The organism is Bradyrhizobium sp. HKCCYLS20291, from assembly GCF_051167715.1.
GTDB lineage: Bacteria > Pseudomonadota > Alphaproteobacteria > Rhizobiales > Xanthobacteraceae > Bradyrhizobium.
In genome coordinates this window covers 1-56,058 of record NZ_JBNPTO010000024.1, presented here as the reverse complement: position 1 = coordinate 56,058, position 56,058 = coordinate 1, and the positions used below count along the sequence as shown (strand labels likewise).

Genomic DNA, 56,058 nt, shown 5'->3' with positions numbered 1-56,058 from the left:
AGCTACGACGTGCAGCTGACCGAGGTCGACGCCGCTACCGACAAGGTGCTGAAGGAGTACGTGCTCAATCCCCGGATACAACCGGCGGCCGCCTAGCGCGGCCGCCAGGCATTAGATCTCCGCGTATACTTCCAGCAGGTTTCCATCGGGATCCCGGAAGAACAGCGTTCGGTGGCCGAAGGGCTGGTCCGTCGGCGGCTCCATGAGTGCGATGCCCTTGCCGGTCAGTTCGGCCGCACATCGGTCGACGTCCTCTCGCGATACTTTGAACGCCAGCTGAAGCGAGGCGCTGCCCTCAGGCGTCGCCTGGTCCGATGCCAGCCGCTTCGGTCGGGCGAGCGCCAGCGTGTTGGGGCCGACCTGATACTCGATCCAGCCCTGCGACAGCTCGCGCGCGACTGGGAAGCCCAGCACGTCTTCGTAGAAGCTGCGCATTCCAGGCCAATCGCGCACGAGGATGATCGTATAGTCGATGGCACGAATGGCGTTAAAGGCGGACTTGATCTCCGGAGTGCCAGTCATGAACGTTCTCCCTGTCTGTGAGGTCACCCTAGCCGATAGAGATGAGGCTCGTAGCAAAACCTCTTTTCGTCATGGCCGGGCTTGACCCGGCCATCCATCTTTTCGCCAAGTGGATGGATGGCCGGGTCAAGCCCGGGCATGACGAGTGAGAACAGCGGTCCCCGTCGACCTGGCGTTAGGCGCAGACCGGGCATCGCCTTGCGCCTCCGTAACGGGCCCAGCATTCGGCGAGTGGCGCTAGCCGGCTGAGCCCGCTATGTTGCGGGGAGCCACCCGGCCGCAGTAGCTGGATTGGCTGTTGAGAACGTTACAAGTCGGGCGTGGCGCGCGTGGTTGGACCAGGGGAGACGACGAGCCGGCGGGACCGGTTCATTCCGATACGCAAGTCCGACGTCCTCGACGCCGTGATCGCGCATGGCGGCCTGGATGAGGCCCAGTCGGCCGATCTGCGCGAGCTTACGCGCATGCTCGGCGCCCTCCTGCATCACGAATATTTCGACGAGCTCGACCGGCTGCGCGATGCCTATTTCGACTTCGATCCCGAGGTGCCCGCCGGGCGCCATCATTCTCCCGAGGAGCTCGACACCGCCTATCACAACCTCACCGACGAATTCGTCCGGGTGCTGGGCGAGGCCAATTTCATCGAGATCCCCCATGACGAGATCGAGCGCGCCTTCAACGAGCACGCGCTGGTCAGGGTCAAGCTGAAGGCGCCGATCTCGGACTACCGGTCCGTCCGGATGTTCCGGCGCGGCCAGCACCAGGAGACGATCGAGGTGCCAGCGCTGTATGGCCTGCGGCGGCGGAGGCAGGAGATCGAGGTCTATGACGACATCCTGCTGATGGTCGCGACCAGGCCCGACGAGCCGGCCCAGAAGAAGCGCAAGACCGCCGCCTGGCGCGGCCGCAACAAGCTCCGCGGCGGCGCGGTGCTGTTCAAATATTTTCGCCACATCGCGCGCTTCGATCTTGAGGCGCTGCTGCCGAACGTCCGCGTCGTCATGGGGCTGCGCGAGCAGCTCACGCTCGGCGTGCCGGCGCTGGTCGGCGGCGTGCCGATCCTGCTCAAGCTCGCCTCGACGCTCACGGTGCTGTTCATCGTCGCCGGCTTCTATCTCGGCCTCAGCGGCACCGCTCACGACAACGACACCGAGCAGGCGCTGGCGGCGCTGTCCGGCCTGTTCGCGCTCGGCGCCTTCATCCTGAGGCAATGGGGCAACTTCCACCGGCAGTCGCTGATCCATCAGAAGCAGGTCACCGACAACATCTACTTCCGCAACGTCAACAACAATTCCGGCATCTTCAACTACCTGATCGGTGAGGCCGAGGATCAGGACTGGAAGGAGGCGGTTCTGGCCTATGGCGGCCTGCTGCTGGCATCGGTGCCGCTGAGTCGCGCCGCGCTGGGCGGCCATGTCGAGGAGCTGTTGCAGCAGATGTTCGGATTGGCCCGTGCGTTCAATGTCGATGAGGCATTGATCAGGCTGCGGGAGTTCGGCCTTGTCACCGGGGACGACGAAGCGCTGTCGGCGCTGCCGCTGCGAGAGGCGATCGTGCAGCTCGAACACGTTTGGGCGAATGCGCTGCGGAAGTGAGGGCGGGGCCTCATGGTTCTCAAGGCGATGCGATAGCATCGCCTGAACGCGCCGCCATGCAGGCTGCGGACAATGGCGCGACCGGTGACGCGGCGCTCCTCACCATGAGGCGTGACAGCGAGGCTCCCGCCAAGCAGGCGCCACACACTCCGCCCTCGTCCTGAGGAGCCCGCCGGAGGCGGGCGTCTCGAAGGACGGCTACGGGGAAGCCGTCATCACAGCTGTACGCCCTAGCGCAGGCTGGCGTTGAGCTTGTCGAGCACCGACTGGCCCGGGCAGAGATCCGCGGCCTCCAGCCGGTTCAACGGCCGCTCCACCGTGTTGAGGTGGCTGTGCAGGTCATCGGCCTCGGGATCGACGTAGAGCAGGCCGGTCACGATCTGGCCCTGCGCGGAGTGCCTCTGCAGGAAGGTCATCGCGCCGAGCCGGTCGTGCGGATCGTAGTCGGCGTCGAGCTTGCGCAGCGCCAGCCGCGAGCCGTCGTGCTGCTCGACGATCTGCACCGTGCCCGGATCCTGGTCGATCTCGATCGGATCACGGCCGGTCAGCACGTCGAGCCGGTTCACGGCATCGTTGTGCTCGCGGACGTAATCGAAGCTCTTGGTCGAGCCGGCGTGATTGTTGAAGGCGATGCACGGGCTGATGACGTCGATGAACGCCGCGCCCCTGTGCCGGATCGCGCCTTCGATGATCGGCACCAGCTGTTTCTTGTCGCCGGAGAACGAGCGCGCGACATAGGTCGCGCCCAGTTGCAGAGCGATGCCGACGAGGTCGATCGGATTGTCGGAGTTGGTGACGCCCTTCTTGGACTTGGAGCCGCGGTCGGCGGTCGCCGAGAACTGCCCCTTGGTCAGGCCGTAGACGCCGTTGTTCTCGACGATATAGGTCATGTTGACGCCGCGGCGGATCGCGTGCGCGAACTGGCCGAAGCCGATCGAGGCGGAGTCGCCGTCGCCGGAGACGCCGAGATAGATCAGCTCGCGATTGGCGAGATTGGCGCCGGTCAGCACCGACGGCATGCGGCCGTGCACGGTGTTGAAGCCGTGCGAATTGCCGAGGAAGTAGTCCGGCGTCTTCGACGAGCAGCCGATGCCGGAGATCTTCGCCACCCGATGCGGCTCGATCGACAGCTCGAAGCAGGCCTCGATGATCGAGGCCGTGATCGAATCGTGGCCGCAGCCGGCGCACAGGGTCGAGATCTTGCCCTCGTAGTCGCGATGGCTGTAGCCGAGCGCGTTCTTCTTGATCCCGGGATGCTGGAATTTCGGCTTTGCGATGTAGGTCATGAGACGGCCTTGCGGAGCGGGGTGACCTTGATCTGGTCTTGATGGGTCCCGATCGCATCCGCGATGAAGCGCGCGGTGATCGGGGTGCCGTCATAGTGCAGGATCGGCACCAGGCGCACGGGGTCGATGCCGTTCTCGGTGACGATCAGCTGGCGTAGCTGGGCGTCGCGGTTCTGCTCGACGACGTAGACGAAGTCGTGCTCGGCGATGAAGCTCGCCACGCTTGAATGGAACGGGAAGGCGCGGATGCGGAGACGGTCGAGCTGGTGGCCGCGGGCCTCCAGCAGTTCGATCGCCTCGTCCATGGCCGGCGCGGTCGAGCCGAAATAGATCACGCCGTATTTGGACGGCTTGGCCGCGTTGGCCTGCAGCGGACGCGGCACCATGTCCTGGGCCGTCTGGAACTTGCGCAGCAGGCGCTGCACGTTGTCGGCGTAGACGGCGCCTTCTTCCGAATAGCGGGCGTAGCGGTCGCGCGACGTGCCGCGGGTGAAGTAGGAGCCCTCGGTCGGATGCGTGCCGGGATAGGTGCGGAACGGGATGCCGTCGCCATCGACGTCGAGATAGCGGCCGAACTCGCGGCCTTCGTCGAGCATCTCGGCGGTCATCACCTTGCCGCGGTCGTACTGCCGGGAGTCGTCCCATTTCAGCGGCCGGCACAGCCGCTGGTTCATGCCGATGTCCAAATCGAGCATCAGGAAGACGGTGGTCTGCAGCCGCTCGGCGAGATCGAACGAAGCGGCGGCGAATTCGAACGCCTCAGCCGGATCCTCCGGGAACAGCATCACGTGCTTGGTATCACCGTGCGATGCATAGCCGCAGGCGATCAGGTCGCATTGCTGTGTCCGCGTCGGCATGCCCGTGGAGGGGCCGGCGCGCTGCACGTTGATGATCACGGCAGGGATCTCGGCGAAGTAGGACAGGCCGATGAACTCGGTCATCAGCGATACGCCGGGGCCTGAGGTCGTGGTGAAGGCGCGGGCGCCGTTCCAGGACGCGCCGACCACCATGCCGATCGAGGCGAGCTCGTCCTCGGCCTGCACGATGGCGTATTTGGCCTGGCCCGTTTCCGGATCGTGGCGCAGCTTCTTGCAGTGATTGGTGAAGGCCTCTGCCACTGAGGACGACGGCGTGATCGGGTACCAGGCGCACACGGTGGCGCCGCCATAGACGGCGCCGAGCGCGGCGGCATTGTTGCCTTCGAGGAAGATGCGGTCGCCGACCTTGTCGGCCTTCCTGATGCGCAGGCCGATCGGGCATTTCAAATTCTGCAGCGCCCAGTCGCGGCCGAGATGCAGCGCATGGACGTTGGAGGAGAGGAGCTTCTCCTTGCCCTTGTACTGCTCGCCGATCAACTGCTCGATCAGCTTCGGGTCCATCTCGAGCAGCGCGGAGAGGACGCCGAGATAGATGATGTTCTTGAACAGCTGGCGCTGGCGTGGATCCGAATAGGTCGAGTTGGTGATCGCCGTCAGCGGCACGCCGATCACGGTGACGTCGTCGCGGAACTTGGTCGACGGCATCGGCTTGGTCGAATCGTAGAACAGATAGCCGCCCGGCACGATGCCGGCGACGTCCTTGTCCCAGGTCTGCGGATTCATCGCCACCATCAGGTCGGTGCCGCCGCCGCGCGCGCCGAGATGGCCGGCTTCGGTCACGCGCACCTCGTACCAGGTCGGCAGGCCCTGGATGTTGGACGGAAAGATGTTGCGGGGGCTCACCGGCACGCCGTGGCGAAGCACGGCGCGTGCGAACAGCTCGTTGGCGCTGGCCGAGCCGGAGCCGTTGACGTTGGCGAAGCGGACGACGAAGTCGTTTACGCTGCTGAGCGGCGCTTGCTGGGACATGCGTTACCTGCGTGAGTCGTCTCGATGAAATATTTCTGCATGTCCCAGGCACCGGTGGGGCAGCGTTCGGCGCACAGGCCGCAATGGAGGCAGACGTCCTCGTCCTTCACCATCACGCGTCCGGTTTTCAGGTCCGATGACACGTAGAGGTCCTGGTCGGGATGCAGCGACGGCGCCCGCAGGCGCGAGCGCAGATCAGCCTCCTCGCCATTCTCGGTGAAGGTGATGCAGTCCATCGGGCAGATGTCGGCGCAGGCGTCGCATTCGATGCACAGCGTGTTGGAGAACACGGTCTGCACGTCGCAGTTCAGGCAGCGATGCGCCTCACCGAGCGCGAGCTTGACGTCGTAGCCGAGCTCGACCTCGGCGCGGATGTCCTTCAGCGCCACCACCTTGTCACGATGCGGCACCTTGAAACGCTTCTCCTGCGAGACGTCGTTGTCATAGCTCCATTCGTGGATGCCCATCTTCTGCGACGAGATCTCCACCTCGGGCAACGGGCGTTCCGTGATGTCCTCGCCAGAGAGCAGGCGATGGATCGACAGCGCCGCCTCGTGGCCCTGCGCCACCGCCCAGATGATGTTCTTGGGGCCGAACGCGGCATCGCCGCCGAAGAACACCTTCGGGTTGGTGGAGACGAAGGTGGCCGGGTCGACCTTGGGCATGTGCCATTTGTCGAACTCGACGCCGCAATCGGCTTCGATCCAGGGGAACGCATTCTCCTGGCCGACGGCGACCAGCACGTCGTCGCATTCGAACGTCTGGTCAGGCTCGCCCGAGGGCACCAGCGAGCGCCGGCCCTTGTCGTCATATTCGGCCTTCACCTTCTGGAAGGTGACGCCGGTGAGCTTGCCGTTGTCGTGCGTGAAGGCGACCGGAACCAGATAGTTGAGGATCGGAATGTCCTCGTGCAGCGCGTCTTCCTTCTCCCACGGAGACGCCTTCATCTCCTCGAAGCCGGAGCGCACGATGACCTTGACGTCCTCGCCGCCGAGCCGGCGCGCGGTGCGGCAGCAATCCATCGCGGTGTTGCCGCCGCCGAGCACGATGACGCGCTTGCCGATCTTGTCGGTGTGGCCGAACGACACGCTGGACAGCCAGTCGATGCCGAGATGGATGTTGGAAGCGGCTTCCTTGCGGCCGGGAATGTTCAGCTCGCGGCCGCGCGGTGCGCCGGAGCCGATGAAGACGGCATCATAATTGTCGGCCAGCAGCGCCTTGAGGCTGTTGACGCGATGGCCGGCCTTGTAGTCGACGCCCAGGCTGAGCACGTAGCCCGTCTCTTCGTCGATCACGCTGTCGGGCAAGCGGAACTTGGGAATCTGCGAGCGCATCATGCCGCCCGGCTTGGGATCGGCGTCGAACACGGTGCAGTGATAGCCGAGCGGCGCGAGATCACGCGCGACGGTCAAGGAGGCGGGACCGCCGCCCACCAGCGCGATGCGCCGTCCATTCTTGGGGGCAGGGCGCGGCATGCGCTGCTGCACGTCGTCCTTGAAGTCGGCGGCGACGCGCTTCAACCGGCAAATGGCAACCGGGCTCTCCTCGACGCGCCCGCGCCGGCACGCCGGCTCGCAGGGGCGGTCGCAGGTGCGTCCGAGGATGCCGGGGAATACGTTCGATTTCCAATTGATCATGTAGGCGTCGCTGTAGCGACCCTCGGCGATCAAGCGGATGTATTCGGGGACCGGCGTGTGTGCGGGACAAGCCCATTGGCAGTCGACCACTTTGTGAAAGTAGTCGGGCGCCGAGATATCAGTCGCTCTCATTCCTACCCTGTCCGCGCGGCGAACCACGAGCGCGCGGCCTTCCTGACGTGAGGACGACTGATTGTTCAGGATCAGCAGAGGATCGGTAGAGGTCCGGAGCAGGCCCTGGTCGTCGCCCTTCTGTTTTTTGAATGGCTCAATTGAATAGTCATATCAGACTAGAGCCATTCCAAGGCGCACACAAAGGCAAATTTGCAACGCTGCCCCTCATGCACAGTGTGCGGTGCCGCATTGCGGGCGTTCCGCCGCCATGTGTGCGATGCGGTATGGTGGGGATGGCAATGAATTCGAGAACGAAAGAACGAGCCGGGCACACGGGCTGCCACACACTCCGTCGTCATGCCCGGGCTTGACCCGCCTGCGCGGCCGTAGCCGCTTCGGCGCGGCGAAGGCCCGGGCATCCACGTGTCTCCGCGAATGCCGAATGACGTGGATGGCCGGGACAAGCCCGGCCATGACATGTGGAGAGACGCGGGGCTGCAGCTTAGCGCGATGAGATGTCAGCGCGGCTCAGGTCCCACATCAGGCGATAGATCCCGGCGGAGATCTGTGTCGCGAGCGGACCATCGATCGCGGCAAAGCGCGTCGTCATCAGGGTGGCGATGGCGTGGCTGTCGGTGCCGTCGATCAGGATGAACCAGTCGGCATCGCGCGAGCTGGCCGGCAATCCGGCCGCGGGGCCGGAGAGATCGGCGTCGCCTTCGAGCAGATGCATCGAGATGACGCCGCGGAGCTCGCGCGGGTCGAGCTCGATCTGCAACGCCTCGCGCAAGGCCTGGTCCTGGTCCGGCTTCGGCCGCAGCCGGATGATGCCGAGCACGGCACCCCGGCCACAGCCTTTGGAGATCGTGATGCGCGCAACGCTGCGGATCATGTTCTTGAACCGCGCCATCACCGTCGTCGACCATTCCGTCGGTGCCTCCAGCCGCGCGCGATACGGCGCGCTGTCGAGCACGTCAATGCTCTCCGTCGAATACAGAGAGAGATATTTCGGGCTGCCCTGCTCGGCGACATAACGCCGCGCTTCGATGAAGCCGGGAATCGCGACGCGCTCCTCGAGATGTTCGCTGTCGTACCAGCGGTTGAAGTCTGCCTCGTGAGCGGCGTCGACGTTCATCGACGTCAACAGCATGCCTTTGCCGGCGATGGGCATCTCGAAGCCTCCTGGTACGTGGGCTGATCCTCATCCTGAGGAGGACGCCGCAGGCGGCCGTCTCGAAGGATGAGGCCCGAGAGGTCACGGGCCTCATGCTTCGAGACGGCGCTGGCGCGCCTCCTCAGCATGAGGGGAATGAGTGAAGTGTTTAAGGCGCGCTCGTGCGCGTCGCCATATCGCAAATGGCTTTCATGACCGCATCGCGGATGCCGGGGTCATAAAGATTGTGACCTGCGGCTTCAACGACACGGATTTCGGCATCGCGCCACACCTCGGCGAGGCGCGCGGAGGTCGAGGGCGGGCAGAGCAGGTCGTAGCGGCCCTGCACGATGATGCCGGGAATGCCGGCGAGCTTGGTCGCATCGCGCAACAGCTGGTCGGGTGCCATGAAGCTGTCGTTCGAGAAATAGTGCGCTTCCATGAACGGCGTCGCCGGCAGCGCGCTGCCGGAGCGGATGGCGAGCCGGTCGAGCCGGTCGCGCGCGGGCCTGATCTCCGACAGCGCCCGCTCGGTATCGTGCCAGGCGCGGGCGGCCGGGCCATGAATGGCGGGATCGGGATCGAGGATACGGCGGAAATAGGAATCGCAGGGGTCGCTGCGCTCGGCCTCGGGCAGAAACTCGAGAAAGTCGCGATGCAGCGCGGGGTGGAAGCGCGCCAGTGTCTCGCCAAAGGCTGTTGCGACTTCTGCGCGCGTACCGAGAAAGGTCGCGCGCAATACCAGGCCCAGCACGCGCGAGGGATGGGCCTGTGCATAGGCCAGCGCCAATGTCGCGCCCCAGGAGCCGCCGGCGACGATCCAGCGTTCGAAGCCGAATTTTTCGCGGATCGCCTCCATGTCGGCGATCAGATCGGGCAGGGTGTTGTTGTCGCGGCTGCGCGCAGGCCGCGAGCGGCCCGCGCCGCGCTGGTCGAACAGCACGGCATGGAAGCGCTCGGGATCGAACAGCCGGCGATGATCCGGCTGGCAGCCCGAGCCCGGCCCGCCATGCAGATAGATCGCGGGAATGCCGCCGGCGCGACCGCTGCTCTCGACGTAGATCTGGTGACCGCCGGAGACGTCGAGCCATTCCGACGTCAGCGGCGCGAACGGATCGTTACCACGCGCGGCTGCGCGGCCGGCTTCGGCATCAGGCATCGCTGCCGCTCTCCGGCGTGCCGCCCGCGAAGTTGCGATACAGGAAGCGGTCCTGCCCCGAGGCGGCATCGCGCTCGGCCTGCTTGAAGATGCTCTCGTGCAGCGGCGACAGCGTGCAGGCGGGATCGGTGTTCCCTGCATCGCCGGTCAGTGCAAAGGCCTGGCAGCGGCAGCCGCCGAAATCGATTTCACGGAACTCGCAGGATTTGCACGGCTCCTTCATCCAGCCGGTGCCGCGATAACGGTTGAAGGCCTCGGAGTTCTGCCAGATCCAGGCGATCGAGTTGTTCGAGCGCACCGACATGAAGTCGAGCCCGGTGATGCTCTCGGCGGCATGACACGGCAGCACCTTGCCCGACGGTGAGATGTTGAAGAACTGCCGGCCCCAGCCGCCCATGCACTTCTTCGGCCGCAGCGCATAATAGTCCGGCACGACGTAGTCGATGGTCAGCGTGCCCTTCAGCCGCTCGCGGGCGTCCTCGACGAGGCGATCGGTGTCTTCGAGCTGCTGATAGGTCGGCATCAGGCTGGCGCGATTTTTCAGCGCCCAGCCGTAATATTGCACGTTGGCGACTTCGAGCCGGTCGGCGTCGAGATCGACCGCCATCTGGATGATGTCCGGCAGCTGGTGCAGGTTCTGCCGGTGCATCACGGCGTTGACCGTCAGCGGCAGATCGAGCTCCCTGGTCCAGCGCGCGACCTCCAGCTTCTTGGCGTGACCGCCCTTGTAGCCGCCGACGCGGTCGGCGACGACGGGCTCATTGCCCTGGAAGCTGATCTGCACGTGGCACAGCCCGGCATCGGCCAGCTCCTTCAGCCGCTCGCGCGTCAGCAGCACGGCCGAGGTGATCAGGTTGGTGTAGAGCCCGACGTCGTTGGCGTGCTGCACCAGCTCGACGATGTCCTTGCGCGCGGTCGGCTCACCGCCGGAGAAATGTACCTGCAGCACGCCGATCTCGGCGAGCTCGGACAGCACCTTCTTCCACTCGGTGGTCGTCAGCTCCTGCCCGGATTTGTCGAGCTCCAGCGGGTTGGAGCAATACGGGCATTGCAGCGGGCAGCGATGGGTCAGCTCGAGCAGCACGGCCAGCGGAATGCCGTAGGTCTCGGCGATGGAGCCGCGGCGCTCCAGCACGGCGAGCCCGTCATTGCTGTCGATCTGCGGTGTCGTGTCGGAGAGCTCGGTCATGACGTCGTCTCCCGAACCTCGGTGAGAAAACCCTTGTCGGCGAGATCCTGCAGCATCGCGACCACGTCGGTCGCGATGACGTCGCGCGGCGCGGCATATTTGGCCGCCAGCTCGTCGATGATCACGGCGACGCTGCGCGTGCTGTCACACAGCTTGAGCACCTCGACGGCGATCTCGTCCGGCGCCAGTACGCGCTCCGGGGCGAGGATCACCCAGACCTGGCGCGTCTCATCATACTTCAACTTCGTATGCCGCGGCAGCACCACGCGGCTGGCTTCGGTGACCTGGATGTGACGCGGGGCCATGGTGGGTCTCTACACGATAACGGGTGCGTTTGTTGCGATGCCACGGCATCGGCGGTACCCACCCTCCCCTGGAGGGGGAGGGTCGTTGCGCATCGCGCGCGATGCGCAACGGGGTGGGGTGATCTCTCCATTTGCACCGCGGCTGGTGGCTTCACCCCACCCCGCCTCGCGCTTCGCGCGATGCGACCCTCCCCCTCCAGGGGAGGGTGGCACCGGTGCCGCTGAGAGAGCCGCGAAGACCACGCTCACCCCTCCTTCGGCACGAACGCGCCGGGCGGGATGTGGCCTTCGACATACGCGTGATACAACGCGTCGAGCTGCACCCACAGCACGTTGGTCTTGAAGATCAGCGCGTTGCACACCGCGGCGCGCTGCTCCGGCGTCGTGGCGTGCTCCTTGACATAATGCAGCGCGAAGTTGGCATCGCGCGGCGCCTGGGTCAGGCGGCGCTTGAAGTAGCTCATCGTGTCGTTGTTGACGAAATTGTAGTGCTCCAGCATGCCCGAGATGCGCTCCTCGTGGATGCTCGGGGCGAACAGCTCGGTCAGTGACGAGGCGATCGCCTCCAGCGGCGAACGGTCGCGGCAGAAGTGCACATAGGCCTCCACCGCGAAGCGCGTCGCCGGCAGGATGCCTTCGGTGGATTCGACATAGGCCGTGTCGAGACCGAGGCCTTCGGTCAGCTTGATCCAGCGCTCGATGCCGCCCTCGCTGCCGACATCGCCGTCGTGATCCTCGATGCGGTGCCGCCATTCCAGCCGCGTGGCGCGGTCGCGGAAGCGCGTCATCACCATCGCGTCCTTCAGCGGGATCGTCGACTGGTAATAGTAGCGGTTCAGCGCCCAGGCCTGCACCTGGCCCTTGTTGAGCTTGCCGCCATGCAGGAGCTTATGGAACGGATGATGGTTGTGATAGCGCGTCGCCCCGATGTGGCGCAGCGCGGCTTCCAGCTCGCTCGCATTGTTCAGAGTCACGCCGCGTCCGATCGACAGCGCCGTCATCCCGCTCAGATTGACCTCACTCACAGTACGATCTCCATCCCTTCAGCGGGGATTTCCCATCCCTCGCGTTCCAACGTTTGCCGCTCGGGTGAGGCGTGCAGCCACGCCGGATTGGAGTTGTTGATGTGCAGGAAGATCTTCCTGCCGATCGCGAGGTCCGCCAGCCGCTTGATCGCGCCGCTTTCTCCGGACATCGCGATATGTCCCATGCTCTGCCCGGTCTTATTGCCGAGTCCGGCCTGGATCATCTCGTCGTCGCGCCATACCGTGCCGTCGAACAGCACCAGCGGCGCGCCTTGCAATCTCGTTCTCAGATCATCGTCGACGTTGGCGCAGGCGGCGATGACGTAGCAATATCGTCCGCTCGCCACATCCGCGATCTTCAGGCCGAGCGTGTCTCCGGTCGAGGAACTGCCGCCGGGATGCTGCTTGTCGCGCAGATACCAGGCGCTGGTGCCGGACACTGCGAAGGCGGTGACCTCCAGGCCTGACGGGGAGCCGTCCTGCAGCGCGGGGCGGAACGGAACATCGATCTCGATCGGCAGGCGCTTGACGGTCGCGTCCTTCAGTACATCGAAGATGTTGTTGGATCGGAGGATCGCAAGCACCTTGGGGTGCGCATGGATCGAAAACGGCGAGCTCTCGCGCATCGACAGCAGTCCGGTGACCGCATCGATCTCGCCATTGGTCAGGATCACGCCGGCGATCGGGCTGTGCCGTAGCGCGCCCGGCTTCGGATGCAATTGCGGCGTCGAGGTGACCTGCTGGCGCAGGTCCGGCGAGGCGTTGATCAGGAACCAGTTCGCACCATCGGCGCTGACCGCGACGGAGGCCTGGCTGTTGCGGATCTCGGGATGTGAGGTACGCGCGGCACGGCAGACTGCACAGCCGCAGTTCCACTGCGGGACTCCGCCGCCCGCGGCGGCGCCCAGGACGACGAGGCGAAGCATGAGCCGTCTCCTGGAATTCAGCTGTGGTGGCGCACGCGATTACCAGCGGCAGGAAGAGCGGTGGCAGGACGGCTGGATGTCAGCACGATCGGCGGCCGCGAGGTGACGAGGGTGGGACATCGCATCAGCGCATGGGCTGGCACATGCGCGACCGCTGATCCCCACCCTCAAGCGTCGACGTCCGCCCCGAGCGGGATTTGCAGGCGGGACTTGGACGTCACACCCGCGAATTATTTGCGGGCGGCGCAGGCGTACATGTTGATTTCCATGCCGACCGGCACTTCAACAATCTTCGGTGCTTTCCAGGCCATTGTCCTCTCCTTCAAGACGGGACGGTTATCGTCCTCGGATTTAAACTACCGTTCTACGAAAAGTTCGCCAGTGGAATCTTTTTGTTTGAGCTTCTCAGGCCCGCTTATTGCAGTGCGAAGCCGCAGCCGCGAATTGCCCGGGTTTTCGTCGGATCGAGCCGCGAAAACAACGAATTCGTGATCGATGGCTTCGCAACGCCGTCCTGTTCCGCCAATAGCCTTAGGTGGAATGGGCTGGATAAAGCAGTTGTGAGACGTTCGAGCCTTCAAAATCCCAGCGTGTGACCCCATTGGAAGCTGACGATGCCTAGATATTTCTTCAACACACGGATCGGCGAAGAACTGGTCTCCGACACCGACGGCGAGGTGCTGCGCAATCCCGACCGAGCCTGGGAAGTCGCACGCGACATGATCAAGGAACTGCTGCGCACCGAAGGTGGCAATGCGGCGCTGATGACGGCTGTCATCGAGGTCACCGACGAGGAGGGCGAGATCGTGCTCGAGTTTCCGTTCTCCGAGGCGATCTTCAACATGATGCCGGCGCAATCGATGACCCGGCACTGAGCGCTCCGCGCGGCTGGATGGCCGCGCAGCGAACGGTGTGAACGATGTTCCCGGGCTGCCCGGGCTAGACGGAATGACGGGGCCGCACGAGTTCGCCCCGTGTACTGGCGATTCCCATCTCGAAGCTGTCGGCGATGCGCCGTGCCCGGCTGATGAACAGCCCGGCCAGCTCCGGCGCGAAGAGGTCGCGCGCGGTGGCCTCGAACAGCTGCAGCCAGCGATCGAAATGCGGGCTCTGCAGCGACAGCATGAGATGCGGCCGCATCGGCGCGCCGCTGTAGCGGCCGGTCTTCAGCAGCATCGACGACCAGAAATCGCTGATCCGCCCGATATGCTCGTCCCAATCCTCTACGGTGCGGTTGAAGATCGGTCCGATCAGCTCGTCCTCCCGCGCCCTGCCGTAGAACGTCTGCACCATCAGGCGGATGGAGGCGTCATCGAGTTCCGGATGTTGAACCGCGAGCGGATGGCGGTCGGGTTGGGCGGCGGGGCTGCTCATGGCATTGCATATAGGGACTGATCACGCCGATGAGAATGCCGCGCCGCCGCAACCCGCCCGCTCACGGCAGGGTGACGAACTCCACCCAGTTGGGCTTCTTGCCGACCGCATACGACTTCACCTTCTCCAGCGCGCCGCTGGCGGCGTCGATCTTGTACACGGTCATGCCGTTCGACACCTCGCCGACGGCGGCGAGATAGCGGCCTGAGGGATCGATGGCGAAGCCGCGCGGCTGGGTCTCGGTCGGCACGCTGCCGACCAGCGTGAGGCGGCCGCTGGCCGCATCGACCTTGAACGCGGCCAATGTGTTGGAGCCGCGCTCCGAGGCGTAGAGGAACTTGCCATCGGGCGTCGCGTGAAGATCGGCCGCCCAGGGCTTGCCGGTGAAGCCCGAGGGCAGGGTGGTGAGGCGCTGCTGCTCCGTCCAGCTGCCTTTCTCGGCGTCATAGGCATAGACCGCGAGATCGGCGTTGAGCTCGTGCAGGAGGTAGATGAACTTGCCGTTCGGGTGGAAGATGAAGTGCCGCGGGCCGGACTTCTCCGGCGTCTTCACCGTCAGCGCCTCCTTCGCCGTCAGCGCACCGGTGGCAACATCGAAGGCGAAGCCGAGCACCTGGTCGGAGCCGAGATTGGTCGCGAACACGAAGCGGTTGTCGGGCGAGGGCAGGAACGCATGCGCGTTCAGCCCGGTCGGGATCACCTGGCTCGGGGCTGCGACGACGCCATTCGCCTGCAGCGGATTCGCCGCCACCTTGTTGCCGCCATAGGAGGCGCTGAACAGCACCTTGCCGGTGCGGTCGAAGGCGATGTTGGCCATGCTGTCGGCGAGCGGCCCGTTGCCGATGTGCTTGAGCTCGCCGGTCTTGGCGTCGATGGCAAAGCTCTGCGCCTGGAACGGCTGCGAGCGGATGCCTGATATCAGCAGCTTCTTGTCCGGGCTGACCGCGAGCGGGGTCGACGAGCCCGGCTTCTCGACGCCGACGAAGGCGGCGGTCTGTACCGGCGCCATCTCGCCGGAGCTGCCATCGAACTTGAAGACGCTGATGTCGTTGCTGTCGGCATTGCCGACATAGGCGAAAGTCTCGGCGTGGCCCGCGCGCGGCGAGAGCGTGGCCGCGGCGGCGAGGACGAATGTTGCGGCCATGATGGTGCCCGATCTGATCATGCTGGTTTCCCCCTTTTGTGATGTCGTTGATTGAGGTCTTAAAGTCGATTGTGAGGGTTGGCCAAGCCTGATTCCGGATCGATCGATGCAGGTTGGGTATTGATCGGTCGGGCCTGATCGTTGGCCCCTGGACACGTCGCCGTTTTGTTTCTCCGTCATGCCCGGGCTTGTCCCGGGCATCCACGTCGATCAACGGGTGCCGCTCGACGTGGATGGCCGGGACAAGCCCGGCCATGACGCGGAGGAGAGAGCGAGGGGACAACAAACCCATGCGTGTCGCTGCATAAGCCTTTCAGGAGGGCTGCGCGCGGACGGCTTTCTCCCCTCCGGCCCGCACGCTACAACAAGCCCGTCACCACGGAGCCCCTCATGACCGATCTCTGGCGCCTGCCGGCTGCCGATCTCGCCGCCCTCATCAAGTCGAAACAGGTCTCCGCCCGCGACGCCGCGATCGCGGCGCTGGCGCGGCTCGATGCGGTCAATCCGGCGATCAACGCCGTGATCGACCACCGCCCCGGGGACGTGCTGCAGCAGGCCGACGCGATCGACGCGAGGCTCGCGCGCGGCGAGGATCCGGGGCCGCTCGCCGGCGTGCCCGTGACCATCAAGGTCAATGTCGACCAGGCCGGCTACGCCACCACCAACGGCCTCAAGCTGCAGAAGGACGCCATCGCGTCCGCGCACAATCCGGTGGTCAACAATCTCGTCAAGGCCGGCGCCGTGCTGCTCGGCCGCACCAACACGCCGGCGGTGTCGTATCGCTGGTTCACCAGCAACCTCATCCACGGCCATACCAAAAACCCGCGAGACCCCGGCATCACGCCCGGCGGCTCCTCCGGCGGCGCCGGCGCGGCCACCGCCGCCGGCATCGGCCATATCGGCCACGGCACGGATATCGCCGGCTCGGTGCGCTATCCGGCCTATGCCTGCGGCATCCACGGTCTGCGCCCGACGGTCGGCCGCATCCCCGCCTTCAACACACAGTTCCCCGAGCGGCCGATCGGCCCGCAGATCAGCGCCGTCTCCGGCCCGCTCGCCCGCACGATCAACGACGTCAGGATCGCGCTGGCCGCGATGTCGGCGCGCGATGTCCGCGATGTCTGGTGGATGCCGGTGCCGCTCGAAGGACCTGATCTGCCGAAGCGCGTCACGCTGTGCGTCAATCCGGACGGCCTGAACCCCGTGCCCGAGGTCGTCGCCGCGCTGCGCGACGCCGCCAGGCGCCTCGAGGCCGCCGGCTGGACCGTCGAGGAGATCCAGGACACCCCGCCACTACAGGAAGCCGCGCTGCTGCAGACCCGCCTGTGGCTCGGCGACGGCTACGAGGCCCAGCTCGCCGCCGCTGAAAAGGAAGGCGACCCCGGCGCGCTCGCCTGCCTGCGCGGCAACCGTGACAAGGTGCATCCGTTCGATCTCTCGGCGACCTTGGCGCGCCGCGCTGCGCTGACCCGGCAGTGGCTGCTGTTCATGGAGCAGCATCCGCTGCTGCTGCTGCCGGTCTCCGGCCTGCTGCCGTTCGCCGACCAGCTCGACCGCAAGGACGAGGAGTCCTTCCAGCAGGTCTGGCACGCCCAGCTGACGCAGATCGCGATTCCCTTCTTTGGCCTGCCGGGCCTGGTGGTCTCGACCGGCCTGGTCGGCCGCGTCCCCGTCGGCGTCCAGCTCGTCGGCCAGCGCTTTCGCGAGGACATGTGTCTCGCCGCGGGCGAAGCCATCGAGGCCGGCGGCAGGCCGCCGTCGCCGATCGACCCGGTGCTGCGCTGATGGCAAGCATCACCGATTTCACCGCGACCTCGCTCACGGGCGAGGAGGTGCCGCTAAAGCGCTTCGAAGGTCAGGTGCTGCTGATCGTCAACACCGCCAGCGCCTGCGGTTTCACCCCGCAATATCGCGGCCTGGAAGCCCTGCAGCGCGCCTATTCGGGCAGGGGCTTTGCCGTGCTCGGTTTTCCCTGTAACCAGTTCGGCGCCCAGGAGCCCGGCACGGCCGCGGACATCGGCGCGTTCTGTTCGACGAAGTACGATGTCACCTTCCCGCTGTTCGCAAAGATCGACGTTAACGGCGCCGAGGCGCACCCGCTGTACAAGTTCCTGAAGGGCGAGAAGACCGGCCTGCTGGGCTCGGCGATCAAATGGAATTTCACCAAATTCCTGGTCGATCGCCGGGGCAAGGTGGTGGCGCGCCACGCGCCGACCACCACGCCCGAGGCGCTGAAGAAAGAGATCGAGGCACTGCTGTGAGCGACAACAACACCTTCACCTTCCCCGACCGCCTCTCGGTCGATCCGAAGAGCCCCTATTACAACGAGGCGATCCTGTCCCGCGACGTCGGCATCCGCTTCAAGGGCGCCGAGAAGACCAATGTCGAGGAATACTGCATCAGCGAAGGCTGGATCCGCGTCGCCGCCGGCACCGCCAAGGACCGCCACGGCAACCCGCTGACCATCAAGGTGCACGGCCCGGTGGAGCCGTATTTCAAGGATTGAGGGAGAGGGGCGAGCCTCTGTCGAATTGGATCTGAGGTCAGCTTCTCCAGCCTCGCCGTCATCGCGAGCGAAGCGAAGCGATCCAGGGCCGAGCAAGGACTCTGGATTGCTTCGCTTCGCTCGCAATGACGCGGAGAGAGCGCGTTCGACCCCGAGCTGTCATCGCCCGCGGCAGGGATAGTTCCCGCAGCATTTGCGATGGCTGTTGCGAACTCTGCCATATCGTCTCCACCGGTGTCGTCCCGGGCTTGACCCGGGACCCATACTCCGCGCCGGTCGTGGCGTGGCGCACTCTCACGACGAGCCTGCCTCACACGTCTCCCTGTGGTTATGGATCCCGGCGTTCGCCGGGATGACGGCGGGAGAGGGGATGGAGAGAAGAATATTGAGCGTTGCTCAAATTATTTCTTGAACGCCGCTCACGCTCAGCTACACTCACCCTTATCCGCCCCGCCGGCATCGGCCCGCTACGCGCAACGCGATCAGCGTTTGCGCGACCGGACCCGCACGCCGGCGGACCACCCGAGGTAACTCCATGTCCTACTCCGAAACCGACCTCCGCGCCGCCGCCGGCACCGGCGCCATAAGCCCCGACGAGCTGCAACGCCTGCTCGCCTTCCTGCACCAGCGCGCCCCATCCGCCGCTGCGCCCCGCGCCAAATTCGATGCCGCGCATCTGCTCTGGTACGCCGGCGCGCTGATCGTGATCGGCGCCATGGGCCTGTTCTCTACGGTGGCATTCTCGCAGATGGGTGGCCGGGCGCTGACGGCCTGCGCGCTCGCTTATGCCGTCGCATTCGGTTTCGCCGGCAACCACCTCTGGCGCCGGGACCTGCGCGTTCCCGGCGGCCTGCTGATCGCCATTGCCGTGTCGATGGCGCCGCTCGCCGTCTATGGTGTGCAAGAGGAGCTCGGCTGGTGGGGCAGGTTCGGCAAGCCCGGCACGGTTCAGGACTTCTACGTCTGGATCAAGGGCAGCTGGCTGTTCATGGAACTCGCCACGATCGCGGCAGGCAGCATCGCGCTGCGCTTCTACCGCGTGCCCTTCATCTACGCGGTCATCTCGGTGGCGCTGTGGTTCATGTCGATGGACCTGACACCCTGGATCTTCAACGTCAGCCACATCGACTGGGAGATGCGCCGCATCGTCTCGATCTGGTTCGGCCTCGGCATCCTCAGCCTGGCCTGGATCGTCGACTACACCAGCGACAACCGCGACTTCGGGTTCTGGCTGCATCTGTTCGGCCTGATGGCCTTCTGGGGCGGCATCAGCGCCACCGAGGGCGCGACCGAACTCGGCAAGGCGGTCTACTGCCTGCTCAACGTCGGCCTGCTGCTGACAGCCGTCATCATCGTCCGCCGCGCCTACGCCGTGTTCGGCGCCATCGGCATCACGATGTATCTCGGCCATCTCGCCGACGTCGTGTTCAAGAACTCGCTGCTGTTCCCGTTCGCTCTGTCGCTGATCGGCGTCGCTGTCGTCGCGGCGGGGCTGGCGTATCACCGGAAGCAGGGGGCGGTTGCGGCGTGGCTGGCGGCGCACCTGCCGCCGGCGGTGCTGCGGTTGCGGCCGCACGAGGCGGTCGGCTGAAACCTCGGTGACGACCGATGTTGCGGCCGTCCTTCGAGACGCCCGCCGCCGGCGGGCTTCTCAGGACGAGGTCAGTCTCCGCGGCATCAGTCGTCAGTCGATCTCCTCGCTGGCCGATCACAGCGGCTGGATACCATGAAGCTCCAACAGCGCATCCACATATTGTGCGTAGTTGACCGAAGGATCCGCACTTATCGGGTGCTCCCGATGGGCTGCGACGTATTCACGCAGTGAATCCAATCGGCCGAGTCTGATCAGGAAAATCGGCAGGTACATGATGAACGCAGGGGATGCCCTTCTTTCCTCGACGGCTGCGCGCCACATGGCCTCGATGTCGGTGTGCGCCTGAATGTAAGGATATCCGCACGTCCGGATGCAGTGAACGATGTCATCCGCTACGCTTGGCTGCAATGGCTTGCCACTATATGTCCAGGACATCCGCGCCCGGCTGTCCGCGTCTTGTTCGGCAAGCTGCTGCAAGTTGATCATGATCAGGGGCGGTCCATTCTTGCCAGTTTGCCATGGCGCCCCCAGTCGCTTCAGCGCGTCGCTGCTGGCCTTCAGGAGTTCGTCGTTGAAGAGTCCAACCACCGGACCCAGGCTATAGCGTCCAGTATCGATGGTGATCCATCCCCGCCAGGCCCCGCTCCAAGGCTTGACATAGATCCTGCGGGACGGCTGCTTGAACCCATCCTCAGCGAGCGCTTCGGAAATGCGCTTGAATATCTCAATCGATGCCGTCATGGGACAAGCCTTGCCAAGTCGCAGTTCGACCTTCGATCAAGCGCCGCCCCGCGTCGTCCGATCCGCCAACAGCGTTTCGAGCATGTAACGGCACGCTTCATCCTCACTGGCAAACTGGCGAATGCCCACCTGCTTGCCGCGCTCATGATAATAGAAGAGCCAGAGTGGCCCGTCCCGCTCCAGCCTGTACTGCTCTTCGGTGGCCCGGCCCCGTCGATGCTGAATGCGTATCTTGAGATACCGAGACCAGCCACTATGCGTATCAGCTCTGAAGTGTTCAAGGTCATGCACCCTTTGATGACATTCGCGCGCCGGCAAGAGACGTTCGCCCCAACCTTGTCATTCCCTCCGAGCCATTGCATGGTCGGTCGAGAGATGCGTTCTCTCGGCGCGCGCAAGCTGACGGCGACGCTTGATCGAAAAAGACGGGGGGCGATGCCGGTCCATGCTCTATCAGACGCTGACATTGATTCACATCATCAGCTCGACGGTTCTGTTTGGCGGTGGCGTCTTTGCTGGTGTGCTCGGCACGATTGTCTACGGCTCCAAGAAGGCGAGATGGATCGCAGAATTCGGGCCCGCCATCGTCAAGGTGGAGCTCTATCTGACGGTCGTGGCCGCGCTGATCCAGGTGGTCACTGGGTCTTGGATGGCATCGATCGCGGATTATCCGATGTCGACGGGATGGATCGGATGGGCCTTGACGCTGCTTGGCGTGGCGGGGGTCTGCTGGATCGTCGGCGTCCGGCTGCAGCATCGCATGGTCGACCTCTCGAACAAGGCGGTTGCGACCGGCTCGGAACTGCCCGCCGAGTATCACAGGGGATTCAAGATCTGGACCTTCCTCGGCCTCCCGTCGACAGCAGCCATGCTCGGCATTTTCTATTTGATGGTGTTCAAGCCGTCCTGAAAACCTCGGAGCCCGCTGCAGGGGGCGGCCGATGTCTGCGGCGTGTCGAAGCACGTGCATGGGTGAGCGGTGCAGGCCGCGCCGCCATGCTGGACACGCAGCAGCTTCTGGCCAATGCTGTTGTCCGAATGCGACCGGCATCGGTGCCATGAAACTCGATCACGAAAACGGTGGAGTGCGTCGAATGGATCGACCGACGCCGGCCGCATCTGATCGAGGCGCTGGCGGCGCGGGGGCTTCACATCGAAAAGCCGGAGATTGATCAGCGATGTCGCACGGCGAGGCGCCTGATCCAGCCACGGTGCAGATGCATTCAACGCTCCGCTTCAGTCGGGAGCGCCGGGCGCTGCGGCCGTCGATACGGTTGCAGGCAATGCTGACGGCTCTGATGCTGTGCCTGGGCTGCCTCGTCCCGGGCGGGACCGCGGTGTCGCGCGCCGACGATCTTCAGAGCGGCCGGTTGGCGCAGGCCGACAGTTACCAAGCCTATGTCGACCAGGTCGCCGCCGTCGAGACGGATTTCGGACCGGCGATCTCTCCGATCGCCGGCCTCATTCTGACCGGGCAACCCAAGCCCTGGTTGCGGTTCAAGAGCTTTCAGAAGCTGCGGCAGCTGAGCGCGCAGCATCCAGAGTTTTTTCTCCGATTGGTGTCGGATCCTGCGGAGACACACGTTCATCGCTTTCTCGCCGCGTGGTCCCTGAGCGACCTCGGCAAATCCGACCTCGCCGCCATCCTCAACAGGATGGTCGAACTGCGCCAGCAAGGCCTGATCTCGTCGCGCGATCTCGAACTGGTGTTTTCACCATTTCCACCGTCTGCGGTCGCCTGCAACGATGGTGACCCGGAGGTTCGGTCCGTACTCCAGCGCATCCTGGGGCTCAACGATCTCACACAAGAATTCAGATCGGATCTCGAAGATGCTCTCTCTGGAAAGTTGTCCAGGATCTGGCGACGAGACAACGGCGGCGAATGTTCGGCCCGCAGGTGAGAGCAGTGCCGGATGCAGTGTTATTAGAGCGTCGATGGGTCTCATCCCGGCGCGGCGGTGCCAATGACTGCGCCCTCTCCCCTTGTGGGAGAGGGCTACACAGATATCGACGACAGGCTCGCTCGGGTGAGGGGTTCTCTCCGCACGCGAGATTGTCTCTGCGGAGAGAAACCTCTCACCCAACATGATCGTCACGTCGAGCGGCCAGCTCATGCTTCGTCCTGAGCACGACCTTGGCAAATTCGACGCCCGCCCACATTCCCAAAAGACCGCCCATGCCGAGGCCGACCAGGACGCCCAGCAGCGCGAGGATGCCCCAGTCGCTGTGAATGCCTCCTGGCGCGAAGCTGAGCGCTAAGAAACCGATCGCCCACGCCGCGTAGCCGAGGATGGCCGCACCGAGCGCGCCGCCCATCAGGGCTGCGACGGCAATGAATGATGCTCGCATCGCTGTTCCCACCGATCATGCTTGCAGCTGTCCCGGGGCATAATTTATCTCACCAACTGTCGGGACTGGCCAGCCTGCTTCGTCCTTCGAGCACATCTGCTGCACGCTTGCAGCGGGCCGTCAAACCGAGCCAGGAGCAACATCCATGCGGATCACCGTCGAAACCACCGTCGCAGCCCCGATCGACCAGGTCTGGCGCGCCTATACGACGCCGGCCGACATCGTGAAATGGAACGCTGCGTCCGACGACTGGCATACGACCAAAGCTACGGTCGACCTGCGCGACGGCGGCGCGTTCTCGTCGCGGATGGAGGCCAAGGATGGCAGCATGGGCTTCGACTTCGCCGGCACGTATACGAAGGTGGTTCAGAACGAGTTGATCGCCTATGCGTTTGGTGACCGCAAGGCCGAGGTGCATTTCGAGCCCGGCCCGAAGGGCGTCCTCGTCCGCGTTGTGTTCGATGCCGAAACGACCCACTCGGTCGAGCAGCAGCAGGGCGGCTGGCAGGCGATTCTGGACAGCTTTGCGCGCCACGTGGAGAAGGCGTCGTGAGGGCCGCGGCTGGGGAGGAGCCCAATGCGCGCCGTGAGCGGAATCCGAATCTTTCCCGCTTGACATTTTCCGAAATTCAGCAATGATGCACCCCATCCTGTCCCTTTCGCAGAGGGGCGTACGCGTCGTCACGAACGTCGGGGCAGGGATGCGGTGGCTGTGAGGATGCCGGCAGACGACCGGCGTGCTTGCGGACGGAGAAGTCGTGTGGTCCTGGCCTCTCGACGCTGAGGTCAAGTCTGCGGTCGTTGCTTGACGGCACGCGCGGATGACGGGGGCAAGAACGCCGATCCCCGGGGAGAGCACGAAGGACACCGTGAAAACCATCGCGCAGGGAAGGCCGGAATGCACCGGTCGTACCTGTGGTTCCTGCCCCGTGCACTTTTCTCGCACGGGGGCCATGGGTTGCGGCCAGCACCCGGCCTTCCCTGCGCCCTCTGTTTTCCTTGGAGGGACATGCATCATAGCAACTCGGGCGCGCTGCGCCGCGAGGATGTTGTCGTGCGTCCCAGGCTGTTTGAAATGTGAAAGCGGTTTTTCCTCACCGTCGTCCCGGGCAAGCCGTGACGCGCATAGCGCGGCACGGCGCCGACCCGGGACCCATACGCCGCGGCGGATGTGGCTTGGCGACATCTAACGACGTGCCTGCCTCAAACCACTTGCTGTGGTTATGGATCCCGGCGTTCGCCGGGATGACGGCGGTGTTTGAGGCGTGAGCACGCCATCTTACCAGCATCAATGCGAGCCACCAGCGTATCCGTTTTGCCCCGCTGTCGTCCCGGGCAAGCTGTGACGCGCGGAGCGCGGCACGGCGCTGACCCGGGACCCATACTCCGCGGCGGACGTGGCTTGGCGAGATCTCAACGACGTGAGTGTCCCAAACCACTCCCTGTGGTTATGGATCCCGGCGTTCGCCGGGATGACACTGACTTTGTAGCGCGAGCATTCCGTCTCATGAGCCTCGTGAGGGCCCAACTACGACGACAACCTCATGTCCAGCAGCCGCCGGCCTTCGCCGCGCAGCAGCTTCTTCACGGCGCTGGAGGCGACGACCTCGCCGTCATTGGCATAGGCTTCATGGTTCTTCTCGATGTCCTCGAGCCGGTACAGGTAGTTCACCATCACGGTTGCCGACTCGCGCTGGCCCTTCGCGGAGAGGTCGCCGAGCCAGTTGATGCGCTCGAGCCTGGCGCCGTTGCCGAGGTGGAAGCGGGCGACGGGGTCGATCAGCTTGCCCTTCGGCGTGCGGGCTTTCAGGAAGTAGTGCGCGGCGAGCGGCTCGATCACGGCGCGCAGTTCGGTCGTGATCTCGGCGTCCTCGACCCAGCGCGGCTCGTTCAGGAGCTGGAGCGTGTTGCGATCGTCCTCGGTCGCGTCATCGGTCGATTTCAGCCAGCCCATGAAGCCCGGCACCGGCGACAGCGTGACGAAGGTGTCGAGCTTCGGCAGCTCGCGCCGGAGCTCCTCGACCACCTGCTTGATCAGGAAGTTGCCGAACGAGATGCCGCCAAGGCCGCGCTGGGTGTTGGAGATCGAATAGAACACCGCGGTGCGGGCACGATCGGCCGGCACCGGCGCACGGTCGACGGCGAGCAGCGGCGCGATCGCGCCGGGGATGGTCTCGGTCAGCGCGATCTCGACGAAGATCAAGGGCGCGTCGGGCATCGCCGGATGGAAGAAGGCGTAGCAGCGGCGGTCGATCGGATCGATGCGGCGGCGCAGATCGTCCCAGTCGTGGATCTCGTGCACCGCCTCGTAGCGGATGATCTGCTCCAGGATGTTCGCCGGCGTCGACCAGTCGATCTTGCGCAGCACCAGAAACCCCCTGTTGAACCACGAACTCAAGAGATGCACGACGTCGCGATCGAGCGCGGCGAGTTCCGGATTCGCCTTCAGGAGATCCAGGAGATCGGTGCGCATGGCGACCAGCTCGGGCGTGCCGCCGGGCGCGCGGTTGAGCCGGCGGATCAGCTCCTGCCGCCGCGGCTCGGAGGCGAAATGCAGCGCGCTCGCGCCGTCATCGGACGGCGCCGCGCGCCACGCCTCGATCGCCTTCTCGAGCCGGGTATTGTCGGGACCGAAATCGTGCACCAGCGCGGTGAAGAACGCCTTGCGTCCGTCGGCGTCGAGATCATGATAGCCGTCGAGCACGTCGCGCGCCATGGCGGTGCCCGAGGCCTCTCCGGCGCCGGACACCAGCGCCTCGCACAGCTCCACGAGGCTCTTCGCATCGTGCTTGGCGACATCGGCACCGCTACCGCGCAGCAGCGTCCGGCCGCGCTCGGAAATGGTGGTGATCAGATCGGTGAAAAAGGCATTGGCCATCTGGTGTCGGTCTAGTCCCCGCGGAAAGCATTCGCCCGTGATGTTACATGGATTTATGGCAAAGGTGGCCACATTCAACCATAACAAAACGTCAACGGACGCCGTCGCGCAGGGCAGGTCCGCGCACGCCGCGTCAGGTGCGCGTTTGCTCGCCAAATTCGGTCGGGGTCCGGCCGGTCACCTGGCGGAACGCATGCGAGAACGCTGGCACGCTGGCGTAGCCGAGATCGGCGGCGAGCTGCTTGACCGAGAGCTGACGATCGGTTGCGAGGCGCTCGATCGCCGCGGCGATGCGGGCGCGCTGGCACCAGGCCTTGAAGCTCAGCCGCGTCTCCGCCGCGAACAGCCGCGACAAGGTGCGCGCGGAACTGCCGACCTTGCTCGCGAGGGTCGCGAGATCCTGCTCGCTCGCCGGCGAGGCGAGAACGAGCTGGGCGGCGCGGCGGGCGCGGGCGTCCTGCGGCAGCGGGATGAAGGTCGAGGAGTCCTCGGCGCGGCGCAGCTCGAGCAGCGCCAGGCGGACCAGCAGTGCGGCGCGTTCCGCCGCGCCGTCCGGCTCGAACAGCGCCAGGATGGCCTGATGCAGCAGCGGCGACACCTGCACGACGAACTCGCGGTCGAGCCGCAACCCGCGCATCTCGCGCGCGAGCCAGTCGAGCTCGAAATACAGCGTCCGCATCTGGCTATCCGCCAGCATGTCGATGGCATGGCCGTGGCGCGCCGGCACCCACACCGCGCGATCCGGCGGCACCAGCCAGCGGCCGCGCGGCGTCGTCACCTGCATCGTGCCGTGCGAGGCGTAGATCAGCTGGGATTCGCGGTGCATGTGCGGCTCGAGCCGGGCACCCTTGTGATAGCTGCGCGCGATCCGGTGGACGCCGGGCTCGGTCGTCACCCGGTCGTCGCCGAGCGGCTTCAATGGCGTGTCCACGATGGTCATTGGCGCCTTCTCGTTGGGGCGACCCAGTATAACCGATTTATCCGGGAATCGAGGATACGCCCATGAACAGCCCAAGCTTGAACAGTTCAAGCCTGAACAGACCAGGCCGCGTGATCGGCTTCGTCAACGCGGCCCATTTCATCGACCATTACGCGATGCTGATCTTCGCCGCCGCCGTCATCATCATGGGCCCGGCGCTCGGCATGGCCTATGCGGACCTGCTGCCCTATGCGACCCCGGGCTTCATCGCCTTCGGCGCCGGCGCGCTGCTGACCGGCTGGCTCGGCGACCGCTGGAGCCGGCGGCACATGATGCTGATCTTCTACGTCGGCATCGGCCTGTCGATGATCTCGGTCGGCTTCGTGCAGACGCCGTGGCAGCTCGGCGCGGCGCTGTTCGCGATCGGCCTGTTCGCCTCGATCTACCATCCGGTGGGGACCGCGATGCTGGTGTCCTATGCCGACCGGCTCGGCCGCGACATGGGGCTGAACGGCGTGTTCGGCAATCTCGGCGTCGCCTCGTCGGCGCTGGTGACCGGCGTGGTCGGGCAATATCTCGGCTGGCGCTATGCGTTCATCGTGCCCGGGGTGATCACGATCGGGATCGGCATCGTGTTCGCGATGCTGGTGGCGCATGAGGACCGCCGCGGCTCGAAGCAGGCGGCGGCGCAGGCCCGCGTCGCGCGCGACCAGATGTGGCGCGTGGTGCTGGCGCTGCTGCTGGTGGTGATCGCGATCTCGACCACGTTCAACGCCATCACCGTGGCGCTGCCAAAGCTGTTCGCGGAGCGGCTGGCCGGGCTGACGCAGAGCCCGGCGCTGCTCGGCGTGATCGCGGCCGGTGTCTACGTGTTCGGTGCGATGACGCAATACACGATCGGGCGGTTGCTGGATCGTCATACGCTGAAGGCGGTGGCGCTGCCGCTGTCGCTGGTGCTGGCGCCGCTGCTCTATCTCGCCGCCGATGCCCGCGACTGGGCGCTGATCGTGGCCTCGATCGGCATCGTGATGGGCGCGTTCGGGCAGGTCACCGTCAACGACGCGATGGTCGGCAAGTACACCGCCGAGGAGTGGCGCTCGCGCGCCTATGCGGTGCGCTATTTCGTCGGCTTCACCGCGGCGGGCGCCTCGGTCGGCCTCGTCGCCTGGTTGTACGAGCGCGGCGGCTTCGCCACCATGCTGCAGGCCTTCGCCGCGCTGGCCCTGGTCGCGATCATCGCTGCGCTGATCCTGCCGCCGGAGCTTCCGGCGGCGCGGCCCGTGTTGCGGGAGGCGCCGGCGGAGTGAGGACGATGGCGCTTGCATTGGGTGGCCCGCACGCCATGATGGGCGCCAACGCAAAAGGGAGGGAACGATGGGCCGGTGGCGCGAGCTGTTGGTGGCGGCGCTGGCCGTGGTGGCAGGCATGATGGCATCATCTCACAGCGGAGCCGCCGAGTTGAAGGACGAGATCGCACCGACGGGCAAGCTGCGCGTGGCGATTGCGATCAGTCCGGCGGGTGGCGCGTTCTGGTCGACCAAAACCGAGACCGGCTATGTCGGCGTTCCCGTCGATCTCGGCCGTGCGATGGCGGAGCGGCTCGGCGTGCCTGTCGAGTACGTCGCGCATCAGAACTCCGGCCAGATCACGGACGCTGCGGCTAAGGGCACCTGGGACGTGACGTTCCTGCCGAAGGATCCCGAGCGCGAGGCCAAAATGGCGTTCGGGCCGATCTACGAGGTCGCGGATGCCACCTACATCGTCAAGCCCGGTTCGAGCGTGACCAGCTTCGCGACGCTCGATCAGGTGGGCGTCAAGGTCGCCGCGGTCAACAACACCACGACGATGCGCGGCGCGATCGCGCATCTGAAGAACGCGACTGTCACCGGCTACCAGACCTATGACGAAATCTCCGGCCTGCTGCAGCGCGGCGAGATCGACGCCTTCGCGCTGTCGCGCGACCAGCTCAACGCCATGGCGAAGAAGATTCCGGGCACGCGGGTGCTCGACGAGACCTTCAAGAAGACGGTCACGGCCGTCGCCGTGCCGCTGGGCCACGACAAGGCGCTGGCCTTCGTCACCAGCTTCATGACCGAGGCGCCGTCGAACGGGCTGCTGCGCAAGGCCTATGACGCCAACGGACTGAAGGAGACGCCGCTGCGAACGCAGTAGATAATTCCGCCGGCTGCGCGACGACGGCCTTCGTCTTGCGCGCAGCGCGCCAGGTCTCGTACCGCTGCACGACCACGAAGAACGCCGGCACGAACAGCACGGCGAGGCAGGTCGAGGCCAGCATGCCGGAGAACACGGTGATGCCGATCGACTTGCGGGCGCTGGCGCCGGCGCCGGTTGCCAGCACCAGCGGCAGGACGCCGAGGATGAACGCGAACGAGGTCATCAGGATCGGCCGGAACCGCGACCGCGCCGCCTCGATCGCCGACTCGATGAGAGGCTTGCCGTCGCGGCCATGCAGCTCGAGCCCGACCTCGACGATCAGGATCGCGTTCTTCGCCGACAGCGCGATGAGGAGGATCAGCCCGATCTGCACATAGAGATTGTTGTCGATCTTGAGCGCCGTCAGCACCGCCATCGGCCCCAGCAGCGACAGCGGCACCGCGAGGATGACGGAGATCGGCGCGTACCAGCTCTCGTACTGGCCGGCGAGGACGAGGTAGACGAGCAGGAGCGCGAGACCGAAGGTGAGATAGATCTGATTGGAGACGACCTTCTCCTGATACGACATCGCCGTCCACTCATAGCCCGTGCCGGGCGGCAGCGTGCGCGCGGCGATCTCCTCCATCAGCTTCAGCGACTGGCCGGAGGAGTAGCCCTGCGCCGGCAGGCCGACGATGGTGGCGGAGGGATACAGGTTGTAGAGGCTGATCAGCGACGGCCCGACCGAGGGCTTGACCGTCGCGACCGTGCCGAGCGGGATCATGTCGCCGCTCTGGTTGCGCACCATCAGGCTCTCGATCTGCCGTGCCGTCAGCCGCGCGTTCGAATCTGCCTGGACATAGACCTGGAAGACGCGGCCGAACTTGTTGAACTGGTTGACATAGGAGGCGCCGAGGTAGGACGACAGCGCCGAGAACACCTGGTCCGTGGTGACGTGCAGGGTCTGCGTCTTAACCCGGTCGATCTCGACGTCGAACTGCGGCACAACAGCGCGGAACGGCGACTGAACACGCTGCAATGCGCTCTGGCTTTGCGCGCCTGCGACCATCGCCGAGGTCATCGCCTGCAACTTGGCATAATCGCTGTTGCCGTCGCGCAGCTCGACCTGCATGGCAAAGCCGGCGGCGTTGCCGATGCCCTGGATCGGCGGCGGCGGAAGCACCAGGGTGCGCGCCTCGATCACGTCGGCGAGCCGGTCGTTGAGGCCGTAGACCAGCGAGCGCAGATCCTCGCCCTTGCCGCGGGCGTCCCAGTCCTTGAGGATGATGTAGGCGACGCCGGCATTGGCAAGGCTGGCGCTGTTGTCGAGCGCGGAGATGCCGGCGATGGTGATGACCTGGGCGACGCCGGGCGTGCCCTTGGCGATGGCGCCGACCTTGTCCAGCGCCTTCTGGGTGCGCTCGAGCGAGGCGCCGTCGGGCAGCTGCACGGCGGCGATCAGGTAGCCCTGGTCCTCGATCGGCAGGAAGCCGGTCGGCACGCGCGACAGGCCGTAGCCGCCGGCCGTAATCAGGATCAGCGCGACGACCACGGACGCGGTGCTGTGCCTGACCAGCCCGCCGATCAGCGCGGTGTAACGCCGCTCCAGCCGCGCATAGAGATCGTTGAAGACGCGGTAGAGCACGTTGCGCTTTGCGAGTGGCACCGGTGGCCGCAGCCACAGCGCGCATTGCGTCGGCTTCAAGGTCGCAGCGTTGATCGCCGAGAGCAGGGCGGTGGCCGCAATGACCAGCGCGAACTGCGCGTAGATGCGCCCGGTGAGGCCGGGCAGGAACGCGGCCGGCAGGAATACTGCGATCAGCACCAGCGTGATGCCGACGATGGGTGCGAACAGCTGGTCCATGGCGCGGATCGCAGCATCGTGGCCATTCATGCCACGTTCGATGTTGTGGGCCGCGCCCTCGACCACCACGATGGCGTCGTCGACTACGATGCCGATGGCGAGCACGATCGCGAACAGCGTCGACAGGTTGATGGTGAAGCCGAGCGCCGCCATCGCCGCGAAGGCGCCGATGATGGTCACCGGTACCGTCGTGGTCGGCACCAGCATCGCGCGCCAGTCCTGCAGGAAGATCAGGATCACGATCAGCACCAGCACGCCGGCCTCGATCAGGGTCTTGTAGACCTCATGGATCGAGGCATTGACGAACTTCGTGGTGTCGAACGGCGTGTCGTATTGGATGCCTTGCGGAAAAGTCTTCGACAGCTGCGCCATCTTCGTCTCGACCGCCTGCTCGACTTCCAGCGCGTTGGCGCCGGGCGACTGGAATACGCCGATGCCGACGGCGGGCTGGCCGTTCAGCGAGAACTGCTGACCGTAGGTCTGGGCGCCGAGCTCGACCGTGCCGACGTCGCGCACGCGCGTGACGTCGCCATTGCTGCCGGATTTGACGATGATGTCCTCGAACTGCCGGGTGTCATCGAGCCGTCCGGCGACGTTGAGCGTGTACTGAAAGGCCTGGCCGGCCGGCGTCGGCGGCGCGCCGATCTGGCCGGCGGCGACCTGCTGGCTCTGCTGCTGGATCGCCTGGATCACGTCCTGCGGCACCAGATTGCGCACCTGCAGCTTGCTCGGGTCGAGCCAGATCCGCATCGAGTACTGACCGGCGCCGAACACCGTGACGTTGCCGACGCCGGGCAGCCGCGCCAGCTCGTCCTTCAAATTGATCGTCGCGTAGTTGCTGAGATACAGGCTGTCATATTTGGCGTCGGGCGAGGTCAGCGTCACGAACAGCAGGATCGAGGTCGAGCGCTTCTGCACCGTGACGCCTTGGTTCTGCACCGCCTGCGGCAGCTGCGCCAGCGCGCTGGAGACGCGGTTCTGCACCAGCACCTGTGCGAAGTTCAGGTCGGTGCCGATCTTGAACGTCACGGTCAGCGAATAGCTGCCGTCGGCGCCGCTGTAGGACTGCATGTAGAGCATGCCTTCGACGCCATTGACCTGCTGCTCGATCGGCAGCGCCACGGTGTCGGTCACGGTCTTGGCGCTGGCGCCGGGGTAGCGCGTCGTCACCTGGACGGTCGGCGGCACCACGTCGGGATATTGCGCGATGGCGAGATTGTACAGCGCGACGGCGCCGATCAGCATCATCAGGATGGCGATGACGTTGGAGAGGACCGGGCGCTCGATGAAGAATTTGGAGATCACGGCCGGCCCTCACTTGCTCGTGGACGCCGGGGGCTCGACCGGCTTGAGTTGCGGATCGACTTTCTGACCTGGAATGGCGCGCAGCAGGCCAGCGACGACCACGCGGTCGTCGGCCTTCAGGCCGCTGTCGATCACGCGCAGGCCGCCGTCGAGCGGTCCGACCTTGACCTTGCGCTGCTCTACGACATTGTCGCCGTTGGCGACGAGCACGTAGCGGCCGCTCTGGTCGCTGCCGAGCGCGGTGTCGGGCACCAGCAGGGCGTCCGTCGTCCGGTCGACGGGAATCCGGATGCGCACGAAATAGCCGGGCAACAGCACGTGATCAGGGTTGGGCACGAGACCACGGACGGCGAGCGTGCCGGTCGAGGCGTTGACTGTCGGTGCGGCATAGTCGAGCTTGCCCTGATGCGGATAGCCGTTCTCGGTCTGCAGGCCGAGCTCGATCGGAAACTGCTTGAGGTCGGATGAGGTCTTGCCGCGGCGCCGCGCCTCGGCGCGGATGCGCAGCACGTCCTGCTCGTTGACGGTGAAGTTCACATAGACCGGATCGAGCGCCACGATGGTCGCAAGCTGGGTCGGCGACGCGACGCCGACGAGTTCGCCGACCGAGACCTGATGCGCGCTGACGACGCCATCGAACGGCGCCGTCACCTTGGTGTAGCCGTAATTGACCTTGGCGATCTTGGTATTGACCTGCGCCTGCTGCAGATTGGCCTGGGCGTTGTCGCGCGCCGACGTCGAATTGTCGAGCGCCACCTGCGAAGCAGCCTGGCGCGCGACGAGGTCGGTCTGGCGTTTGTAGTCGGCCTCGGCCTGCTTGTACGAGGCCTGTGCGCCGGCCTCGGCCGCCTGTGCCTGGTCGAGCTTGAGCTTGTAGGTCTCCGGCTCGATCGTGAACAGGGTCGTGCCTTCCTTGACCGTGTCGCCATCCTTGTAGTCGATCGACTGCAGGAAGCCTTGCACGCGCGCGACGAGGTCGACATTCTTGACCGGCGCGGTATTGCCGGTCGCCTCCAGATATCGCGTCACCGCGCGCTGCACCGGCTGCGCCACTTCGACCTTCGGTGGTGGCGGCGGCTGATAGCTGTTCTGCTCGCAGCCGGCGAGGCCCATCGCCAGTCCGATGAGCACCGCTGCGCGGCCGGCTCGAAACGCGCCCGTTCCGCAGGGCTTCGGCAGGTCGGGTTGTGAAACATGATGCGATGGTGAGCAGGTTGGCGCCATTCCGCTTTCCCTATGCAAATTACCGTCGAGGCAATGTCGGCGTCGAACAACAAACAACAATGTTGGTCGTCTCAATATCAACAATCGTTCAGCGACGGAACAGGCATGTGCTGATGCAGCGCGGAAGAAATCTGCGCGTCGTGCGGATCCACCCAAAATTTCCCAGTTGCCAAGCGCCGCTCGGCGGCGCAGCTTCGTTCGTACATTGCGATCAGGTGTCCCCGGGCGACGTCACGTCGGCCGGCGACGCCTGATTTGCGCGGACGGATACTGACAAGACGTAATATGTCGCCCTGCGCAGTCTGCGCCGGCGATGATGATTGAAGCACGACAGCATTGAGGATCGACCGATGATCAATCACTCCAGATGGATGCTCACGCTCGGCATGGCCGTCGCAACCGGTTTCGTTGCAACGCAAGCGCTGGCGCAGACAGACGCGCAGCGCAACGCGATCAAGTCGGCCTGCCGGTCGGACTACATGTCCAAATGCTCCAGTGTGCCGCCCGGCGGCGCGGCGGCCTTCCAGTGCCTGCAGAAGAACATGGCCGGCCTGTCATCGTCATGTCAGACCGCGGTGAAGGCGCTCGAACCTGCTGCGGAGCCGAAGCCCGCGGCGGAGGCCAAGCCGGCGGCTCCGTCGCCGGTCGCAGCGAAACCGCCCGCCGCGGCCGAGGCACCCAAGACCGCCGTCGAGGCGCCCAAGACAGCCACCGACGCGCCCAAGGCGGTCGAAACACCGAAAGCGGCGGCGCAGCCCGTCGCGCCGGCGGCGCCCTCGCAGGCGGCAACCACGCCCGAGCCCTCCAAGCCGCCCGCATCTGCGGCGGCCGCCGCGCCGTCCGCCAAACCCAGCGACGCGCAGGTCGCGGCGATCCGCGGTGCCTGCAGCGGCGACTACCGCAAGGTCTGCAGCAGCGTGCCGCCCGGCGGCGCGGCTGCCCTGCAGTGCCTCGATCAGAACAAGGCGAAGGTGTCCGCCTCCTGCGCCAAGGCGATCGCGGCGGCGAGCGGAGCCGGCGGGGCGACCGCCGCCGCATCGACCTCAGCCGCCGCCGCGCCCGCGACCTCGCCGGCGGCGGCGCGTGCGGCTCCGGCCATGGTGCTGCGGCCACTGCGGCCTCTCGAGGAGCTGCGCATCGTCCGGGCCGCATGCGGCGCCGACGCCCGCGCGTTTTGCAGCGGCATCGAGCCTGGCGGTGGCCGCGTCGCGCAATGCCTCGCAGCCAATGCGGGATCGCTCTCGCCAGCCTGCAACGGCATGCTCGCGCAGTTCGCAGCAAATCGGTAACCGGCCGTGTTGGCGGCACGGCTCACACCGGCGCTCACGGCAGCGTGCATTCGTTCGATCCACCCAAATTGTCACAGTTGCCAAGCCGAGGCCGCGTCTGCACAGTCCAGACAGGGTGGATAATTTACTAATCACATGATGATCATCAGGAGTTCGACCATGCGCATTTTCTCACGCATCATTCTTTCGACCTTGTGCGGACTGTTTCTCCTCGCGTTGATGCCGTTCGTCTCGATGTCCGATGCGAACGCCGTCGTCTGTGCGCGCGGCGTCGTGCGGGCGGGCTGTGCGGGCGCGGCCGGAGCGGTCGTCGTCCGTAGACCCCCTGTGGCCGCTGCGACGACGGCCTGCCGGACCGTGCTGGTCAACGGCGTGTGGGTTCGCCGCTGCGTTTAAGGCGCGTTTAATCAATTTTCGCTATGGGCTAATTTGAAACGGCAATCGCGGCGCGTAAGTTTTACGCGCCGCATGTTGCTTTGCGCGACGAAAGTAAGCTGTATTTAACAGTGCTCCCGGCAAGGTGCGACGCGGTTTCATCTTTGCAATTCTATGGGAGAGGGCCATGTTGAAGTGGCACTGGCTGCGCAACGCAGCGCTCGTCGCTGCGGTATTTGCGTTGTTCAGCAACGGCGCTGTCGCGGCTGGCTTGAAGGAGGAGATTGCTCCGACCGGCAAGCTCAGGGTCGCGCTCGCGGTGGGACCGGCCGGCGGCGCGTTCTGGTGCGTGAAGTCCGACAGCGGCTATGCCGGCGTTCCGGTCGAGCTCGGAAAGGCGATGGCGGCGCAGGTCGGCGTGCCCGTCGAGTTCGTCGAGCATCCGAATTCCAACGCCATCACGGACGAGGCCGGCAAGGGGACCTGGGACGTGGCGTTCATGCCGAAGGACGCCGAGCGCGAGACCAAGGTCTCGTTTGGCCCGGTCTATGACTCGGTCGAGACCACGTTCATCATCCGTGCCGGCCTCGACATTCCGAACATCGCCGCGCTGGATGCGGCCGGTCATGAAATCGCGGCGATCAACGATACGACGGTTCTGCGTGGGGCGAAGGCCTTCCTGAAGAAGGCGACTGTCACCGGCTTCAAGTCCTACGAGGAGGTCTATGCGCTGCTGAGCGCGGGCGAGATCGATGCGCTGGCGTTGGCGCGGGATCAGCTGACGCTCATCGCCAAGCAGGTTCCCGGCACAAAGGTGTTGAGCGAGACCTTCAAGAAAACGGACACGGCTGTTGCGGTGCCGCAGAAGCGGCCGCAGTCGCTCGCCTTCGTGACCAAGTTCATGACCGAAGCCAAGACGAACGGTACGCTGAAGAAGGCCTACGGTGCCAACAATCTCAGCGAGTCGACCCTGCTCACGCAGTGAGCGCGTCTGAGGTCTTCCTGTGTGATACAACTGCTGGAACTCTCCCCGCGCTGGACGCGAGGGAGAGTTTTTAGTTCCAGAACTTGATAGATCAGTTCGGAGATCTCCTGACGATCGGATCGAGTCCGCTCTCCGCGATCGTCTTGCGCGCATCCGGTGATCCCAGGAAGTGGATCAGCGCCTTGCCGGCTTCCGGCTCCTTCGCTGCCGTGGCGATGCCCGCGGAAAACACCGTGATCTTCTGCAGCCCGGCGGGAAGCGGGCCGACGATGTCGATGCCGTGCACCGGCTTCAGCTCGCTGATCTGCTGAAAGCCGATCTCCGCTTCGCCCTGGGCGACGATCTCGCCAACCGGAGTTGCTGGAATCATCCGCGCCTTGCCCTTCATCTCGTCCTTGATGCCGAGCTTGTCGAACATCTCGGTCGAGACGTAGACGCCGCTGGCGCTGTCCGAATAGGCGATTGTCTTGGCGGCGACCAGCATGCGCTTTACGGCCTCCGCGTTCGAAATGTCGGGATGCGGCGTCCCGGTCTTCACGGCGACGCCGATCGGCGAATTGGCGAGCTCGACGAGGCTGTCGGGCATCACCTTGCGCTTGGTGGCGAGATCGCTGAGGGCATAGCCGACCATGATCAGGACATCGGCAGGCTCACCGCGATCGAGGCGAACGGGAATCGCATTCGCCGTCGTTCCCATCGACGGACCATAGGCGATCGTGACCTTGTGCCCGGAGCGCCGCTCGAACTCCGGCACCAGGGATTTGAACGCCGCGGTCATGCCGCCGGAGATCATGACGTGAATATCCGCGGCCCGTGCAGCGGTTGTCAGGAGGAGGGCGGCCCAGATCGCGAGACCGATGGTGCGGCGATGGATCGAGAAGGTCATGGCTGGCTCCGAAGACGGACGGCTGGAGGCCGAGGGACGCCCTGCATAGCCCGGCCGGGGTGGCAAGGCCAGCGGCCGGGAGATCCGGCAAGGGCTTGCGGAGCCCTGTAGCGAACTCCGTGCCTAATCTGGCCCGGTCTGCGGCGCCGCGATGTCTGCAGTGCGGCGCAGCGGATCGGCATTTCCGCGCTCAGCCAGCCTGGTACGCTGGTGCGGACGCAAGGAAGCCGCCATACGCGTCCGCGTCGGGCGGCGTGAACATCTCGGCCAACGGATTGCGCCGCCGCCGCGTCGCGCCGATGTCGGCCAGCAGCTCGTCGAAATGTTTGAAATGGTAGGGTGCGACGCACAGTCCGCCATAGACGCCGGCCGCGGGGCGCTCGACCCGCTTGAAGTGCAGCATCATCGCGATGTTGTCGCGCATCTCGCGTTCGGTCGGCTGGTGCGCCAGCTGCTTGTCGGCATAGCGCACCAGCCAATGGGCGGCCATGTCGGCGCAGAGCACGGTGCAGAAGCTGGAGTTGAAGCCGACGAAGCCCAGGTCGGGCAAATCGGGATTGGCGATCAGGCGGTACAGGCGATACTGGCCATCGGGGTCGACGAGCTTGGCGCGGTCGGCTTCCGACAGGAAGGGGACGCCGAGCTTGTAGCCGATCGCGAGCACCGCAACGTCGGCCGCAATGCGCTCGCCGTTGCTGGCGACGATCGTGTTCGGCTCGTAGTGATCGAATGTGCCGAGCACGGCCTTGATGCGGCCGTCGGCCACCATGGGGAAGAAGTCCGGCGTGGCGATCGGCACCGAGCAGTTCACGCCGTCCTCGATCCTGATCTTCGGCACCATCTTGCATTTGGCCAGCTTGAGCTGGGCCTTGAGCAGGCTCTCGAGGCCGCGCCAATTGGCCCAGACCAGCGGCTTGGCCAGTGCGTGAGCAAGGCGCGATAGTGGGCCGATGCCCCAGCTCGCAAACATCTGCTCCTGGGCGCGGATGTAGAGAATGCGCTTGAAGTTGATCAGGCCGCCGATGAAATAGGGAATGCGCCACACCGGCTCGCGGAACACGATCGTGACCGAGCGTGCCCCGGACCTGACGGCGTTGACAGCGATGTCGGTCGCCGATTTCGAGCCGCCGAGCACGACGACGTTGCGGCCCCTCGCAAGCGTTGCGTCGTTGTATTTCGACGAGTGCATGATGTCGCCGCCCGCGGCCCTGAACTGATCCTCGCCGGGAAGCGACAGTGTCTGCGGTTCGTTGAACTGCCCGGTGCAGACCGCCACGAAATCGAAATCCTCCCGGTTCGTACGATCGCCCGTCCTGAGTTCCAGCGTCCAGCCAGGCTTGCCGTCTGTGCGACGCTGCATCGAAAGAGCATCGGTGTTCAGCCGCATCAGGCGGGTCAGATCGTGTGACGTCGCATAGTCGGCGAGGTAGGCGTAGACCTGCGGACCCTTGGGCCATTCCGGATAGCTGTCCGGCATCGCTCTGTCGGTGTAGCGATAGAGCTCCTTCGGACTCTGCGTCTGCACGTCGGGATAGGACCGCGCCGGCTCCCAGACGCCGCCGAGATCGGCGCTGCGCTCGACAATGGTGACGTTGTGGCCGCGGGCGGCAAAGGCCTTGGCGGTGGCGAGGCCGGACACGCCGGCTCCGATCACGCAGACGTTCTTGCGGTGGATCATGGGACCTCCTGATGTCGTGAGCGCAGCCGCGTGCCGGCAGCGTTCGCCTGCCGCGCGAGACCGGCCCTTTGAAAGGGTGATGATGACGAAGGTCGCCCGGCGCGACCGAAGCATGCGCCGCCGAGGCCCGCCCGCATCAAGGAGGGCCGCCGTCGCACGCGAGAGCGACAGGCAGCGACAGACGCACCGCTCCTATGCCCGGCGCGATCAGGCGCCGGTGCTCGCAGCAGGCCGCGTCGCTGCGGCCATGAGCTGATGATTAGTCGTTGGCCTCGGGCGGCAGGAAATTGACCTCATGCTCGGCCGAGATACGCACGACCTCGGCCGGGTCGGCGAGATTGTCCAGCATCTTGAACAGCGCCTCCAGCTTCTGCATCGGCGACACCCAGAACAGCGCGCGCGCCGGCTTGTCGGACTTGTTGAAGTAGCCGTGCGGAATGCCGCGCGGCATGCGGACGAGATCGCCGGCATGCGCCTTGACCCAGACGCCGTCGAGCTTGAGATCGAGCACGCCTTCCTGGACCAGGATGAATTCATCCTGCGTGGGATGGACGTGAACCGGGACGAACTGTCCTGGCTCGCTGTTGGTTTCGAACGCAAAGGTGGAATCGGTCACCGCTTTGGGGAAGTACAGCTGACCCAGGATGTTCCAGGTCGTGCCGGCATAGCCGGTGCCGGCGCGCGTGATGCCCTTTTCGAGTGTGATCATGACGTGTCTCCCTTCCTGCACACGCATGAAGGATCGAGCCAAGGCGTCGCGGTGTCTATCCAGAAAACGAATCCCTCGACGCCACTTGCTAATTATTATAGGTTTCAAATGAATTCGACGGGCGATGTGGATCATGACTGCAAGTGCAGCCTGGGATCGCAATGCGACACCGACCGCAAAGCCGCGGCTATCAGCCTATCGTCGTGTTGCAACGCACGATGTCGATGAGGCGGCTGAACAAATAGGCCGCATCTTCTGCCCCCACGGGCTGCAGCCGAAGGCCGAGACTGCGCGCGATTTCCTCGCGCTGCATAATTGCGCGGCATTCGACGGCTTCTCGATCAACTATGTCGCCTATGGCGGCGTGGTGACGATCGATCCCGGCTGCCTGGACCGCTTCTTCCTGGTTCAGCTTCCCTTTTCGGGGGCAGCATCCATCCGCGCCGCTTCGCGCGAGGTTGCAACCGGGCCGGATGACGCGGCCTCGTTGCTGTCGCCAACCTTGCCGACGCGCATGGTCTGGGACAATTGCGCCCAGCTGATCCTGCTGCTCGACCGCCGGCTGGTCGAGCAGCGCGCCGCCGCGCTGTCCGGACGGACGGTGCAGCCGGTCGAATTCGATCCTGCGATCGCGCTGGCGGCCGATCATGGCCTGCGCCTCAGCGCCCACATGCTCGAGCTCGCCGATCTGGCTGAACGGTTGGGCGATGAGCGTAATCTGCCAGCGGTGATGGCGGCGAATTGGCGGGAGACGCTATTGGACATTCTGTTGCAGCAGCCGGGCAGCGGACTGTCTGAGGCGATCAGGCTGCATTCCGGCCGGGCCGACACGCTGCCGGGAGCCGTGCGAAGGGCCCGTGATCTGCTCGATGCCCACGCGGCCGAGCCGCTCGATCTCGCCGAGCTTGCGGCCGCCGCCGGCGTCGGGATCCGGGCGCTGCAGGGCGCCTTCCGCCGTCATTTCGGCATGTCGATTTCCGACATGCTGCTCGACATCCGGTTGGCTCGGCTCAACGCACAACTGATGACGGCGGCACCCGACGCCCGGATCATCGACATCGCCTTCGAGCTGGGCTTTTCACATCTCGGGCGCATGGCGGGCGCCTATCGCGACAAGTTCGGAGAGACGCCATCGGCCACGCTGCAGCGCGTGCAGCGCAGCCGGAGTGGCCTCACGAATTGACGTGCACGAAATCGCGCAGCAGCGGGTAGATCTCGTTATTCCACTTCTTGCCGCTGAACACGCCGTAATGGCCGACGCCGGCCTGCATGTGATGGACGCGGCGATAGGCGCGCACATTGGTGCAGATGTCCTGCGCTGACAGCGTCTGGCCGATCGAGCAGATGTCGTCGCGCTCGCCTTCGACCGTCATCAGGCCGATGCGCCGGACGGCCTTCGGATCCACCGGACGGCCGCGATGCATCAGGCGGCCCTGCGGCAGCAGATGCTCCTGGAAGACGTCGCGCACGGTCTCGATGTAGAACTCCGCCGGCAGATCCATGACCGCGAAATATTCGTCGTAGAACGTCTTGATCGTCTCGGCCTTGGCGACCTCGCCCTTGGCGAGATGGTTGGCGAGATCCATGTGCTGCTTGAGGTGCCGCTCGAGATTCATCGACACGAAAGCGGTCAGCTGGACGAAGCCCGGGTACACCTTCCGGAACGCACCTCGGCACTGCAAGGGAACATAGTGGATCAGGTTGTTCTCGAACCAGTCGATCGGCTTGCTCTTGGCGAACTCGTTGACCTTGGTCGGCTGGATCCGTGTGTCGATCGGTCCGGCCATCAAGGTGAGCGTCGCCGGGCGTGACGGGTGGTTGTCCTCGCACATCACCGCCGTCGCGGCGAGCGCCGACACCGAGGGCTGGCAGATCGCGACCATGTGCGGGCGCGGCCCGAGCTGGCCGAGAAAGCTGATGAGATGATCGGTGTAATCCTCCAGCCCGAAGCGGCCGTGGCCCGGCGGAATGTCGCGCGGATTGTGCCAATCGGTGATGTAGACGTCGTGATCCTGCAGCAGCGTCTGCACCGTGCCGCGCAGCAGCGTCGCGAAATGGCCCGACATCGGCGCGACCAGCAGCACCTTGGGCTGATCCGGCGCGCCGTCCTTCTTGAAATGCAGCAGCGAGCCGAACGGAGTCTTGAACGTCACCTCCTCGGTGACGCCGAGCTCGCGATTGCCGACCATGACGCTGTCGATGCCGTAGGCGGGGCGGGCGTAGGTCAAGGCCGAGCGGGAGACCAGCTCGAACGCGGCTGACAGCCGGCGCATGGCGCGGCTCGAGAGCCCCGACGGGATCAGGTTGAGATAGCGCATGGCCGCCGCGGCGCCCTGGCGCCATGGCTCGGTCAGGTCCATGTGGTTCTGGTAGGCTTGGTACAGCAGCGCCATCGATCCCGTCCGTTATTCCACTTCGGGATATGCAATATCGGAGCCACAGCCGCGGAGTCTTGCCTCAAAAACTGGCATGTCGCTTGCTGTGTGAAATCACTGGAGTATCGGGCTCCGGCGTCATGTCCGAACAATGCGGCCGGATCGGCGCTGAACGACAAACGACAAGAGGGCAGGGCGACATGGCCAAAGCGACGTTGACCATCAGCAGCAAGAACTACTCGTCCTGGTCGTTGCGCGGCTGGCTGCTCGCCAAGTTCGCGGGGCTCGATTTCGACGAGGTGGTCGTCGGTCCCGATGATGCCTCAGCGCGGGCCGAGATCCTGCTGTTGTCGTCCTCGATCCTGGTGCCGTGCCTGCGGCACGACGGCGCCACCATCTGGGATACGCTGGCCATTGCCGAATATCTCAACGAGACCTTCCCGGACGCCGGCCTGCTGCCGGCCGACCGCATCCAGCGCGCGCATTGCCGCTCGATCTCCGGCGAAATCCATTCCGGCTTCACCACGTTGCGGGCATCGCTGCCGGTGAATCTGAAGGGGCATTTCCCGGGCTTCAAGGTCTGGACCCGGGCGCAGGCCGATATCGACCGCATCTGGGCGATCTGGCGCGACTGCCTGGAGAAATCCGGCGGGCCGTTCCTGTTCGGACATCGCAGCATGGCGGACGCGATGTACGCGCCGGTGGTCACGCGCTTCGTCACTTACGACGTGAAGCTGGATCCGCAGCTCGACGCGTATGCCAAGCTGATCATGGCCATGCCGGAGATGCGCGAGTGGATCGAGGCGGCCCAGGCAGAGCCCGAGGAGATCGAGGAGCTCGAGGTCGAGTACTAGCCCGTCATCAGCGGCGGCTCACGGGCGGGGCAGAGTCTGCACAATTTAGAGCCGGATTCGCAGCTGACCGGGCGGCCGCTGCGGCGCGCGAGCCGGCTGGAGCCGATCTCGCAGCGCACGCAAAACCTCGTTGTTACCAAATGCTTCGCGGCATGACGTGCAGCAATCGAAGGCGATTGCTGCACGCAACGCGGGGCGTGGCGTGGTTCTCGCATGGCACCATCCGCTTTCGGGCGAGGTGGCCGTTGCGGCCGATCGTGGGTCTCAACGGCTGCCGCTGCCGCGAATCAACCGGTGGAGGCCGTGATGAACCAGCATGCCGCAGTGACCAAGTTCTCGCATATCAAGCCCGAGGATACCGACTACACGGGAGGAGGCCTGCGCGACTTCTTCCTCTATCGCGATCTCGGTATCGCCGACGCCACCGGCGGCCAGGTGATCTGCCATCTGGTCAAGGCCAATCCCGATTGTCCGCCGGTCGACGGCACCGGCTGGCATCGGCACGATTGCGACTTCCAGATCGTGATCATGATGAAGGGCTGGGCGCGCTTCATGTACGAGGACAAGCCGACCCTGGTGAAGGCCGGAGACGTCGTGCACCAGCGCCCGGGCATCGTTCACTACCTCTACGATTATTCTCCCGACATGGAATACATGGAGATTGTCAGCCCGGCCGATTTCAAGACTGTCGAGATGCCACCGGCGACCGACAAGGTGCCGCCGGTCACGCCGTGGACCTGAGCGGCCGCGCTCCTCTCTCGCGTTAACCTCTGCCATCCGGTCGCGTGGCGCGGCCGGATGGACGGCTTCAGCATCTGGTGGGTCCCGCCGTCGGATGTCCATATCTCGCCGTGAACGGGATTCGTACAGCGCGCGCCGGCTGATTCGGGCGCGATTCGTTCCCGCCGCGTTCCGAGAATTAAGACGCCGGAGGTGCGGCGTCACATTTTGAAACATTCCGCATGCGTTGCGGCGGCTCCTCCTCGTTCAAGGAGCCGACGATCGCGATGGCGCGGCGGATGTGGGACCAGGTGCCGTCGATCTGGAAAGATTTGTTTCGGCAATGGTCATCGGCGGGCTGCTGATGACGGTCGCGTCGTGAGTGGCTGATCTTCTCTGGTCACGACGTCGACTTCCGGCAGGACCGGCCCTGAGGCGAAGCCCAGGGCGATCCGTCCGGCGCGATACGATCAATAAGACGAGGCGGGCGAGGTGCGAACGGAAGCGAAGGCCGGCTGCGCGCGCCGCCCATTGCGTTCTTCGAAGCGTGCGCGCGGCAGGCGCCAGCCGATCACGGTGGCCTCGATCGCGCCGCCGGATTCCTTGTTGTGCCACTTGCCGTCGACGTAGAAGCAGGGGAACGGCAGCTGATAGGTGCCGCTGTGATCCTCGCACAGCACCTCCACGACCTGTCCCGGCGGCGGTTCGCCGCTGCCGTCGAATTGCGCCAGCCGTTTTTCGCGCGTAGCCATTCTGTGCATCTCCCTGAAAACGGGTCTGAGCGGCGAACCTCAATGCGCGAATGAGGTCTCAGTATGGTATCATTCAAGAAACGGCGCCAGTTCCACGCAAAATCATGTGTTTGGCGAGCCAATGAGGAAATTGTGATGCGATGTTTGCTTGCCGTAACTGTGCTGACAATGTGGTGTGTGAGCTACGTTGCATATGCGCAGGATATTCCGGGCATCGAAATCTGCACGGCAGAAAAGGCCATGGATCGCCGGACGTCCTGTCTGCAGAGCAACATCGATTTCCTGCAGAAGACGATGTCGAAACAGGCGCTCGATCATCAGCAGAAGCTCGACGCCGCGAATCGCCAGATCCAGGCGCTGAAGGCCGCGCTCATCGCGCAGCAGGGCGCAATCGAAGAGTTGAAGGCGTCGCAGGCGAAGCTCGCGGACGACATGAGGAAGAAGCCCGAAGCGCCGGCCGCGAAGGAGACAGCGCCGGCGAAGCCGGCCGGCAAATAATTCGGCGCGCAGCGCAACAACGATCAAGCGGGCGAGGCTGCGATCGCGCAGGCTGGGTCGCTTCGTCAGGAGACCGGCGTGTCCACCAACCCCGCACAGAAGGCGCTCTGGTTCATCGAGAGTCACCTGTCGGCGCCGCTGTCGCTCGATGACATCGCCGATATCGCGGGGGTGTCGCGCTTTCACATCGTCCGCGCCTTCGCAGCCGCGACCGGCGTGTCGGTGATGCGCTATGTCAGGCTGCGCCGTCTCAGTGAGGCGGCACGGGCTCTGGCCGGCGGTGCGCCCGACATTCTCAGTCTGGCGCTGGAGGCGGACTACGGCTCCCACGAAGCATTCACGCGCGCGTTTCGCGATCAGTTCGGCGTCACGCCGGAATCCGTGCGCAGCAATGCGCGTCTCGATGGCCTCGTATTGCAGGAGCCGATCCTGATGGACCAGACCCCGCTCGACGATCTCGCGCCGCCACGCTTCGTCACCGCCGAGCCGCTCGTCGTCGCCGGAGTGGGCGAGCGCGTCAGTGTCGACAACGGCGCCGGCATTCCCGCGCTGTGGCGCCGCTTCCACGAGGTCGTCCACGACATCCCGGCCCGTCGTGGCGCGCTGGCCTATGGCGTCTGCTGCAACGGCGATGATGCCGGCAATTTCGACTACATCGCGGGCGTCGAGGTCGCCGATTTTTCCGACCTGCCGCGCGCCTTCAGCCGCGTTCGGGTTCCAGCGGCGACCTTCGCCGTGTTCACCCATGCCGGCCACGTCTCGTCGATTCGCCGCACCGTGCATACGATCTGGAATCGCTGGCTGCCGCAGTCGGGCCATGAGGTCGCCGACGCGCCGAATTTCGAGCGCTACGATCAAAGGTTCGATCCGCTGACCGGCAATGGCGGCTTGGAGATCTGGCTGCCGATCGTCCGCTGAACCCCTGCGACTTGTGTCGAGACGCTGCAAGCGGCTCCCGCAGCAAGGCTGCTCTGCGGCCTTGCGCCCGGCCGCTTGCTTGGCAAGCTGCGCAGGCTTTGCGATAACGTCCCGCATAACAACAACGCGCCGCAACGCGGCGTGGCCAGCGGGAGGTTCGTCCGATGTCCAACATGCGCGTGCTCGCCACCGATCTCGAATTTCCGGAAGGGCCGGTGGTGATGCCCGACGGCTCGGTCGTGCTGGTCGAGATCCGCGGCAAACGCCTGACGCGGGTGTTCCCCGACGGCCGCAAGGAAATCGTGGCGCAGATCCCGGGCGGGCCGAACGGCGCGGCGCTGGGGCCGGACGGCAAAATCTATATCTGCAACAATGGCGGCTTCTCCTGGATACCGACCGGCAAGATGATCATGCCGGGCCCGCAGCCTGAGGACTATCTCGGCGGCTCGATCCAGCGCATCGATCTGCAGAGCGGCAAGGTCGAGACTGTCGTCACGCGCTGCGGTGAGCACGAGCTGCGCGGGCCCAACGATCTCGTGTTCGACCGTCACGGCGGCCTGTGGTTCTCCGACCTCGGCAAGCGCCGCTCCCGCGACATGGATGTCGGCGCGTTCTATTATCTCAAGCCAGGGATGACCGAGATCGTCGAGGCCGTGCACGGCATCCTGCCGGCCAATGGCATCGGCCTGTCGCCGGACGAAAAGACCGTCTACATCGCGGAGACGCCGACGGCACGCCTCTGGGCCTACGATGTCTCCGAGCCCGGCACGGTCAAGCCGCGCGAGGTGATCTATCGCGGCGAGCGCGGCCGGCCGATCTGCGGCCTCGGCGGCTACCAGATGTTCGATTCGCTCGCGGTCGAGGCCAACGGCAATGTCTGCGTCGCCACCCTGATCTCGGGCTGCATCAGCGTGATCGCGCCCGATGGCACGCTGGTCGAGCAGGTGCCGACCGGCGATCGCGTCACCACCAACATCGCCTTCGGCGGGCCGGAGCTGAAGACGGCCTACATCACGCTGTCGGGCCGGGGAGAACTGGTCGCAATGGACTGGCCGCGGCCGGGCCTGCCGCTGAATTTTCTGAACAAGTGACGTTTCACGTGGTAGTTCCGTCATTGCGAGCGTCAGCGAAGCAATCCAAGGCGGCATACGCGGCCCTGGATTGCTTCCGCCGTTGCCCTTCGGGCTATGGCGGACAAGTCGTCGCTTGCGCTCCTCGCAATGACGGAATCCGCTGATGCCCTTTCTCGAACCAGTTACCCTGCGCGGCGCGCACGCCAGCCTCGTGCCGCTGTCGCCTGACCACCACGACGCGCTGGTCGAGGCCGTGCGCGACGGCGAGTTGTGGAACCTGTGGTACACCGCGGTTCCGAAACCCGAGACCATGACCAAGGAGATCGAGCGCCGGCTCGGCCTGTTCACGGCCGGCAGCATGCTGCCGTTCACGGTGCTCGATGCCGACGGCCGCGTCGCCGGCATGACGACCTACATGAACGTCGATGCCGCCAACCGCCGCGTCGAGATCGGCTCGACCTGGTATGCGAAGCGGGTGCAGCGCAGCGCGCTCAACACGCAGTGCAAGCGGCTGCTGCTGGCGCACGCCTTCGAGGCGATGAACTGCATCGCGGTCGAGTTCCGCACCCACTTCTTCAACCACCAGAGCCGCCGCGCCATCGAGCGGCTCGGTGCCAAGCAGGACGGCATTTTGCGCAGCCACCAGATCGCGCCCAACGGCACGCTGCGCGATACGGTCGTCTACAGTATCATCGCCGCGGAGTGGCCGACGGTGCGGGTGCATCTCGACTATCAATTGAACGACAAGCCGCGCTGATCGCGCTAACGCCGCCTTGCCGCGCCACGCGGCAGGCCTGACGAGACCGGGACGACGAGATGGATACGTTTGACTATGTGATCGTGGGCGCCGGCTCCGCCGGCTGCGTGGTCGCCAGCCGCCTCAGCGAGGATCCGTCGGTGACGGTGTGCGTGCTGGAGGCGGGGCCGCGCGACTGGCACCCCTACATCCATCTCCCGGCCGGCTTCATCAAGACCTTCTACATGAAGAGCATCAATTGGGGCTACCAGCAGGAGCCGGGGCCCTATACCAACGGGCGCAGCATCTATGCGCCGCGTGGCAAGACGCTCGGCGGCTCGTCCTCGATCAACGGCCACGTCTACAACCGCGGCCAGCACCAGGATTTCGACACCTGGGCGCAGATGGGCAATCGCGGCTGGAGCTATTCCGATGTGCTGCCGCACTTCCGGCGCATGGAGAAGCGCATCGGCGCCGGCGACGAGCAATATCGCGGCCGCGACGGCAACCTTCATGTCACCACCATGGAGTGGAAGGACACGCTGTGCGAGGCCTTCATGGACGGCGCGATGTCGCTCGGCATCCCGCGCAATCCCGACTACAACGGCGCCATCCAGGAGGGCGTGTCCTACGTCCAACGCACCATCCAGAACGGCCGCCGCGTGTCGTCGGCGACAGCGTTCCTGAAGCCCGCCAGCAAGCGGCCGAATGTCGAGGTCCGCACCAACGCCCACGCCACGGGCATCATGCTGGAAGGCAAGCGCGCGGTCGGCGTGCGCTATAGCCGGGGCGGACGCGGCGGCGTGCCGGTCGAGGTGCGCGCGCGCAAGGAGGTGATCCTGTCGGGCGGCACCTACAACTCGCCGCAGCTGCTGCAGCTCTCCGGCATCGGCGCGCCCGGGCTGCTGCAGGAGCATGGCATCGAGGTCCGGCATGCGCTGCCAAGCGTCGGCGAGGGCCTGCAGGACCATTACGCACCGCGCACGGTGGCGCGCGTCAAGAACATCAAGACCATCAACGAGCTCGCGCGCGGCCTCAATCTGTGGGGCGAGGCGCTGAAATGGGCGGTCACGCGGAAGGGCATCCTGTCGCTCTCGCCCACCATGGTCTACTGCTTCTGGCATTCCGGCGAGACCGCCGAGCGCTCCGATCTGCAGCTCACCTTCACGCCGGCAAGCTACAAGGAAGGCGTGCAGGGCCAGCTCGAGGATGAGCCCGGCATGACCGTGGCCTCCTGGCAGCAGCGTCCCGAAAGCCGCGGCTACGTCCGCATCCGCTCCGCTGATCCGTTCGCGCCGCCGCTGATCCAGACCAACTATCTCACCGCCGAACTCGACCGCCGCGTCATCGTCGCCGGCATGAAGCTCGCGCGCCGCCTGCTGGCGTCAGCGCCGCTGGCGCCGTACTACGCGTACGAGGACTTCCCGGGCCCGAAGGTCTCGAGCGACGACGAATTCCTCGCCGCCGCCATCCAGCGCGCCACCACCACCTTCCACCCCGGCTGCTCCTGCCGTATGGGCCCGGCTGATTCCACCTGGGCCACTGTCGACGACCAGCTCCGCGTCCACGGTTTGCAGGGCCTGCGTGTCGCTGATGCCTCGATCATGCCGCGCATGATCTCGGCGAACCTCAACGCCGCAACGCTGATGATCGGCGACAAGGCGGCGGATTTGATTTTGGGCAAGGCGGCGGCGGTGGAGAGCGTGCCGGCGTAGCAGCCTTTGCGTCAGTTGCGGACACTGGGATGTCGACGGCTATGAAGAGATTTATCATTGCCTGGCTGGCGTCGAGTGCAGCGTTCTCGGTGGCCTTCATCATTTTCATGATGTTCTGGTCCTGGCTGGACGATGGACACATGATAGGGGGCTCGCTGCCTCGCCTCATGCTGGTCGCTGTACCGGCTGTCGTCGTCCAGTTCTTCTACGGTGGCGCCCTCTATCTGATTTTGACCCGGACCGGCCTTTGGTACTTCTCGGCGGTGTTTTTCGCCTATCTTCTGCCGTTGGTTTTGATCGACCAGTATGGGACAGACACCGAGCGCGAGGCCTATGGAATGATCGCTTGGGCGTTGTTCGCGCTCATTGTGTCGTGGACGTTCTGGCGCCTGGGTTCCGCACCGCCAGCTCGACCTGATCTGTCGGCTCAGTAGCGCAAAGCGCGCGCCGCGACGGCAGTGCGCTCCCCTCCCCCTTGCGGGAGGCGGCGGGGGTGGGGGTCTCCGGGCGCTGAACGGCGTAGAGTTCGCCGGCGCGTCAACTGAGCTAACTAGACGTCCTGCGTCCGTCGACGTTCTCGGTCAACACGATCCGTCATTGCGAGGAGCGAAGCGACGAAGCAATCCAGGGCCATGCAAGCGGCCCTGGATTGCTTCGCTTCGCTCGCAATGACGCGGTGAGGCCGTTCGACTCGCGCGACTGCCCCAGCGGCAGCCGCGTTCAGCTCTCATCACTTGCAGCAGGACTCGTGGACCCCCGCCCCCTCCCCGCAAGGGGGAGGGGAGCGCACTGCCTGCGTGGCAGGCGGACGAGATACGCGCGACGCAACGGTGCTACTTCACCAACCTGAATCTCCCGCCCTCGACCTTGATCAGGAACGCCGAGCGCTCGTCGTAGCCGTTGTGGTTGGTGGGACTCATGGTGGACAGGCCGTTGTTGAGATAGACGTCCTTGCCGCGTTCGAGCTCGTCGCGCAGCGCGGCGCGGAATTCTGGCGTGCCGGGCTTGGCGGCCTTCAGCGCGCCGGGGATCGCGCCCTTCAGCAAGGTGGCCGTGTCCCACAGATGCGCGGCAAAGATGTTCGGCTTGTCGCCATTGGCGGCCTGGTAGGCCGAGACGAAGGCGTCGTTGGCGCGGCGGAACGGATCCTCGGGCACGAGATCGTCGGCGATCGAGAACGCCTCGCCGGCGAAGATCGCGCCTTCGACGTTCTCCTTGCCAAGCTTGATGAACTCCTGCGTCGCCACGCCGTGGGTCTGGAAGATCTTGCCGGCATAGCCGCGCTCGCGCAGCGCCTGCTGCGGCAGCACGGCGGGTGTGCCGGCGGAGGCGATGAACACCGCGTCCGGATTGGTCGCGATCACCTTCAGCGCCTGGCCGGTTACGCTGGTGTCGCCGCGCGCATAGACCTCGTGGGTGGTCACGGTGATGCCGAGCGTCGGCGCCAGCTTGCTGACCTCCTGATAGTAGCCCTCGCCATAGCCGTCGGATACGCCGATGAAGCCGAGCGTCTTCACGCCCGTCCTGGCGATATATTTGAGCATGGCTGCGGCCATGATGTCGTCATTGGGCACGACCTTGAAAGCCCATTTGCGCTTGTCGTCCATCGGCTGCACGATCGCCGTCGACGCCGCGAGCGACAACAGCGGCGTCCGGCTCTCCAGCGCGACGTCGAGCATCGGCATGGTGACCGGCGTCAGCGACGAGCCGATGATGACGTCGACGCCGTCCTGGATGACCAGGCGTCGCGCATTCTGCAGGCCCTTGACGCTGTCGGACTCGTCGTCGAGCGCGATGTAGACGATCTTTTCGCCGCCGATCTCCTTCGGCAGCGCCGCCACCGCCTTGATCTGCGGCTGCCCGAGCGCCGACCCCGGCCCGGTTGCGGACACCACGATACCGACCTTGATGTCGGCTCGCGCCGCCGGCATGGCGAGCGCCATCGTCGCAGCCAGGCCGAGCACAGTCAGAGCGGCTCTCATCGCAGTTCCTCCCCGTTGAGCGTGTCCGGCGCGTTGATCGGCCGAGACTTCGAGCCGGGGAGAATAGTGTGGCGGGCGGCCGGCGTCTGTCCCCGTGGTTGGTGACGCCGTGCCGCCTTCCAGGCCTGCGCCGTTGCTGCTAGGCTTTGCAAAACAGACCATCCGGGAGGAACGCATGGAGGCCTCGAGGCCAGGCGTCGATGCGACCGGCGCCGTCAGCGCCATGGTGCTCGCCATCGGCAAGCCTTCGTTTCCGCACGTCCTGATCGACACGTTGCGCGCGGTCGCCGACGTCGGCCATTGCATGGTGTTCACCTTTGAGGACCAGCGCTCCGCGCGCTGTCTGCTCAGCACCGGCAACATCGCGATCGGCCCCGATCTCGGCGCTGCCTATTCGGAGCATTTCCACACCGCCGACCCGAACCGCGAGGTGATCTTCCGCGAGCGTGCGGAGGCCCGTCACATCGTGCTGCCGCACTTCGCGCGCCGGATGTATCCGAAGGGCTATCGCAAGCTGTTCTTCGAAGATTCCGAGATCGTCGACAAGGCGGCGACCGCGATCTGGGTCGGTGATCACTGCACCTATGTGAACTTCTATCGCACGGTCGCGCAGGGCGGCTTCACGGCCGGCCAGCGGCAGCGCATCACGGAAGTCGCCCCGGTCGTGGCTGCCATCGTCGCGCGGCATTGCCAGGAGCAGGCCGCCGTCACGGACCCGGCCGACAAGTTCGCGCTGCTGTTCACGACCGGCGGGCCGCTGTCGGTGCTGACGGCGCGCGAGAAGGATGTCTGCCGCCGCATCCTCGAGGGCTTCAGCTCGGAGGCGATCGCGGGCGATCTCGGCATCGCGCTGAACTCGGTCTTCACCTATCGCAAGCGCGCCTATGAGAAGCTCGGTATCGCCTCGCAGAACGAGCTGTTCGCCATCGCGCTGCGACTGATGGCGGCGCCAAAGCCCCTGAACTGAGGCCGCTGAATTGAGTGCGGCCCGGATGCTGTCACCCATCACCGGGACAGACGCGGCGAGCGCGTGCGGCTAGCCTGCACCGACTGACCGGAGACCGCGCGTGAGCACCGCACCGCATTTCGACATCGATCCCACCGCCTTTTGGGCCGATCCCTATCCGGCGCTGGCGCGGATGCGCAAGGAGGCGCCGATCGCGTTCGTGCCGCAGCTCGGCAGCACGCTGTTGTGCCGGCGCGACGACATCTTCGTCTCCGAAAAGCAGATCGACGTGTTCAGCTCGCACCAGCCGCAGGGGCTGATGAACCGGCTGATGGGCCACAACATGATGCGCAAGGACGGGCCCGCGCACATGGCCGAGCGGCAGGCGATCGCGCCGGCGGTGTCGCCGCGCGCGGTGCGCGTGCACTGGCTGGCGCAGTTCCAGGCCCATGCCGACCGCTTGATCGATGCGCTCGACCCGGCCGCCAAGGTCGACCTCGTGCGCGACTTCGCGCTGCCGTTCTCGGCCGAATGCCTCAAGCTGATCACCGGCCTCACCAACATGCGGTTCCAGGACATGAACGCTTGGTCGCAGGCGATGATCGACGGCATCGCCAACTACACGGGTGATGTCGCAGTCGAGGCGCGCTGCCATGCTGCGACCTCCGGGATCGATGCCGCGATCGACGACATGCTGCCGGTGCTGGAGAAGAGCCCGAACCAGAGTCTGCTCGGCGTGATGCTCGCAAGCGGGATGCCGATGGACAGCATCCGCGCCAACATCAAGCTCGCGATCTCAGGCGGCCAGAACGAGCCGCGCGATGCGATCGCCGGCACGGTGTGGGCGCTGCTGACGCATCCCGAGCAGCTCCCGCCTGCGATGAGCGGCGAGGTGCGCTGGCTGCAGGTGTTCGAGGAATATGCCCGCTGGATCTCGCCGATCGGCATGTCGCCGCGTCGCATCGCCAAGCCATGGGCCATCCGCGAGGTCGCGTTCGAGCCGGAGGAGCGGGTGTTCCTGATGTTCGGCTCCGCCAACCGCGATGAGGCGCATTTCGCGGATCCCGAGCGCTTCGACATCCGCCGCGACGTCTCCAAGAGCATCGCCTTCGGCGCCGGCCCGCATTTCTGCGCCGGCGCCTGGGCCTCGCGTGCGATGATCGCCGACGTCGCGCTGCCGACGCTGTTCGCCCGGCTGCAAAACCTGCGACTCCGCAGCGATCAGCCCGCGCGCATCGGGGGCTGGGCCTTCCGCGGGCTGCTCAACCTGCCGGTCGCATGGGACGCGACGCGGCACTGATGTCCTATTTCACCGACACGGTCGGCGAGACGGGGCCGATCATGCGCATCCGAACTGGCCGATGACCACGCCCGGATCGTGTGAGCCGAGCCGATCGTCCAGCCGCGACTTACCTCGGTGCTGCCGAAACCTACGCCCGCCCGGCGGAAATTGCCTGCGCTTCCGCGGCGGCGCGCTGCATGCTGGACGACATCTCGCCGGTGACGGTGCTTTGCTCTTCCACCGCGGCGGCCGTCGAGGTGACGTATTCGCTGACGTTCTGGATCTCGGCCTTGATCGCGCTCAGCGCGTTCACCACCTCGGTCGAAATCTCGTTGAGGCCGGAAATTTCCATGCCGATCTTGTCGGTGGCGGCCTTGGCCTGATTGGCGAGGTTCTTCACCTCCGACGCCACCACGGCGAAGCCGCGGCCGGCGTCGCCGGCGCGCGCCGACTCGATCGTGGCATTGAGCGCCAGCAGGTTGATCTGGCCGGTGATGTTGCTGATCATCTCGACGATGCCGCTCATCGCCTGGGTCGCATCACTGAGGCGCTTGGCCTGCGAATCGGCCGAGGCCACGCGGTCGGCAGCGCCCATGGCGGTCTCACGCGATTTCGTCATGGCTGCCGAGATCTCACGGACGGAGGCATTCAGCTCCTCGGAGCCTGCTGCGACCGACTCCATCATGCTGCGGACGCGCTCGTTGCCCATCCGCGCCAGGACCTGCCTGGTGATGTCGGTGGCGTATTTCACCACCTTGAACGGCTTGCCGTTGAGGTCGAGGATCGGATTGTAGGACGCCTGGATCCACACCTCGCGCCCGCCCTTGCCGATGCGCTTGTATTCCGCCGCCTGATACTCGCCGCGGTTCAGGGCCGCCCAGAAATTGCGGTAGGCCTGGCTCTCACGCTCTGACGCATCGACGAACATCGAATGGTGGCGGCCCTTGATCTCGGACAGCGTATAGCCGAGCGCCTGAAGGAAATTGTCGTTGGCGTCGATGATCGTGCCGTCCAGGTTGAACGCGATGACCGCCTGCGACTTGCCGATCGCCGCGATCTGCCCGGCGAGATCGGCGTTCTTCAGCTTCTGGGCGGTCACGTCGGTGGCGAACTTGACCACCTTGAATGGCTTGCCGCTCTGGTCGAACACCGGATTGTAGGACGCCTGGATCCAGACCTCCTTGCCGCCTTTTCCGATCCGCTTGTATTCGGCGGCCTGGTACTCACCGCGATTTAGCGCCGCCCAGAACTCGCGATAGGCCGCGCCGTTGCGCTCGTCGGGCGCGACGAACATGCTGTGATGCTTGCCCTGGATCTCCGCCAGGCTGTAGTCCAGCGCATTCAGGAAGTTGTCGTTGGCGGTGATGATCGTGCCGTCCAGATTGAACTCGATGACGGCTTGCGATCGGCCGATCGCATCGACCTGGGCGCGGTAGTCCAAATTCTGCAGGCGGATGCTCGCGTCTGACCATTCCACCACCGTGCCGGCTCGACTTCCATCCGGGTTGCGCAGCGGCTGCGCGATCAGGTCGAAGGTCCATTTGCCGATCTTGATGGTCGCCCGGTGCTCGGAGGTGAGCGCCCGCAGCATGTTGCGCTGGTGCGACGGGTCCTTGTGAAAGATGTCGATGTTGCTGCCGATCAGTCCATCGACGCGAAAGTTCGGCAGTTGCTTCTTCAGGTCGGATTCGGCCTCGCGCAACAGCTCCGTCACCGCTTCGTTCATGTACACGATGTTGAGCTTGTCGTCCGCGACCATGACTCTCGCGGTGATCGCGTTCGTCGCCAGGGTCGCCAGGGTCTCGCTTTGGGTCTTGCGGCCGAACATCGATGTCTCCTGATGAACGCGAGTTCTGCTGCCGGCATCCTCCGGGCAGTCGCGCGATCGTTCGCGGGCGACACGGGAAACCGGCGCAAAGGCGCAGCTGAGTAAGAACCCCGTAAAATTCCGGGCTTCATTCAATTTAGCAGCACGCTAGTAAGATTCAGTTAGCCGGGATTCTGCAGTCCTGTTCCGATTCTGCAGGGTCCGAGAGTGCGCATCGGCCCGACGCCCGATGGGCAACCGGGGATCAATTGTCCCAAATCAAGAACACGGCAGCGACGACTGCTAGGGTGAGTGGAGTCTCAATTTCGGCCGCTGACATGCCAGAGAAGGACATCGTCGAGATCGTCGAGATGCCGCGGCTGTTTCTCGACAGCCTGGGCGTCGGCATCTCGATCGTGGACGTCGAGACCGGGCTGATCCGCTTCGCGAATGCCGAGTGCTGCCGGATCGTCGGCTATACGCTGGAACAGCTCAGGTCGGCCGGGATCAGCTTCCTCGATCTGACCTATCCCGAAGATCGGGACAGCAACCGGGTGCAGCACGAAAGGCTGCTCGCCGGCGAGATCGACAGCTATCGCATCGACAAGCGCTACGTGCGACAGGACGGGAGCATCGTCTGGGGGCGCGTGATCGTCAATCCGATCCACGACGCGGCGGGCCGCGTGAAATGGTTCTGCGCCGTCGTCGAAGACATCACCGCAACCAAGATCCTGGAGAGTCAGTTGGCCGCGGCGGAGAAGCTCGCCGGCCTTTCAACGTTCAATATCGTCGTCGGTACGGACGAGCCCTCGCAGACACCGGAAACGGCCTCGTCGCTCAGCGAGGTGCTGAGCCACGTGCATCCGGAGGACAGGGCTACGCTCGAGAAGACGATACGCCGCGCCATCGCGAAGCGGACAGGATACACGTGCGACTACCGCGTCGTCGCGCAGGACGGCGCGCCGCGCCGGGTCCGCGGCATGGGCAGTTGCGTCTACAGCCCGTCCGAAGGCCGCGTGCATCTCGTCGGCTCGGCCCTGGATCTGACCGCGAGCCGGCAGCACCAGGACGACGGCATGCCGGAGCCGATCCGCAACATGCTGAACTACATCGAAGCGAACTGGCAGCGGAAGATTTCAATCGAACAGCTCGCCGGGCAATTCGGCATCAGTTCCCGGACGGTCTACCAGTATTTCGCGAACAGCGGCATGTCGCTGGGCGAGAAGATCAAGCAGAACCGCATGCAGCATGCGCGCCGCATGCTGTGCGCGCCGGAGCCAGGCGATACGGTGATGTCGATCGCGTTGCGTTGCGGGTTCAACAACCCGGGTCACTTTGCCAAGGAGTATCGCAAGATCTACGGCGAGTCCCCGTCGGAAAGTCTGCGCGACGCGTCGCTGCCGGCTTGGCATCAGGAGACACCGCGTGCCCCGGTCTCTGGCGCAGCGCGCCGCCGCGGCGATTGATGCAGTTTCAGGAACGGCCGACGGGCAATTTCCGCACGGATGGCATGTCTGAATTGCCCGTCGTGTTAGTTTGTCGCAGGCGCTGGCCTTGCCACGTCGGGCAAATCAAGACGATGGTCTCGCTTAACCCGCCTCGAGCAGAGGGACGTACGCGTCGTCACGAACGTGAGGTGGGCTGCGATGGACGTGGCGGTTGCGCTTG

52 protein-coding genes and 1 pseudogene (1 of these 53 only partly in view) are annotated in these 56,058 nt (G+C 65.2%); 27 read left to right on the top strand and 26 right to left on the bottom strand.

Going from position 1 to position 56,058, the window contains the following annotated elements:
- Window positions 1-96, top strand: partial view of a SpoVR family protein gene (locus ACQR07_RS34090; protein ID WP_434906423.1) — the 3' portion only. The gene continues 1,443 nt to the left of window position 1, outside the view; only the last 96 of its 1,539 coding nucleotides appear in the window; its start codon lies off the left edge, out of view; the stop codon is at window positions 94-96.
- A 15-nt stretch (window positions 97-111) separates the two neighbouring features.
- On the opposite strand, the gene ACQR07_RS34085 is transcribed toward ACQR07_RS34090, so the two are convergent.
- On the bottom strand, window positions 112-522 hold the full coding sequence (locus tag ACQR07_RS34085) for a VOC family protein (protein WP_434906422.1): 411 nt from the start codon (window positions 520-522) through the stop codon (window positions 112-114).
- Between the two features lie 329 nt (window positions 523-851).
- Here ACQR07_RS34085 and ACQR07_RS34080 point away from each other — a divergent pair, with 329 nt between their 5' ends.
- Window positions 852-2,117 carry a TMEM143 family protein gene (locus ACQR07_RS34080; RefSeq protein WP_434906460.1) on the top strand — a complete coding sequence of 422 codons (1,266 nt, stop codon included), beginning with the start codon at window positions 852-854 and terminating at the stop codon, window positions 2,115-2,117.
- Window positions 2,118-2,347: 230 nt separating this feature from the next.
- Here the strand turns inward: ACQR07_RS34080 and ACQR07_RS34075 are convergent, their stop codons facing one another.
- The 10 genes from ACQR07_RS34075 to pqqA all read right to left on the bottom strand — a co-directional run bounded on the left by ACQR07_RS34075 (window position 2,348) and on the right by pqqA (window position 13,069).
- Window positions 2,348-3,403: a 2-oxoacid:ferredoxin oxidoreductase subunit beta gene (locus ACQR07_RS34075; protein WP_434867497.1), complete on the bottom strand. Its 1,056-nt coding sequence runs from the start codon at window positions 3,401-3,403 to the stop codon at window positions 2,348-2,350.
- On the bottom strand, window positions 3,400-5,250 hold the full coding sequence (locus tag ACQR07_RS34070; RefSeq protein WP_434867496.1) for a 2-oxoacid:acceptor oxidoreductase subunit alpha: 1,851 nt from the start codon (window positions 5,248-5,250) through the stop codon (window positions 3,400-3,402). The genes ACQR07_RS34075 and ACQR07_RS34070 overlap by 4 nt, the downstream gene beginning before the upstream one ends.
- Window positions 5,220-7,019, bottom strand: coding sequence for an FAD-dependent oxidoreductase (locus ACQR07_RS34065; RefSeq protein ID WP_434906421.1), 1,800 nt, complete (start codon window positions 7,017-7,019; stop codon window positions 5,220-5,222). The genes ACQR07_RS34070 and ACQR07_RS34065 overlap by 31 nt, the downstream gene beginning before the upstream one ends.
- A gap of 484 nt (window positions 7,020-7,503) precedes the next feature.
- Complete coding sequence (locus ACQR07_RS34060) at window positions 7,504-8,172, bottom strand: hypothetical protein (protein ID WP_434906420.1); 669 nt, start codon at window positions 8,170-8,172, stop codon at window positions 7,504-7,506.
- Window positions 8,173-8,323: 151 nt separating this feature from the next.
- On the bottom strand, window positions 8,324-9,313 hold the full coding sequence (pip, locus tag ACQR07_RS34055; RefSeq protein WP_434906419.1) for a prolyl aminopeptidase: 990 nt from the start codon (window positions 9,311-9,313) through the stop codon (window positions 8,324-8,326).
- Window positions 9,306-10,502: a pyrroloquinoline quinone biosynthesis protein PqqE gene (gene pqqE, locus ACQR07_RS34050; RefSeq protein WP_434906418.1), complete on the bottom strand. Its 1,197-nt coding sequence runs from the start codon at window positions 10,500-10,502 to the stop codon at window positions 9,306-9,308. Before pqqE ends, pip begins: the two co-directional genes overlap by 8 nt.
- Window positions 10,499-10,807 (bottom strand): pyrroloquinoline quinone biosynthesis peptide chaperone PqqD, encoded by a 309-nt coding sequence (gene pqqD, locus ACQR07_RS34045; protein ID WP_434906417.1) that lies wholly within the window; start codon window positions 10,805-10,807, stop codon window positions 10,499-10,501. The genes pqqE and pqqD overlap by 4 nt, the downstream gene beginning before the upstream one ends.
- 245 nt (window positions 10,808-11,052) lie before the next feature.
- The gene (gene pqqC, locus ACQR07_RS34040; protein ID WP_210261728.1) at window positions 11,053-11,808 is read right to left on the bottom strand and encodes a pyrroloquinoline-quinone synthase PqqC; all 756 of its coding nucleotides are present in this window, start codon (window positions 11,806-11,808) and stop codon (window positions 11,053-11,055) included.
- 20 nt (window positions 11,809-11,828) lie between these two features.
- Window positions 11,829-12,758, bottom strand: coding sequence for a pyrroloquinoline quinone biosynthesis protein PqqB (pqqB, locus tag ACQR07_RS34035; protein ID WP_434906416.1), 930 nt, complete (start codon window positions 12,756-12,758; stop codon window positions 11,829-11,831).
- 230 nt (window positions 12,759-12,988) lie between these two features.
- A complete protein-coding gene (pqqA, locus tag ACQR07_RS34030; RefSeq protein WP_012029362.1) occupies window positions 12,989-13,069 on the bottom strand; it encodes a pyrroloquinoline quinone precursor peptide PqqA in 81 nt (26 codons plus the stop codon).
- Between the two features lie 303 nt (window positions 13,070-13,372).
- On the opposite strand from pqqA, the gene ACQR07_RS34025 reads away from it, so the two are divergent.
- Window positions 13,373-13,633, top strand: coding sequence for a DUF6894 family protein (locus tag ACQR07_RS34025; RefSeq protein WP_434867489.1), 261 nt, complete (start codon window positions 13,373-13,375; stop codon window positions 13,631-13,633).
- A gap of 64 nt (window positions 13,634-13,697) precedes the next feature.
- Here ACQR07_RS34025 and ACQR07_RS34020 read toward each other — a convergent pair whose 3' ends face one another.
- Both ACQR07_RS34020 and ACQR07_RS34015 read right to left on the bottom strand, forming a co-directional pair.
- Window positions 13,698-14,132 carry a group III truncated hemoglobin gene (locus tag ACQR07_RS34020; protein ID WP_434906415.1) on the bottom strand — a complete coding sequence of 145 codons (435 nt, stop codon included), beginning with the start codon at window positions 14,130-14,132 and terminating at the stop codon, window positions 13,698-13,700.
- Window positions 14,133-14,193: 61 nt separating this feature from the next.
- Complete coding sequence (locus ACQR07_RS34015; RefSeq protein ID WP_434906414.1) at window positions 14,194-15,297, bottom strand: lactonase family protein; 1,104 nt, start codon at window positions 15,295-15,297, stop codon at window positions 14,194-14,196.
- A gap of 369 nt (window positions 15,298-15,666) precedes the next feature.
- On the opposite strand from ACQR07_RS34015, the gene ACQR07_RS34010 reads away from it, so the two are divergent.
- The 4 genes from ACQR07_RS34010 (at window position 15,667) to ACQR07_RS33995 (ending at window position 19,373) form a co-directional block, all read left to right on the top strand.
- Entirely contained in the window at window positions 15,667-17,061 is a 1,395-nt protein-coding gene (locus tag ACQR07_RS34010) for an amidase family protein (RefSeq protein ID WP_434906413.1), read from the top strand.
- A complete protein-coding gene (locus ACQR07_RS34005; RefSeq protein ID WP_434906412.1) occupies window positions 17,061-17,537 on the top strand; it encodes a glutathione peroxidase in 477 nt (158 codons plus the stop codon). The genes ACQR07_RS34010 and ACQR07_RS34005 overlap by 1 nt, the downstream gene beginning before the upstream one ends.
- A complete protein-coding gene (locus tag ACQR07_RS34000) occupies window positions 17,534-17,782 on the top strand; it encodes a DUF3297 family protein (protein ID WP_434906411.1) in 249 nt (82 codons plus the stop codon). Before ACQR07_RS34005 ends, ACQR07_RS34000 begins: the two co-directional genes overlap by 4 nt.
- Before the next feature lie 535 nt (window positions 17,783-18,317).
- A complete protein-coding gene (locus tag ACQR07_RS33995; RefSeq protein ID WP_434906410.1) occupies window positions 18,318-19,373 on the top strand; it encodes a hypothetical protein in 1,056 nt (351 codons plus the stop codon).
- A gap of 117 nt (window positions 19,374-19,490) precedes the next feature.
- Here ACQR07_RS33995 and ACQR07_RS33990 read toward each other — a convergent pair whose 3' ends face one another.
- A complete protein-coding gene (locus ACQR07_RS33990; RefSeq protein ID WP_434906409.1) occupies window positions 19,491-20,117 on the bottom strand; it encodes a hypothetical protein in 627 nt (208 codons plus the stop codon).
- A gap of 445 nt (window positions 20,118-20,562) precedes the next feature.
- Here ACQR07_RS33990 and ACQR07_RS33985 point away from each other — a divergent pair, with 445 nt between their 5' ends.
- Together ACQR07_RS33985 and ACQR07_RS33980 are read left to right on the top strand one after the other, a co-directional pair.
- On the top strand, window positions 20,563-21,027 hold the full coding sequence (locus ACQR07_RS33985) for a DUF2269 family protein (protein WP_434906408.1): 465 nt from the start codon (window positions 20,563-20,565) through the stop codon (window positions 21,025-21,027).
- Window positions 21,028-21,295: 268 nt separating this feature from the next.
- Window positions 21,296-22,018: a hypothetical protein gene (locus tag ACQR07_RS33980; protein ID WP_434906407.1), complete on the top strand. Its 723-nt coding sequence runs from the start codon at window positions 21,296-21,298 to the stop codon at window positions 22,016-22,018.
- 175 nt (window positions 22,019-22,193) lie between these two features.
- Here ACQR07_RS33980 and ACQR07_RS33975 read toward each other — a convergent pair whose 3' ends face one another.
- A complete protein-coding gene (locus tag ACQR07_RS33975; protein WP_434906406.1) occupies window positions 22,194-22,466 on the bottom strand; it encodes a hypothetical protein in 273 nt (90 codons plus the stop codon).
- 145 nt (window positions 22,467-22,611) lie between these two features.
- Here ACQR07_RS33975 and ACQR07_RS33970 point away from each other — a divergent pair, with 145 nt between their 5' ends.
- On the top strand, window positions 22,612-23,019 hold the full coding sequence (locus tag ACQR07_RS33970; RefSeq protein WP_434906405.1) for an SRPBCC family protein: 408 nt from the start codon (window positions 22,612-22,614) through the stop codon (window positions 23,017-23,019).
- A gap of 975 nt (window positions 23,020-23,994) precedes the next feature.
- On the opposite strand, the gene ACQR07_RS33965 is transcribed toward ACQR07_RS33970, so the two are convergent.
- Window positions 23,995-25,344: a malonyl-CoA decarboxylase gene (locus ACQR07_RS33965; RefSeq protein ID WP_434906404.1), complete on the bottom strand. Its 1,350-nt coding sequence runs from the start codon at window positions 25,342-25,344 to the stop codon at window positions 23,995-23,997.
- A gap of 133 nt (window positions 25,345-25,477) precedes the next feature.
- Window positions 25,478-26,284 (bottom strand): AraC family transcriptional regulator, encoded by an 807-nt coding sequence (locus ACQR07_RS33960; RefSeq protein ID WP_434906403.1) that lies wholly within the window; start codon window positions 26,282-26,284, stop codon window positions 25,478-25,480.
- 92 nt (window positions 26,285-26,376) lie between these two features.
- Here ACQR07_RS33960 and ACQR07_RS33955 point away from each other — a divergent pair, with 92 nt between their 5' ends.
- Window positions 26,377-27,570, top strand: a complete 1,194-nt coding sequence (locus tag ACQR07_RS33955; RefSeq protein ID WP_434906459.1) for an MFS transporter — start codon at window positions 26,377-26,379, stop codon at window positions 27,568-27,570.
- Between the two features lie 67 nt (window positions 27,571-27,637).
- Entirely contained in the window at window positions 27,638-28,435 is a 798-nt protein-coding gene (locus ACQR07_RS33950; protein WP_434906402.1) for a transporter substrate-binding domain-containing protein, read from the top strand.
- Between the two features lie 10 nt (window positions 28,436-28,445).
- Here ACQR07_RS33950 and ACQR07_RS33945 read toward each other — a convergent pair.
- Window positions 28,446-31,586: pseudogene (locus tag ACQR07_RS33945) on the bottom strand (efflux RND transporter permease subunit); the annotation flags it as partial.
- A 9-nt stretch (window positions 31,587-31,595) separates the two neighbouring features.
- Window positions 31,596-32,699, bottom strand: coding sequence for an efflux RND transporter periplasmic adaptor subunit (locus tag ACQR07_RS33940; RefSeq protein WP_434906458.1), 1,104 nt, complete (start codon window positions 32,697-32,699; stop codon window positions 31,596-31,598).
- Window positions 32,700-33,160: 461 nt separating this feature from the next.
- Between ACQR07_RS33940 and ACQR07_RS33935 the strand changes: the two genes are divergently transcribed.
- From ACQR07_RS33935 to ACQR07_RS33925, 3 genes are all read left to right on the top strand, one after another.
- Window positions 33,161-34,099, top strand: a complete 939-nt coding sequence (locus tag ACQR07_RS33935; RefSeq protein WP_434906401.1) for a hypothetical protein — start codon at window positions 33,161-33,163, stop codon at window positions 34,097-34,099.
- Window positions 34,100-34,258: 159 nt separating this feature from the next.
- Window positions 34,259-34,495 (top strand): hypothetical protein, encoded by a 237-nt coding sequence (locus ACQR07_RS33930; RefSeq protein WP_434906462.1) that lies wholly within the window; start codon window positions 34,259-34,261, stop codon window positions 34,493-34,495.
- Between the two features lie 166 nt (window positions 34,496-34,661).
- A complete protein-coding gene (locus ACQR07_RS33925) occupies window positions 34,662-35,459 on the top strand; it encodes a transporter substrate-binding domain-containing protein (protein ID WP_434906400.1) in 798 nt (265 codons plus the stop codon).
- A 91-nt stretch (window positions 35,460-35,550) separates the two neighbouring features.
- Here the strand turns inward: ACQR07_RS33925 and ACQR07_RS33920 are convergent, their stop codons facing one another.
- The 3 genes from ACQR07_RS33920 to ACQR07_RS33910 form a co-directional block, all read right to left on the bottom strand.
- Window positions 35,551-36,345, bottom strand: a complete 795-nt coding sequence (locus ACQR07_RS33920; RefSeq protein ID WP_434906399.1) for an extracellular solute-binding protein — start codon at window positions 36,343-36,345, stop codon at window positions 35,551-35,553.
- A 190-nt stretch (window positions 36,346-36,535) separates the two neighbouring features.
- Window positions 36,536-38,137, bottom strand: coding sequence for a flavin-containing monooxygenase (locus ACQR07_RS33915; protein WP_434906398.1), 1,602 nt, complete (start codon window positions 38,135-38,137; stop codon window positions 36,536-36,538).
- Window positions 38,138-38,282: 145 nt separating this feature from the next.
- Complete coding sequence (locus tag ACQR07_RS33910; protein ID WP_434867467.1) at window positions 38,283-38,732, bottom strand: cupin domain-containing protein; 450 nt, start codon at window positions 38,730-38,732, stop codon at window positions 38,283-38,285.
- Between the two features lie 133 nt (window positions 38,733-38,865).
- On the opposite strand from ACQR07_RS33910, the gene ACQR07_RS33905 reads away from it, so the two are divergent.
- Entirely contained in the window at window positions 38,866-39,915 is a 1,050-nt protein-coding gene (locus tag ACQR07_RS33905) for an AraC family transcriptional regulator (RefSeq protein ID WP_434906397.1), read from the top strand.
- On the opposite strand, the gene ACQR07_RS33900 is transcribed toward ACQR07_RS33905, so the two are convergent.
- Window positions 39,905-41,125: a polyhydroxyalkanoate depolymerase gene (locus ACQR07_RS33900; RefSeq protein ID WP_434906396.1), complete on the bottom strand. Its 1,221-nt coding sequence runs from the start codon at window positions 41,123-41,125 to the stop codon at window positions 39,905-39,907. The genes ACQR07_RS33905 and ACQR07_RS33900 overlap by 11 nt on opposite strands.
- A gap of 182 nt (window positions 41,126-41,307) precedes the next feature.
- Here ACQR07_RS33900 and ACQR07_RS33895 point away from each other — a divergent pair, with 182 nt between their 5' ends.
- Window positions 41,308-41,961: a glutathione S-transferase family protein gene (locus ACQR07_RS33895; protein WP_434906395.1), complete on the top strand. Its 654-nt coding sequence runs from the start codon at window positions 41,308-41,310 to the stop codon at window positions 41,959-41,961.
- Between the two features lie 306 nt (window positions 41,962-42,267).
- Window positions 42,268-42,702 carry a cupin domain-containing protein gene (locus tag ACQR07_RS33890; RefSeq protein WP_434906394.1) on the top strand — a complete coding sequence of 145 codons (435 nt, stop codon included), beginning with the start codon at window positions 42,268-42,270 and terminating at the stop codon, window positions 42,700-42,702.
- Window positions 42,703-43,151: 449 nt separating this feature from the next.
- Here ACQR07_RS33890 and ACQR07_RS33885 read toward each other — a convergent pair whose 3' ends face one another.
- A complete protein-coding gene (locus ACQR07_RS33885; RefSeq protein WP_434867462.1) occupies window positions 43,152-43,433 on the bottom strand; it encodes a hypothetical protein in 282 nt (93 codons plus the stop codon).
- A gap of 135 nt (window positions 43,434-43,568) precedes the next feature.
- Here ACQR07_RS33885 and ACQR07_RS33880 point away from each other — a divergent pair, with 135 nt between their 5' ends.
- The 6 genes from ACQR07_RS33880 to ACQR07_RS33855 all read left to right on the top strand — a co-directional run bounded on the left by ACQR07_RS33880 (window position 43,569) and on the right by ACQR07_RS33855 (window position 48,807).
- Window positions 43,569-43,931, top strand: coding sequence for a hypothetical protein (locus ACQR07_RS33880; protein ID WP_434906457.1), 363 nt, complete (start codon window positions 43,569-43,571; stop codon window positions 43,929-43,931).
- 78 nt (window positions 43,932-44,009) lie between these two features.
- Window positions 44,010-44,849: a GyrI-like domain-containing protein gene (locus ACQR07_RS33875; protein WP_434906393.1), complete on the top strand. Its 840-nt coding sequence runs from the start codon at window positions 44,010-44,012 to the stop codon at window positions 44,847-44,849.
- Between the two features lie 164 nt (window positions 44,850-45,013).
- A complete protein-coding gene (locus ACQR07_RS33870; RefSeq protein ID WP_434906392.1) occupies window positions 45,014-45,940 on the top strand; it encodes an SMP-30/gluconolactonase/LRE family protein in 927 nt (308 codons plus the stop codon).
- 145 nt (window positions 45,941-46,085) lie between these two features.
- Window positions 46,086-46,679: a GNAT family N-acetyltransferase gene (locus ACQR07_RS33865; RefSeq protein ID WP_434906391.1), complete on the top strand. Its 594-nt coding sequence runs from the start codon at window positions 46,086-46,088 to the stop codon at window positions 46,677-46,679.
- Window positions 46,680-46,738: 59 nt separating this feature from the next.
- On the top strand, window positions 46,739-48,373 hold the full coding sequence (locus ACQR07_RS33860) for a GMC family oxidoreductase (protein ID WP_434906390.1): 1,635 nt from the start codon (window positions 46,739-46,741) through the stop codon (window positions 48,371-48,373).
- A gap of 41 nt (window positions 48,374-48,414) precedes the next feature.
- Window positions 48,415-48,807 (top strand): hypothetical protein, encoded by a 393-nt coding sequence (locus tag ACQR07_RS33855; protein ID WP_434906389.1) that lies wholly within the window; start codon window positions 48,415-48,417, stop codon window positions 48,805-48,807.
- A gap of 399 nt (window positions 48,808-49,206) precedes the next feature.
- Here the strand turns inward: ACQR07_RS33855 and ACQR07_RS33850 are convergent, their stop codons facing one another.
- Window positions 49,207-50,355, bottom strand: a complete 1,149-nt coding sequence (locus ACQR07_RS33850; RefSeq protein ID WP_434906388.1) for an ABC transporter substrate-binding protein — start codon at window positions 50,353-50,355, stop codon at window positions 49,207-49,209.
- Between the two features lie 175 nt (window positions 50,356-50,530).
- Here ACQR07_RS33850 and ACQR07_RS33845 point away from each other — a divergent pair, with 175 nt between their 5' ends.
- Together ACQR07_RS33845 and ACQR07_RS33840 are read left to right on the top strand one after the other, a co-directional pair.
- On the top strand, window positions 50,531-51,322 hold the full coding sequence (locus ACQR07_RS33845; protein ID WP_434906387.1) for a helix-turn-helix transcriptional regulator: 792 nt from the start codon (window positions 50,531-50,533) through the stop codon (window positions 51,320-51,322).
- A 100-nt stretch (window positions 51,323-51,422) separates the two neighbouring features.
- The gene (locus tag ACQR07_RS33840) at window positions 51,423-52,601 is read left to right on the top strand and encodes a cytochrome P450 (RefSeq protein ID WP_434906386.1); all 1,179 of its coding nucleotides are present in this window, start codon (window positions 51,423-51,425) and stop codon (window positions 52,599-52,601) included.
- 130 nt (window positions 52,602-52,731) lie between these two features.
- Here ACQR07_RS33840 and ACQR07_RS33835 read toward each other — a convergent pair whose 3' ends face one another.
- Window positions 52,732-54,411, bottom strand: coding sequence for a PAS domain-containing protein (locus tag ACQR07_RS33835; RefSeq protein WP_434906385.1), 1,680 nt, complete (start codon window positions 54,409-54,411; stop codon window positions 52,732-52,734).
- 317 nt (window positions 54,412-54,728) lie between these two features.
- Between ACQR07_RS33835 and ACQR07_RS33830 the strand changes: the two genes are divergently transcribed.
- Window positions 54,729-55,856 (top strand): PAS domain-containing protein, encoded by a 1,128-nt coding sequence (locus ACQR07_RS33830; protein ID WP_434906384.1) that lies wholly within the window; start codon window positions 54,729-54,731, stop codon window positions 55,854-55,856.
- Window positions 55,857-56,058: the final 202 nt, after the last annotated feature.

Excerpts from the sequence above, each read along its gene's own strand:
- ACQR07_RS34020 (WP_434906415.1), bottom strand. The coding sequence starts at position 14,132 with ATGAGCAGCCCCGCCGCCCAACCCGACCGCCATCCGCTCGCGGTTCAA.
- ACQR07_RS33980 (WP_434906407.1), top strand. The coding sequence starts at position 21,296 with ATGTCGCACGGCGAGGCGCCTGATCCAGCCACGGTGCAGATGCATTCA.
- ACQR07_RS33900 (WP_434906396.1), bottom strand. The coding sequence starts at position 41,125 with ATGGCGCTGCTGTACCAAGCCTACCAGAACCACATGGACCTGACCGAG.
- ACQR07_RS33865 (WP_434906391.1), top strand. The coding sequence starts at position 46,086 with ATGCCCTTTCTCGAACCAGTTACCCTGCGCGGCGCGCACGCCAGCCTC.
- ACQR07_RS34010 (WP_434906413.1), top strand. The coding sequence starts at position 15,667 with ATGACCGATCTCTGGCGCCTGCCGGCTGCCGATCTCGCCGCCCTCATC.
- ACQR07_RS34085 (WP_434906422.1), bottom strand. The coding sequence starts at position 522 with ATGACTGGCACTCCGGAGATCAAGTCCGCCTTTAACGCCATTCGTGCC.
- ACQR07_RS33830 (WP_434906384.1), top strand. The coding sequence starts at position 54,729 with ATGCCAGAGAAGGACATCGTCGAGATCGTCGAGATGCCGCGGCTGTTT.
- ACQR07_RS33870 (WP_434906392.1), top strand. The coding sequence starts at position 45,014 with ATGTCCAACATGCGCGTGCTCGCCACCGATCTCGAATTTCCGGAAGGG.
- ACQR07_RS33915 (WP_434906398.1), bottom strand. The coding sequence starts at position 38,137 with ATGCTTCGGTCGCGCCGGGCGACCTTCGTCATCATCACCCTTTCAAAG.
- ACQR07_RS33970 (WP_434906405.1), top strand. The coding sequence starts at position 22,612 with ATGCGGATCACCGTCGAAACCACCGTCGCAGCCCCGATCGACCAGGTC.
- ACQR07_RS34005 (WP_434906412.1), top strand. The coding sequence starts at position 17,061 with ATGGCAAGCATCACCGATTTCACCGCGACCTCGCTCACGGGCGAGGAG.
- pqqB (WP_434906416.1), bottom strand. The coding sequence starts at position 12,758 with ATGCTTCGCCTCGTCGTCCTGGGCGCCGCCGCGGGCGGCGGAGTCCCG.
- ACQR07_RS33895 (WP_434906395.1), top strand. The coding sequence starts at position 41,308 with ATGGCCAAAGCGACGTTGACCATCAGCAGCAAGAACTACTCGTCCTGG.
- ACQR07_RS33960 (WP_434906403.1), bottom strand. The coding sequence starts at position 26,284 with ATGACCATCGTGGACACGCCATTGAAGCCGCTCGGCGACGACCGGGTG.
- ACQR07_RS34075 (WP_434867497.1), bottom strand. The coding sequence starts at position 3,403 with ATGACCTACATCGCAAAGCCGAAATTCCAGCATCCCGGGATCAAGAAG.
- ACQR07_RS34060 (WP_434906420.1), bottom strand. The coding sequence starts at position 8,172 with ATGCCCATCGCCGGCAAAGGCATGCTGTTGACGTCGATGAACGTCGAC.
- ACQR07_RS33880 (WP_434906457.1), top strand. The coding sequence starts at position 43,569 with ATGCGATGTTTGCTTGCCGTAACTGTGCTGACAATGTGGTGTGTGAGC.
- ACQR07_RS34015 (WP_434906414.1), bottom strand. The coding sequence starts at position 15,297 with ATGATCAGATCGGGCACCATCATGGCCGCAACATTCGTCCTCGCCGCC.
- ACQR07_RS33950 (WP_434906402.1), top strand. The coding sequence starts at position 27,638 with ATGGGCCGGTGGCGCGAGCTGTTGGTGGCGGCGCTGGCCGTGGTGGCA.
- ACQR07_RS33890 (WP_434906394.1), top strand. The coding sequence starts at position 42,268 with ATGAACCAGCATGCCGCAGTGACCAAGTTCTCGCATATCAAGCCCGAG.
- pqqE (WP_434906418.1), bottom strand. The coding sequence starts at position 10,502 with ATGACCGAGCTCTCCGACACGACACCGCAGATCGACAGCAATGACGGG.
- pqqA (WP_012029362.1), bottom strand. The coding sequence starts at position 13,069 with ATGGCCTGGAAAGCACCGAAGATTGTTGAAGTGCCGGTCGGCATGGAA.
- ACQR07_RS33920 (WP_434906399.1), bottom strand. The coding sequence starts at position 36,345 with ATGACCTTCTCGATCCATCGCCGCACCATCGGTCTCGCGATCTGGGCC.
- pqqC (WP_210261728.1), bottom strand. The coding sequence starts at position 11,808 with ATGACGGCGCTGTCGATCGGACGCGGCGTGACTCTGAACAATGCGAGC.
- pip (WP_434906419.1), bottom strand. The coding sequence starts at position 9,313 with ATGCCTGATGCCGAAGCCGGCCGCGCAGCCGCGCGTGGTAACGATCCG.
- pqqD (WP_434906417.1), bottom strand. The coding sequence starts at position 10,807 with ATGGCCCCGCGTCACATCCAGGTCACCGAAGCCAGCCGCGTGGTGCTG.
- ACQR07_RS33860 (WP_434906390.1), top strand. The coding sequence starts at position 46,739 with ATGGATACGTTTGACTATGTGATCGTGGGCGCCGGCTCCGCCGGCTGC.
- ACQR07_RS33985 (WP_434906408.1), top strand. The coding sequence starts at position 20,563 with ATGCTCTATCAGACGCTGACATTGATTCACATCATCAGCTCGACGGTT.
- ACQR07_RS33835 (WP_434906385.1), bottom strand. The coding sequence starts at position 54,411 with ATGTTCGGCCGCAAGACCCAAAGCGAGACCCTGGCGACCCTGGCGACG.
- ACQR07_RS33990 (WP_434906409.1), bottom strand. The coding sequence starts at position 20,117 with ATGACGGCATCGATTGAGATATTCAAGCGCATTTCCGAAGCGCTCGCT.
- ACQR07_RS33995 (WP_434906410.1), top strand. The coding sequence starts at position 18,318 with ATGTCCTACTCCGAAACCGACCTCCGCGCCGCCGCCGGCACCGGCGCC.
- ACQR07_RS34025 (WP_434867489.1), top strand. The coding sequence starts at position 13,373 with ATGCCTAGATATTTCTTCAACACACGGATCGGCGAAGAACTGGTCTCC.
- ACQR07_RS33910 (WP_434867467.1), bottom strand. The coding sequence starts at position 38,732 with ATGATCACACTCGAAAAGGGCATCACGCGCGCCGGCACCGGCTATGCC.
- ACQR07_RS33855 (WP_434906389.1), top strand. The coding sequence starts at position 48,415 with ATGAAGAGATTTATCATTGCCTGGCTGGCGTCGAGTGCAGCGTTCTCG.
- ACQR07_RS34065 (WP_434906421.1), bottom strand. The coding sequence starts at position 7,019 with ATGAGAGCGACTGATATCTCGGCGCCCGACTACTTTCACAAAGTGGTC.
- ACQR07_RS33930 (WP_434906462.1), top strand. The coding sequence starts at position 34,259 with ATGCGCATTTTCTCACGCATCATTCTTTCGACCTTGTGCGGACTGTTT.
- ACQR07_RS33845 (WP_434906387.1), top strand. The coding sequence starts at position 50,531 with ATGGAGGCCTCGAGGCCAGGCGTCGATGCGACCGGCGCCGTCAGCGCC.
- ACQR07_RS33885 (WP_434867462.1), bottom strand. The coding sequence starts at position 43,433 with ATGGCTACGCGCGAAAAACGGCTGGCGCAATTCGACGGCAGCGGCGAA.
- ACQR07_RS34070 (WP_434867496.1), bottom strand. The coding sequence starts at position 5,250 with ATGTCCCAGCAAGCGCCGCTCAGCAGCGTAAACGACTTCGTCGTCCGC.
- ACQR07_RS33935 (WP_434906401.1), top strand. The coding sequence starts at position 33,161 with ATGATCAATCACTCCAGATGGATGCTCACGCTCGGCATGGCCGTCGCA.
- ACQR07_RS33940 (WP_434906458.1), bottom strand. The coding sequence starts at position 32,699 with ATGGGCCTCGCCGGCTGCGAGCAGAACAGCTATCAGCCGCCGCCACCA.
- ACQR07_RS33965 (WP_434906404.1), bottom strand. The coding sequence starts at position 25,344 with ATGGCCAATGCCTTTTTCACCGATCTGATCACCACCATTTCCGAGCGC.
- ACQR07_RS33850 (WP_434906388.1), bottom strand. The coding sequence starts at position 50,355 with ATGAGAGCCGCTCTGACTGTGCTCGGCCTGGCTGCGACGATGGCGCTC.
- ACQR07_RS33975 (WP_434906406.1), bottom strand. The coding sequence starts at position 22,466 with ATGCGAGCATCATTCATTGCCGTCGCAGCCCTGATGGGCGGCGCGCTC.
- ACQR07_RS33925 (WP_434906400.1), top strand. The coding sequence starts at position 34,662 with ATGTTGAAGTGGCACTGGCTGCGCAACGCAGCGCTCGTCGCTGCGGTA.
- ACQR07_RS33905 (WP_434906397.1), top strand. The coding sequence starts at position 38,866 with ATGACTGCAAGTGCAGCCTGGGATCGCAATGCGACACCGACCGCAAAG.